Origin of the sequence: Cysteiniphilum litorale, from assembly GCF_003428165.1 — a bacterium.
GTDB lineage: Bacteria > Pseudomonadota > Gammaproteobacteria > Francisellales > Francisellaceae > Caedibacter > Caedibacter litoralis.
The window spans coordinates 1-57,671 of sequence record NZ_QLIQ01000014.1 but is presented as its reverse complement, the minus strand read 5'-3'; the positions used below and the strand labels follow the sequence as shown (position 1 = coordinate 57,671).

52 protein-coding genes, 2 tRNA genes, 1 rRNA gene and 2 pseudogenes (1 of these 57 running past the window's edge) are annotated in these 57,671 nt (G+C 39.5%); 11 read left to right on the top strand and 46 right to left on the bottom strand.

Annotated features, from left to right (window positions below):
- The 3 genes from DNJ75_RS07365 to DNJ75_RS07350 all read left to right on the top strand — a co-directional run.
- Positions 1–1,636: the end of a hypothetical protein gene (locus DNJ75_RS07365; RefSeq protein WP_117002802.1), read on the top strand. It extends 2,768 nt beyond the left edge of the window; the window shows 1,636 of its 4,404 coding nt (coding positions 2,769–4,404); its start codon lies off the left edge, out of view; it ends in the stop codon at positions 1,634–1,636.
- Between the two features lie 202 nt (positions 1,637–1,838).
- Positions 1,839–5,831 carry a glycosyl hydrolase family 18 protein gene (locus DNJ75_RS07360; protein ID WP_117002801.1) on the top strand — a complete coding sequence of 1,331 codons (3,993 nt, stop codon included), beginning with the start codon at positions 1,839–1,841 and terminating at the stop codon, positions 5,829–5,831.
- Between the two features lie 430 nt (positions 5,832–6,261).
- Positions 6,262–7,236 carry a LysR family transcriptional regulator gene (locus DNJ75_RS07350; RefSeq protein ID WP_170137202.1) on the top strand — a complete coding sequence of 325 codons (975 nt, stop codon included), beginning with the start codon at positions 6,262–6,264 and terminating at the stop codon, positions 7,234–7,236.
- Between the two features lie 22 nt (positions 7,237–7,258).
- Here the strand turns inward: DNJ75_RS07350 and DNJ75_RS07345 are convergent, their stop codons facing one another.
- From DNJ75_RS07345 to DNJ75_RS07320, 6 genes are all read right to left on the bottom strand, one after another.
- Complete coding sequence (locus DNJ75_RS07345) at positions 7,259–7,549, bottom strand: helix-turn-helix domain-containing protein (RefSeq protein ID WP_117002798.1); 291 nt, start codon at positions 7,547–7,549, stop codon at positions 7,259–7,261.
- On the bottom strand, positions 7,549–7,869 hold the full coding sequence (locus tag DNJ75_RS07340) for an addiction module toxin RelE (protein ID WP_229667683.1): 321 nt from the start codon (positions 7,867–7,869) through the stop codon (positions 7,549–7,551). The genes DNJ75_RS07345 and DNJ75_RS07340 overlap by 1 nt, the downstream gene beginning before the upstream one ends.
- 133 nt (positions 7,870–8,002) lie before the next feature.
- On the bottom strand, positions 8,003–8,269 hold the full coding sequence (locus tag DNJ75_RS07335; protein ID WP_117002797.1) for a hypothetical protein: 267 nt from the start codon (positions 8,267–8,269) through the stop codon (positions 8,003–8,005).
- Between the two features lie 120 nt (positions 8,270–8,389).
- Positions 8,390–9,175, bottom strand: a complete 786-nt coding sequence (locus DNJ75_RS07330; RefSeq protein ID WP_117002796.1) for a questin oxidase family protein — start codon at positions 9,173–9,175, stop codon at positions 8,390–8,392.
- 9 nt (positions 9,176–9,184) lie between these two features.
- Positions 9,185–9,859, bottom strand: coding sequence for a pyrimidine 5'-nucleotidase (locus tag DNJ75_RS07325; protein ID WP_117002795.1), 675 nt, complete (start codon positions 9,857–9,859; stop codon positions 9,185–9,187).
- Positions 9,860–10,003: 144 nt separating this feature from the next.
- Positions 10,004–10,942, bottom strand: a complete 939-nt coding sequence (locus tag DNJ75_RS07320; protein WP_157968256.1) for a ketopantoate reductase family protein — start codon at positions 10,940–10,942, stop codon at positions 10,004–10,006.
- 236 nt (positions 10,943–11,178) lie between these two features.
- Here DNJ75_RS07320 and DNJ75_RS07315 point away from each other — a divergent pair, with 236 nt between their 5' ends.
- From DNJ75_RS07315 to DNJ75_RS07300, 4 genes are all read left to right on the top strand, one after another.
- Positions 11,179–11,718 (top strand): gamma carbonic anhydrase family protein, encoded by a 540-nt coding sequence (locus tag DNJ75_RS07315; protein WP_117002807.1) that lies wholly within the window; start codon positions 11,179–11,181, stop codon positions 11,716–11,718.
- A gap of 5 nt (positions 11,719–11,723) precedes the next feature.
- Positions 11,724–12,428, top strand: coding sequence for a lipoprotein insertase outer membrane protein LolB (gene lolB, locus DNJ75_RS07310; protein WP_117002793.1), 705 nt, complete (start codon positions 11,724–11,726; stop codon positions 12,426–12,428).
- Positions 12,407–13,261, top strand: coding sequence for a 4-(cytidine 5'-diphospho)-2-C-methyl-D-erythritol kinase (gene ispE / locus DNJ75_RS07305; protein ID WP_170137203.1), 855 nt, complete (start codon positions 12,407–12,409; stop codon positions 13,259–13,261). Before lolB ends, ispE begins: the two co-directional genes overlap by 22 nt.
- Before the next feature lie 20 nt (positions 13,262–13,281).
- Positions 13,282–13,356 (top strand) — tRNA-Gln (locus tag DNJ75_RS07300).
- A 221-nt stretch (positions 13,357–13,577) separates the two neighbouring features.
- Here the strand turns inward: DNJ75_RS07300 and murB are convergent.
- From murB to DNJ75_RS07260, 8 genes are all read right to left on the bottom strand, one after another.
- The gene (gene murB, locus DNJ75_RS07295) at positions 13,578–14,414 is read right to left on the bottom strand and encodes a UDP-N-acetylmuramate dehydrogenase (RefSeq protein WP_117002791.1); all 837 of its coding nucleotides are present in this window, start codon (positions 14,412–14,414) and stop codon (positions 13,578–13,580) included.
- 2 nt (positions 14,415–14,416) lie between these two features.
- A complete protein-coding gene (locus DNJ75_RS07290; RefSeq protein ID WP_117002790.1) occupies positions 14,417–15,700 on the bottom strand; it encodes a UDP-N-acetylglucosamine 1-carboxyvinyltransferase in 1,284 nt (427 codons plus the stop codon).
- A gap of 7 nt (positions 15,701–15,707) precedes the next feature.
- Positions 15,708–17,147, bottom strand: coding sequence for a ribosome biogenesis GTPase Der (der, locus tag DNJ75_RS07285; protein ID WP_117002789.1), 1,440 nt, complete (start codon positions 17,145–17,147; stop codon positions 15,708–15,710).
- 82 nt (positions 17,148–17,229) lie between these two features.
- Entirely contained in the window at positions 17,230–17,667 is a 438-nt protein-coding gene (gene rbfA / locus DNJ75_RS07280) for a 30S ribosome-binding factor RbfA (RefSeq protein ID WP_117002788.1), read from the bottom strand.
- A 2-nt stretch (positions 17,668–17,669) separates the two neighbouring features.
- A complete protein-coding gene (gene infB, locus DNJ75_RS07275) occupies positions 17,670–20,435 on the bottom strand; it encodes a translation initiation factor IF-2 (protein ID WP_117002787.1) in 2,766 nt (921 codons plus the stop codon).
- Between the two features lie 10 nt (positions 20,436–20,445).
- Entirely contained in the window at positions 20,446–21,927 is a 1,482-nt protein-coding gene (gene nusA, locus DNJ75_RS07270) for a transcription termination factor NusA (RefSeq protein ID WP_117002786.1), read from the bottom strand.
- A gap of 30 nt (positions 21,928–21,957) precedes the next feature.
- Positions 21,958–22,422: a ribosome maturation factor RimP gene (rimP, locus tag DNJ75_RS07265; RefSeq protein WP_117002785.1), complete on the bottom strand. Its 465-nt coding sequence runs from the start codon at positions 22,420–22,422 to the stop codon at positions 21,958–21,960.
- Positions 22,423–22,528: 106 nt separating this feature from the next.
- Positions 22,529–22,605: transfer RNA gene (locus DNJ75_RS07260), tRNA-Met, on the bottom strand.
- 175 nt (positions 22,606–22,780) lie between these two features.
- On the opposite strand from DNJ75_RS07260, the gene DNJ75_RS07255 reads away from it, so the two are divergent.
- Positions 22,781–24,181 (top strand): peptide MFS transporter, encoded by a 1,401-nt coding sequence (locus DNJ75_RS07255; protein ID WP_157968255.1) that lies wholly within the window; start codon positions 22,781–22,783, stop codon positions 24,179–24,181.
- A 240-nt stretch (positions 24,182–24,421) separates the two neighbouring features.
- Here the strand turns inward: DNJ75_RS07255 and rrf are convergent.
- The 19 genes and pseudogenes from rrf to cmk form a co-directional block, all read right to left on the bottom strand.
- Positions 24,422–24,536 (bottom strand): 5S ribosomal RNA (gene rrf, locus DNJ75_RS07250).
- A gap of 49 nt (positions 24,537–24,585) precedes the next feature.
- Entirely contained in the window at positions 24,586–26,271 is a 1,686-nt protein-coding gene (yidC, locus tag DNJ75_RS07245; RefSeq protein WP_117002780.1) for a membrane protein insertase YidC, read from the bottom strand.
- 14 nt (positions 26,272–26,285) lie between these two features.
- Positions 26,286–26,561 (bottom strand): membrane protein insertion efficiency factor YidD, encoded by a 276-nt coding sequence (yidD, locus tag DNJ75_RS07240; RefSeq protein ID WP_117002778.1) that lies wholly within the window; start codon positions 26,559–26,561, stop codon positions 26,286–26,288.
- Positions 26,522–26,863 carry a ribonuclease P protein component gene (gene rnpA, locus DNJ75_RS07235; protein ID WP_157968254.1) on the bottom strand — a complete coding sequence of 114 codons (342 nt, stop codon included), beginning with the start codon at positions 26,861–26,863 and terminating at the stop codon, positions 26,522–26,524. Before rnpA ends, yidD begins: the two co-directional genes overlap by 40 nt.
- Positions 26,853–26,987, bottom strand: a complete 135-nt coding sequence (rpmH, locus tag DNJ75_RS07230) for a 50S ribosomal protein L34 (protein WP_100550565.1) — start codon at positions 26,985–26,987, stop codon at positions 26,853–26,855. The genes rnpA and rpmH overlap by 11 nt, the downstream gene beginning before the upstream one ends.
- 174 nt (positions 26,988–27,161) lie before the next feature.
- On the bottom strand, positions 27,162–27,728 hold the full coding sequence (gene dcd / locus DNJ75_RS07225; protein WP_117002762.1) for a dCTP deaminase: 567 nt from the start codon (positions 27,726–27,728) through the stop codon (positions 27,162–27,164).
- Between the two features lie 23 nt (positions 27,729–27,751).
- Positions 27,752–28,834, bottom strand: a complete 1,083-nt coding sequence (gene apbC / locus DNJ75_RS07220; protein ID WP_117002759.1) for an iron-sulfur cluster carrier protein ApbC — start codon at positions 28,832–28,834, stop codon at positions 27,752–27,754.
- A gap of 58 nt (positions 28,835–28,892) precedes the next feature.
- Positions 28,893–30,665 (bottom strand): arginine--tRNA ligase, encoded by a 1,773-nt coding sequence (gene argS, locus DNJ75_RS07215; protein WP_117002756.1) that lies wholly within the window; start codon positions 30,663–30,665, stop codon positions 28,893–28,895.
- Between the two features lie 59 nt (positions 30,666–30,724).
- A complete protein-coding gene (locus DNJ75_RS07210) occupies positions 30,725–31,231 on the bottom strand; it encodes a GNAT family N-acetyltransferase (RefSeq protein ID WP_117002754.1) in 507 nt (168 codons plus the stop codon).
- Positions 31,228–31,473 (bottom strand): type II toxin-antitoxin system TacA family antitoxin, encoded by a 246-nt coding sequence (locus DNJ75_RS07205; RefSeq protein WP_117002752.1) that lies wholly within the window; start codon positions 31,471–31,473, stop codon positions 31,228–31,230. Before DNJ75_RS07205 ends, DNJ75_RS07210 begins: the two co-directional genes overlap by 4 nt.
- A 93-nt stretch (positions 31,474–31,566) precedes the next feature.
- The gene (locus DNJ75_RS07200) at positions 31,567–32,679 is read right to left on the bottom strand and encodes a M14 family metallopeptidase (RefSeq protein ID WP_117002750.1); all 1,113 of its coding nucleotides are present in this window, start codon (positions 32,677–32,679) and stop codon (positions 31,567–31,569) included.
- A complete protein-coding gene (gene dapF, locus DNJ75_RS07195) occupies positions 32,679–33,464 on the bottom strand; it encodes a diaminopimelate epimerase (RefSeq protein WP_117002748.1) in 786 nt (261 codons plus the stop codon). Before dapF ends, DNJ75_RS07200 begins: the two co-directional genes overlap by 1 nt.
- Positions 33,457–34,695 (bottom strand): beta-ketoacyl-ACP synthase, encoded by a 1,239-nt coding sequence (locus tag DNJ75_RS07190; RefSeq protein ID WP_117002747.1) that lies wholly within the window; start codon positions 34,693–34,695, stop codon positions 33,457–33,459. Before DNJ75_RS07190 ends, dapF begins: the two co-directional genes overlap by 8 nt.
- A complete protein-coding gene (gene fabG, locus DNJ75_RS07185) occupies positions 34,692–35,420 on the bottom strand; it encodes a 3-oxoacyl-ACP reductase FabG (protein ID WP_117002744.1) in 729 nt (242 codons plus the stop codon). The genes DNJ75_RS07190 and fabG overlap by 4 nt, the downstream gene beginning before the upstream one ends.
- Entirely contained in the window at positions 35,417–35,872 is a 456-nt protein-coding gene (locus DNJ75_RS07180; RefSeq protein WP_117002741.1) for an ApeP family dehydratase, read from the bottom strand. Before DNJ75_RS07180 ends, fabG begins: the two co-directional genes overlap by 4 nt.
- Before the next feature lie 7 nt (positions 35,873–35,879).
- On the bottom strand, positions 35,880–37,073 hold the full coding sequence (locus DNJ75_RS07175) for a beta-ketoacyl-[acyl-carrier-protein] synthase family protein (protein WP_117002739.1): 1,194 nt from the start codon (positions 37,071–37,073) through the stop codon (positions 35,880–35,882).
- Position 37,074: 1 nt separating this feature from the next.
- Positions 37,075–37,647, bottom strand: coding sequence for a YqiA/YcfP family alpha/beta fold hydrolase (locus tag DNJ75_RS07170; RefSeq protein WP_117002737.1), 573 nt, complete (start codon positions 37,645–37,647; stop codon positions 37,075–37,077).
- Between the two features lie 15 nt (positions 37,648–37,662).
- Positions 37,663–38,598, bottom strand: a pseudogene (locus DNJ75_RS15775) (AGE family epimerase/isomerase); the annotation flags it as partial.
- Positions 38,599–38,688: 90 nt separating this feature from the next.
- Positions 38,689–39,357: pseudogene (gene cmk / locus DNJ75_RS15770) on the bottom strand ((d)CMP kinase); the annotation flags it as partial.
- 151 nt (positions 39,358–39,508) lie between these two features.
- On the opposite strand from cmk, the gene DNJ75_RS07160 reads away from it, so the two are divergent.
- Together DNJ75_RS07160 and DNJ75_RS07155 are read left to right on the top strand one after the other, a co-directional pair.
- Positions 39,509–39,925: a nucleotidyltransferase substrate binding protein gene (locus DNJ75_RS07160; protein WP_224742278.1), complete on the top strand. Its 417-nt coding sequence runs from the start codon at positions 39,509–39,511 to the stop codon at positions 39,923–39,925.
- Between the two features lie 4 nt (positions 39,926–39,929).
- The gene (locus tag DNJ75_RS07155; protein ID WP_117002733.1) at positions 39,930–40,232 is read left to right on the top strand and encodes a nucleotidyltransferase family protein; all 303 of its coding nucleotides are present in this window, start codon (positions 39,930–39,932) and stop codon (positions 40,230–40,232) included.
- On the opposite strand, the gene serC is transcribed toward DNJ75_RS07155, so the two are convergent.
- On the bottom strand, positions 40,222–41,271 hold the full coding sequence (serC, locus tag DNJ75_RS07150) for a 3-phosphoserine/phosphohydroxythreonine transaminase (protein WP_117002731.1): 1,050 nt from the start codon (positions 41,269–41,271) through the stop codon (positions 40,222–40,224). The two genes, DNJ75_RS07155 and serC, sit on opposite strands and share 11 nt — an antisense overlap.
- Positions 41,272–41,418: 147 nt before the next feature.
- Here serC and DNJ75_RS07145 point away from each other — a divergent pair, with 147 nt between their 5' ends.
- Complete coding sequence (locus tag DNJ75_RS07145) at positions 41,419–42,057, top strand: outer membrane beta-barrel protein (RefSeq protein WP_117002729.1); 639 nt, start codon at positions 41,419–41,421, stop codon at positions 42,055–42,057.
- Between the two features lie 83 nt (positions 42,058–42,140).
- Here DNJ75_RS07145 and rpsJ read toward each other — a convergent pair whose 3' ends face one another.
- From rpsJ to DNJ75_RS07085, 12 genes are all read right to left on the bottom strand, one after another.
- Positions 42,141–42,464, bottom strand: a complete 324-nt coding sequence (rpsJ, locus tag DNJ75_RS07140; protein ID WP_225630079.1) for a 30S ribosomal protein S10 — start codon at positions 42,462–42,464, stop codon at positions 42,141–42,143.
- An 18-nt stretch (positions 42,465–42,482) separates the two neighbouring features.
- Positions 42,483–44,579 carry an elongation factor G gene (gene fusA / locus DNJ75_RS07135; RefSeq protein ID WP_117002727.1) on the bottom strand — a complete coding sequence of 699 codons (2,097 nt, stop codon included), beginning with the start codon at positions 44,577–44,579 and terminating at the stop codon, positions 42,483–42,485.
- A 15-nt stretch (positions 44,580–44,594) separates the two neighbouring features.
- On the bottom strand, positions 44,595–45,068 hold the full coding sequence (gene rpsG / locus DNJ75_RS07130; RefSeq protein ID WP_117002725.1) for a 30S ribosomal protein S7: 474 nt from the start codon (positions 45,066–45,068) through the stop codon (positions 44,595–44,597).
- A 29-nt stretch (positions 45,069–45,097) separates the two neighbouring features.
- Complete coding sequence (gene rpsL, locus DNJ75_RS07125) at positions 45,098–45,472, bottom strand: 30S ribosomal protein S12 (protein ID WP_117002722.1); 375 nt, start codon at positions 45,470–45,472, stop codon at positions 45,098–45,100.
- 268 nt (positions 45,473–45,740) lie between these two features.
- On the bottom strand, positions 45,741–47,033 hold the full coding sequence (locus tag DNJ75_RS07120) for an adenylosuccinate synthase (protein WP_117002720.1): 1,293 nt from the start codon (positions 47,031–47,033) through the stop codon (positions 45,741–45,743).
- Positions 47,034–47,166: 133 nt separating this feature from the next.
- Positions 47,167–48,366 carry a hypothetical protein gene (locus DNJ75_RS07115; RefSeq protein ID WP_117002718.1) on the bottom strand — a complete coding sequence of 400 codons (1,200 nt, stop codon included), beginning with the start codon at positions 48,364–48,366 and terminating at the stop codon, positions 47,167–47,169.
- Between the two features lie 49 nt (positions 48,367–48,415).
- Positions 48,416–50,899 carry a hypothetical protein gene (locus DNJ75_RS07110; RefSeq protein ID WP_117002716.1) on the bottom strand — a complete coding sequence of 828 codons (2,484 nt, stop codon included), beginning with the start codon at positions 50,897–50,899 and terminating at the stop codon, positions 48,416–48,418.
- A gap of 22 nt (positions 50,900–50,921) precedes the next feature.
- A complete protein-coding gene (locus tag DNJ75_RS07105) occupies positions 50,922–53,225 on the bottom strand; it encodes a hypothetical protein (protein WP_117002714.1) in 2,304 nt (767 codons plus the stop codon).
- A gap of 90 nt (positions 53,226–53,315) precedes the next feature.
- On the bottom strand, positions 53,316–54,191 hold the full coding sequence (locus DNJ75_RS07100) for a LuxR C-terminal-related transcriptional regulator (protein WP_117002712.1): 876 nt from the start codon (positions 54,189–54,191) through the stop codon (positions 53,316–53,318).
- Between the two features lie 56 nt (positions 54,192–54,247).
- Positions 54,248–55,279, bottom strand: coding sequence for a type VI secretion system protein IglI family protein (locus DNJ75_RS07095; protein WP_117002710.1), 1,032 nt, complete (start codon positions 55,277–55,279; stop codon positions 54,248–54,250).
- Between the two features lie 16 nt (positions 55,280–55,295).
- Positions 55,296–55,736 (bottom strand): hypothetical protein, encoded by a 441-nt coding sequence (locus DNJ75_RS07090; RefSeq protein WP_117002708.1) that lies wholly within the window; start codon positions 55,734–55,736, stop codon positions 55,296–55,298.
- Positions 55,737–55,749: 13 nt separating this feature from the next.
- On the bottom strand, positions 55,750–57,540 hold the full coding sequence (locus DNJ75_RS07085) for a PAAR-like protein (protein WP_117002706.1): 1,791 nt from the start codon (positions 57,538–57,540) through the stop codon (positions 55,750–55,752).
- Between the last annotated feature and the right edge of the window lie 131 nt (positions 57,541–57,671).

The following is a 57,671-nucleotide window of genomic DNA, read 5'->3' as shown; positions in this document are numbered from 1 at the left end:
CACGATTATTCCTGCTCACGGTGATAAAACATTTACCATCAATAAATCTCAAGCAGTACAATCTGGTGAGTATAAAATTAATATCACACCGGATATCACATCTAATATTGATAATGTGACCTCAAAAAGCTTTTATGTGGTCCCTCCATCAAGTATTACGATAAGTGAAGATACGCAATATAACGAAAATCATCCAAACACCATTAAGCTTAATGTGCATAATGATGATTCAAACAACGTTAGCTTAACGAACTCATTTACTGGTAATAATTATATCAAGGCGCGTGCGATGGCAGATAGCTGCGCAGATACCCTTTTATCAGGTCAATCCTGCTCATATTATTACTACACGCCTAAAAGCTTTGATGCCTCTCAACCCAAAACAACAAGTATTACAATTACGGCAACTGCCGATCAGAAACTGCCTATCACAGCTAATTATACGCTCATGGCAAAAACCTTTTTATATACCCCGCATTATTGGGATATCTTCCAGTATGGCTTTTTTGATAACACACAAGCATCCATTAAAAACATCTCTGATAAATCAGCCAATGAACCTTTAAGTGTTTTATTTTCAACACCAGAGTTTAGGCAAGAAGGAAGAATCTTAAATATGCGCAGCTTTGGTGATGGTCAAATTGCATTACTTAGATATGACAATAGCAGCCCTAGCCAACTGCTTTATACTTTTTACCCTCAAGATAACTATACAGGCGTTGATAGTAATGGCTTTAAATATTTATACAAAGTTCAGAATATGAACAATTTAACCTCAAATGAAGTAAGTAGTATTTCTGGAGCTCTCGGTAGCGGACTTGTTTTAAATTCACGCGCAGTACAGCAAAGCATCGACTTGGGTAAAAGTTGGTTTAAGTTAAAAGACAGTCTTAATACCAATTGGTTTAATAGTATTACCAAATCAGCAACAATTCCTAATAGCAATGATTATTTCATCTATCCACGTTGGAACGATAATGTCTATGGGGTCAACGCCAATAATGCGCAAGGCGTTATATTAGTGTGCAATACGAACCAAACCTGCAAAAAGCTAAACTTTAATTACCCATCTGGCTTTTGGATTAAAGATAACCCTTCGTACCTAACCTTAGTATCCGAGATGTTTAAAGTCACGCCAAATGGACAGTATTTAGTACTTCATGCAGACTCGTGGGAGTATGGTGTTACAAGCACATACCGTCGCGCATTTTTAACCTTTGATGTTAATACATTGTTAAGCGCTAATAATAACCAGACAGTATCCCCAAGCTACACAAGAACACTTTCTGGAAAAGTCTACTCGATTGATTTAACAGATAACTATATTTACGCACGAGTTGATAACACAATGTGGCGCTATAACCTATTGAACTCGAGTGCGACTACTATAAGTTTGCCCCCTTCTACACAAACCATTTCACATGATGATGAGAATAACTTATATGCGCTGGGTGCTGATCCTATTATTGGCGGTTCTTGCTTATACATACAAAAAAATGGCACTAATAGCTGGCAAAAATTAAGCAACTCTGGTTATACCGCAGAGTATAATCATGGCGGATTTGCTAATGCTTACACCTATGGAGATACACTGTTACTTGCAAGTCCATTGCTTTCAATTACACCATCTTCTTGAGCTTAAAGTTGCATTTAACATAAATCATTTAGAGCAAATTCAGTTTAATCAGCATGGCGACCCTGCCCTTCTTTATGAAGTGGAGGATATTTATGACTAGCGATATTTACATATATTTTACATTCACTTCACAGCTTATTTAACGATCACAAAACATACTACACAAGTGTTCAACCACATCATTAATCATATCGGAGAAACAATGAAAAATACAAATACAGACAAATCCATGGGCAAGTTTAAAAAAGGACTATTACCCTCTTTACTCTTAGGTTCGTTATTAACCCTTAGCGCTTGTGGCGGCGGGGGTGGAGGTGGTGACACACCGCCATCACCGATACCTGTAACGAAACTTGGTGTGCAAATTAGCATTCCTAATGCAACAGGTGGCAGCATTGAAGAAGGTAAAATTTCAGGCACAGGCATTGATGTTGTAATCAACAAACAGGCTCTAAAACGCGTTGCAGGCATTGGTGCTGCTAATGGTGGATTTGCCTTAGTGCTCAAAGAAGACTTAAACCCGCGTGATGGCGAAACAGCCTCACAAATGGGTACTAGCAATATTTTAGCAGGTGCGATTGATCAAGGTAATAACACGTATTTGATCAATGTTATGACAGACACTAATGGTTATGTACATATTCCTTTTGATGCGAGTAAGATTAAATCTAGTGGCAATATTTCAGGTATCCACCATTTTGAGGTGATTAGCATCGATGGCAAACAGGATTTTGAAGTCACTGAAGATAATATTCCACATGGTCTTAATATCAAAGTGCCCGTGAAGTTCTTTTTACGCGACATGAATAACAATACAATTGATACAAATCAAGAGATTGCCAGTGGATCACAACTGCAACTTTGTGCTGAAATCACCAGAGACTACAATGAGGGCGTCACTGTTTTTTATGCACAAAATGATATGAATCAGAACTTGCGTCAGGGTTTAAAACTTAATGATGATCCATTTAGTGTAACTATTGCCGCAGGTGATGACGATCAAACGGCTTGTAAAACTTATACCGTTGACAACAAAGTAGATAAAGGACAAGAGTCATTAGCCCAAGCTAAGAGCTACCAATATTTAGCAGACGATACTAAGAACACCTCAATCCAAGCGCAATATGATACTGCTCAACCAATTATTACCGTAGATACGGATGACTATATCAATTGGCTAAACGCAAACAGTTGGCCAAGTGATGCACAATTTGACGACAAAGGGCAATTTCAACTTGCCGATATCAACGTCCATTTCGGTCATATGAAATCAGGAAATGAATTTGTCAATGCACAAGATGATGATGTCAAAGCAAGCTGTGAGGCGTTTGTTGATGGACAGTTGGATCCTAATGTGAGTTGTAGCTTAAATAATGGCGTATTAGCATTTACAGCAACGGGTGATAGTATATTTAAAACACACACCATTAACCTGACGTTCACCCAACAAGGGACAAATGTTACCCGTAGTTATAATAATTTAACCATTATCGGGGCAAATGAACCCGGGCAGAATGTCATCCAATGGTCAGAGCAATCAGCTGGATTTGGCAATGCCAAAGGTAAAGATCAAGAAAAAGATAACTACCCTGTTGCAGGTGTATTCTCGCCAACAGCCGTAGTTGTTCATGAAGATGGCAGCACATCGGATCAAGTCGATTACAGTTGTGAGGTGTATGACGATCAAACTAATACTGTTGTCACAGGAAGTGATTGTCGTCTTGAGGTAAACACGAGAGACATATTTGCTTCGGTGACTGAGTACAAATACACCAATAAAGATGGCAAGATCAGTATGCCAAGCTTCAGTGTCAAGATTACCGCGCATGATGCCTCAACAACTGATCCTAAACTTCAGGCACATGATCTCACCACTAAAAATCAGCATCTTCCTTTCCCTGTGATTGATGAGCATGATGTCTCTCTTGATTTTATCGTAACAGATAACGATAACGATGCACATATAGCTAAATCGATTAAGCAGGTAAAATTCCCCCAAGTTTTTAATCGAGCTTCGGGTTTAAAAGCTGAAAGCTTTGCTGAAAACAATGGCAAACAAATCCAGTTAACCCAATTAAAAGATTCATCTACATGGCAAATACAAGATGATAATGCCCCCCTTAATGATCAAGTTTACACAGTGACTAAACTAGGTGAAGCATTCCCTGAATTTAACTGGTACGAACATCTGACAGTTTATCCAACTAATTACGCTTATATTGATGTCAGTGATTATGAAGGATTTAGAAATGAAGTGTTTTTTGAGTTTTGGGATGAAACTAAATTAAATGGCCAGACATGGGGTTTAAATGGACCATTAGATCTTAGCAAAGTCCCTGCCGTGAATGTGCCGCAAGAAGATCAAGCAATATTAAAAACTGGTATTACATGTGCAGTTGTTGATAAGAGTGGCAACAAACTAGATGGGGAGTGCGGCTGGTTCGATGGCATGAGTCAGTATGAGCTCTATGTGAAAAATCTTAACTCCGATCAAACAGGACGTCAGATTCAAGTTTATCTTCAAGATAACGATACATTAGTGGCACCTACAGCAGTATTTCCTAATGGTAAAGGAATTGAGATTCCTGATGCCACACCGCCAAAATCAAAGCCCAAGTTAATTGGTTATGTCACAAACTATGGTGTTTATGGTAATAACTCCTGTGTTGGCGGAGTGGGGGGACCAGGGCATGCCATTCCTTACACCTCATACCCTATTCCACGTAAAGATGCTTTCCCTGCCACTGGAGCACCTATCTATCAGGCAACAAGTGACACAACTTGTGACATGATTGATAAGGGTGATAAGCAAACTATCGCACTTCAAAATACCGACATGGCAGAAAAGGTAAAACAGTTAACAGGGGTTGCTTATGCATTCTTATTTGTCTATGACAACGAAGATCTTAAACCTAAAGGTGCGTCATTAGGAGCCATTCACTTTAGTGACTCTTGGAGTGACTTAAAAAGTGACAAACTGGGTGATGGCGGTAATAACGATTGGTGTAATGCTTCAGATATGAACTTTAGAATTTGTACAACAGACACACGTGTTAATACAGGTGATGATTTAGAGTGGTATATGAACTTTGGTAACTTCGATGCCTTTGCTAATCTTGATCAATACAATAAAGACCTTGATAAAATTGTTTCTATTGGTGGTTGGGATGCTATTAATTGGGGAGTTTATCGACATCCTGCAAACATTCAGAATTTAGTAGACTCTGTTCAAGCATTAGCTGATCACTTTAATATCACTGAGGTTGATTTAGATGTCGAAAACGATGGTAAAACAGATTACTTCTTTGACTTTATGAAGGGAGAATTAGCAAATGTCATTAATGCATTGCATGAGAACGTTAAAACCAAATCAGGCGCTCCATTAAAGGTGTCATTAACCATCCAAGGAGATCCTGATATTATTAATGCGCTTAAAGATTCAGTATTAAGTAAGACAAATATTGATAACCTAGAATCTCTTAACCTAATGACTTATGACTTAACTGTTGCTCAAGCATCTGGTGGTAAAACAGGTTTCAATCAATCATTGTTCCAACCTGAAGGAGGTTCGAAGGACGACTTTACGATTGCCAAAGCCGTCGATGCAGCTATAACAGCTATGCCAGACAATAAGCAAAAGATCAATATGGGGCTTGCTGCTTACTCGCGTGCAATCAATGGTCCAAGCACCTTAGCAAATAATCATGGCTTTGCTAATCATTACACTCCTGAGAATTCATATGTTTTAGCAGGTGACTTGGATCGCGCGGATTGTAGCACAAGTCTTACTGCTTCAAACCGTTGCGCCTCAAGCTTTAATAATCGCTACCTACTACAGTTTGCAAAACCAGAAGACACTTATGACTTCACGGTTGAGAAAGATGGTAAGACCTATCATGTTGGTTCAACAGCGGTTATCAATGGCTTGAAAGTACCGCAACCAACAGGGCTTTTTGGCATCACTCCAGCAACGATCTCGAGCTACTGGCAAGATATTTACGCAAACAAACTTGCCAAAAACACCAGTGTATTCTTCTATACATCCGGTGCTGATGCTAAAGATTACGGTCGCTATGCACAAGAACAAGGTATTGGTGGTGCGATCATGTGGACGATTGATGGTGATGTTCCTGTAGCTGATACCAAAAACTCATTGATTACTAACTTCATCAATGGTTTTACCGGCAACAACTAAATCTATTGGGCGTACGCCGTACGCCTCTCCTTTAAAAACTAAAATTTGCTATGGCAATCTTTCCAAACATGACTTTGATTGGCTGTCTTAATGCCCATTAAAGTTTTGCGCCGAATACCATGGATTATATTTTTGCATGTTTGAGTGTAACGAGTTTGCAAAAATCCCATGGAATTGGCGTTAACAAAACTTGTAGGGCGAGCTTTTTGGTGACTTTTTTGCGGGAAAAAAGTCACTGCCATAAGCCACGTCAGTGGTGGGCATATACACCCCTCACCCGCACAGCTTAGATGCAACTTACTCGACTTAAGCAAATTATTGCTCTTAAGGCTTTTTCTTTTACATTTTTATTACACTATTGCGCCTTTTTAGTTACATGCATTTTTTTACAATTCCCAGCAACTCAAGGTTTAAGCAAAAGGTAAAAACGATGACACGTTGTTTTAACGATTTATACACTTTCAATATCGTAGTACAGAAAACATCATTCTTAGAGGCTGCCAAGGCACTCTCAACAACACACACAACGATTTTGCGTCAAGTGACCAAGCTTGAAGACAGCTTAAAAACCAAGCTTTTTCATCGCAGCAATAAAGGGCTTGAGTTAACTTATGCCGGACAAGAGCTTTATCAACGCACCAAGAAGCTCTATAGCGATCTTTCGCATGTTGTTGATGATATTGCGCTATCTAACACGTTAAATGACAGCAAGAATCATACCGTAAAGGCATTGCTATCTGTTGGGATGAGTATGTTTTTTATTAATTATGTTTATCCTGAGCTATGTCAGAAGTTTCCAAACTATACGCTTGAAATTGATAGCTATACCTTACCAACACTGGATAGTAACGCACACACCATTAAGATGATGTCTCATCAATATGATATTATCCTCATGGAATCTTCGTATTATCATTTGATCCAAGAAGATGCATGGCAACTGGTGCAATCCTGTCATGACCATTTGGCATTATTTGCATCAGAAGAGTATATTGCCAAGCATGGCATGCCTCAGACATTAGAAGAGTTGGCTAATCACAACTGTCTATATCCCAACATGTGGGATAAGAATATTTGGACATTTTATGATAAATACAAAAATGAATATAAAGTATCGGTAAAGGGCAAGCTTACTGTCGATATCTTGTCATTAATCCCACAAATGATTATTGCTGGTCACGGTATTGGCTTGTGTCCTAAACGCTCCTTTAATATGCCACACTTACAAAATGCTAATATTGTACAAGTCCTACCACAATATCATTCTGTGCAATATGAATATAATATTCTGCAAAATATCCAAAGCAGTCATAGTGCAATCGCTCGCGTCATTGCTTCAAAAATCAAAGAAGTTGCAACACGTTTAACAATTGATTCAACGCATCAAGTTTATAGTCAGCATTAAGTGGTTTTATCTAGATCTTCTGTTATTGGGATAAAGCAAGCAAAACATGTTTTGGATCTTTTGATATCGCTTTTAGCAAGGCTTTAGCAGGGCCTGTAGGTTCTCTGCGCCCTTGCTCCCAATTTCTTAGCGTTGGTAACTTTACATTAATTAATCTGGAGAATTTTGCCTGAGATAGTCCCGTTTTATTGCGAATCTCTTTTACTTGCATTGCATTGATTGTGAATTCACGCGATGGGGCACGCTCTCCATCTATGATTTCATTCATTTGCTGCATACTTTCAATTAATCGATTAAATAGTTTATTTTCCATCACTGCCACCTTTCATTTAATTGCCTTAATATTTTCTTTTGCTCTGGTGTCAAATCATCTTGCTTACCTTTTTGGTAAATTAATAAAAGTCGGATCTGTGAGTCAGGCAATACATAATAGTATATAACTCTAACACCACCTCTTTTACCTTTACCCCTTACTGACCATCTAACTTTTCTTAATCCCCCAGTTTGCTGTATCAGATTACCAATTAAAGGATTCTCTGCCAAATAGACCTGAAACTCAGCATATTCATCATCGCTAAGTAATGACTTTACATCTTCAGTAAAAATATCTGTTTCAATAAAGATCAATTTCACACACCCAGTATGGCTCACTTACCGCTCAGTTTAGAGTACACTCAAAAGTAAGTCAATGGCGTATAATAATCTAGCCCATAAGAGCGTCTAGGATGATCCTACTTTCCTCGATAGGAATGATAAAAATAAACTGCTAAACCTGAAGTCTACAACGCCTTGCTGCAACGTATCGATATTTATGCTCATTTTCCGGATAGCATTTTGACTCCAAATAAGCGCTAAAACTCAACTTAATCGCATGCTCCCAACCCTTATCATGCTCCAAAGCTAAAACCTGTTTGAAAATTTCTTGCCAATCAGGTACGTCATTAAACTCTATGACTTCCTGTGCTAAGAAAGAAATCGTCACTGGCAAGGTTACTGCTGCTGCAATAATACCGCGCGTAAAATTATGGAGCACCAGCAATTCCCACTAACCTCTCAAGACTAGATAAATCAAGGTCTCCAGAAAATGATTTTCGTAATCTCTTTTCTAATAAACCTTTCAACCATAGGCTTTCAGAGAGTTTTTCAGCGGGAACTACTGATGGAGCACAATCTGTTGTTTCTCTTTATAAATATAAGGTAAAACAACTCTCAAGGCTTGCGTTCCTGTCAGCGCATGCAATGCCGTGAAATTATTAGTCCGCAAGTATAAATTCAAGGATAAGTCAGCTATTGCTGTAAGCGTCCAATGATCATTTGCCAGTGTATTGAACACACTATTAAACTCAGATAATCCATCAATATAGCGCATACGATCTGCAATTAAACCATTGATTTTATGCACTTTGATCACTTGTCCATTCTGTCTCAACGCCTCTAAGATTGCAAAAGCATCAAACGCTTTTTTCTCAGACGAAGTAGTATTAGTTACCAATTGTGGCGTAATCACTAAACAAGCATCTGCAAGATATGCCAAAGCAGCAACAATTTCACTTTGACTCTCAGCCTGAATAGCAAAAGCGAGTCTGATCAATGGGTGAAATGCTGCTGATGTTAGATTTTGACTGAGTCTTGGCAAATATTTATTTAATACTTTATCAACACCCTCTTTTTCAATTTCACTCGCAAAAAAGACTTCTAAATCAACAAAATGCTTTTCTTTAAAACAGTACGCTTGCCAATTATCTTGAGAGATCATCATGTTTCTAGCAGGCTTTATTTCCAACTTTGGCTTGTAATACTCGAAAAATTTCTGCATTTGACAATCATTCGCGCCCATTTCATTCAGCGCAATGAATGCCATTGGTAAATGTGTTGCTAACTTGCCGCGATAGTAGTTGTCATAAGGCTTTACTTTATCTAAATAATCCTTTATTGGCACATCAACCTCCTAAACACGTTTTTCTAAAAAGTCCCCTTTTAGGAAAGACGGTACATCTTGCACAAAATAATCAATCTCAGGGTGCGCAATAAAACGCGCATGCGCCATGTCATCAGCGTTAACAAGCACCGTTGCCATCCCCATCTGCTTAGCTGGGATTAAGTTATGCGATGAGTCTTCAAAAAATACTGCTTTTTTAGGATCTATATTCAAACGCTCAAAGCAAAATTGATACGCTTTAGGATCTGGCTTAGGCACAAGTCCCGTGCACTCTAATGTCACAACATCTTCAATCACTTGATTAAGGGACAGTTTCGACATCACCCGATCCGCATGATAAAGCGAACCATTCGTGAAAATAGATAAGTGTTTACCTTTTGCTTTCAAATCATTCAACATGCCTAAAAGCTCATCATCCAAGCGCAAACGCTCCAATGGCACATTATCAATCACTGCCAAGAACTCATATGGATCAATCGCATGATGATGCATTAAACCGTGCATTGTGGTGCCAAAGCTGTGATAGTATTCTTCACGCAAAAAATCGGCTTCTTTGCGGGTTACTTTTAATTTTTCAATAATAAAGTCCGACATATTGCGTAATTGCAAATCAAAAAATGCCGAACTTGCTGAATAAAGCGTGTTGTCTAAGTCAAAAACAAAATGTTTAAAATCTAAATGCATAAGATGTTGTAGCTATTTCCTATGGTGTCAGCTTATACCAGTTGCCAAGCATTTTACAGTGTTTCTTTTTAAGAACTTACAACTACTGATGACCAAGTCAAACGAGAGGAATGATTTACATTCAACACATTTTGACACGAAAAACTATCCAAACATTCCTTTAATCGTATCCTTGTGATCAACACTTAGCTTTTTCATTTCTAAACACATTAACTGCCCATATAAGCGCTCAAGCATTGGCATTTCTAGATCCTTTAAGCGCGCCATTTCCAGCACATTCTCATAAATACTACCAAGCTCCATCGGTTTATTTTCATTGTAGTCATACCACATACTAAAATAAGCGCCACTGTACTCAGGCTTGGCTAAAGCAACAAGTAGATTATCAATTGCTTCAACATTAAGCGCAACCTTATAAGCATGAGCTACCGCAATAACCTCAAGCGCAATCTGACGAATCATCTGCGCAATCTGTGGATTATTTGCCAAGGTATTCATATCTGCTTGAAACACAACCGATGCACCATTGCATGGCGCACTCACAAGTAACTTATGAAAGCGTAAGTCCAATACACTCTCTTTCTTATTCGCTTCAATAAAAGCCTTACTCAACAGACGATCAACGCTTATATTGTTTCTTGGCTGCATATAGGCATAATCGATATTACATAACTGATTATGCCACGTGATTTCACTACCTTTTTTACTCACTTTAATATGGCTTATTGCGCCAATGATTGTATTACTCTCATCCAAATATTGTCTGAGCTTATCCTCTTCATTAATTCCATTTTGCAGCAATACAATCCATTTGTTACGCACATTTTTCAACGATTCAAATAACACACTATTTGCAGTTGACTTGGTGCAAATAAAAATAAGATCACCATCAATATCTTCAACGCAATCAACGATATCCTTAAAACTTGCAGCAAGCGCCATACCACCAGTGATGGCAAGGTCAACTGCTTGTTGATTTTTTGGCTTTTGCTTTAAAACCAACTGCACTGCAATACCTGCATTTTGTAAGCGCACGCCGATAAATCCACCAATGGCACCAACACCAATAATACTTACCTTCATAATCATCCTTTTTATCCTAGCTTGGCTTGTGAATACCCAACACAAGCCATTTTATGGTGCTTGGTTGCAAAGCAATTTGTGAAGATTTTATCAGATTGGACTGCAGGCGATAGTTAATACTATAACCAAAGTTCAATCTGATAAAATCACGCAAAAGGAGAAGCAAGAAACTCTGGAAAATGGTTTGTGTTGGGTATATATTGCCTTTTATTCAATTAAAACAAAAGACTATTACCATGCCCGTTCGTTCATTTAATGGCAAAACACCAAGTATTGCTAAAGAGGCATTTATTGACCCAATGGCAACTGTCACCGGCGATGTCTCTATTGGCAAGATGTGCTCTGTGTGGCCTAATGTTAGCATTCGCGGTGATCTCTTAAATATCACCGTCGGTTATAAAACCAATATCCAAGATAACTCGATTTTGCATACCACACAATTTCTTGACAACCCCGGCACGGGTTACGATACACGCATAGGTGACGAGGTCACCATTGGGCACAGCACGGTTATCCATGGCTGCCATATCGGCAATCGTGTCTTAATCGGCATGGGTGCGATTATTTTGGATGGCGCGATTATCGAAGATGATGTCATTGTTGGCGCGGGCTCTCTGGTGCCACCAGGTAAAACTCTTGAATCAGGTTTTTTATATATTGGTTCACCCGCGACTCAATCTCGCCCATTAAAAGACAGTGAAAAGGCTTATATTAAAGCCAATGCCCAAAACTACGCTGAAGTCATGCAGATACATAAAAAAGAGCTTGGGGTCTAAGGCTAATGTTTAAAAGACATATTACCCCTACCATCGCTTTATATTCTTTGATTACCTTCTTTCTTTTATTAATAACAGGTTGTACTACAATAAGCACACCTAAAACACCACTTACTCTCATCGTCACAAATCAAGAAAATATAGCATACAAACAAAGTTTTCAACCGAATCAAAATACTGAGCTCAAGCTAGCCCAAGCTTGGCAGAGCTATCAGAAAAACCTACAGAAACTAACCCAATGGCAAGCATCTGGTGTGATTGGCATTATCATCAATCACAAAGGTGAATCTGCTAATTTCATCTGGAAGCAAAACAAGCAAGATTTCTGGATTCAGATTTATGGACCATTAGGCATAGGTGCTATGACTTTCTCAGGTGACAATCATCAAGTAGAGCTTAAGCGTAGTAATGGTGAAGTAATTAAATCACAAAGTCTTGAAGCGCTTATGCAATCACAACTTGGCTGGAGTTTACCGATTGAAGGCTTATATTATTGGGCGCGTGGTTTATATATACCACAAGTGCCTTATCGCAAAACGCTTAACAACTTTGGTCTAGTACAAAATCTTAAACAGCAAGGTTGGCAAATCCAATATAAAGACTATATGCTGTATGACACGCAATATCCGCTTGCTGAGAAAATCATATTTCGTTATGGTGATGATTTAAAAATTACCCTAGTGATTAAATCATGGCTTTTAAACCCGTAACTTATCCCTCTTATGCCAAAATAAATCTTTTTCTGCATATCACCAGCAAGCGTGATGATGGCTATCATAATCTGCAAACTTGGTTTCAGTTTATTGATCTTAAAGATTTTCTATATTTTTCATTTACAGAAGATCATCAAATCAATCTATCTAGCAACGTTAACATTAGCCAAAAGGAAGATAACCTAATCTACAAAGCAGCACTCGCTTTAAAGCCGTTTGCTAAAGCGCATACTGGCATCGATATTCATATTGATAAGAATATTCCAATGGGAGCTGGTCTAGGTGGTGGCAGTAGCAATGCAGCAACCACGTTAATTGCCCTTAACACATTATGGCAGTGTCATCTTGCTAATGAGCAGTTACATAAGATTGGTCGAAATCTTGGTGCCGATGTACCGATATTTTTACTGCAACAAGCAGCTTGGGCAGAGGGAATTGGTGAGATACTAACGCCTAAAGCTTATATCGAACAATATGCACTGATTATTAAGCCAGATTTTCATGCCAGCACTCAGGAGTTATTTAACCATCCCTTATTAAATAAGAATAAAGCGCTATTAAATCATCGAGAAATCACTAACCCACTAGCGCATGACAATGTCTTTCTTGAAGTCATTCAAAAGCTTTACCCAAAGGTATGGCAAAATTTACAAACACTACCCAATGCACAAGCGCTAAGATTAACTGGATCAGGTGCGTGCTTTTACCTCCTTAGCACGGATTACAATCAGCTTTTACAAAATCAGAAAAAGTTAGAAAAAGATGTTGACAGTTGGATAGTGAAAACATTAAACTTTGCACCTGTCGAGCGATGTCAACCCCTTAACTAAGCGGTTTTCACGATCAATATTGGGCTGTCGCCAAGCGGTAAGGCAACGGGTTTTGATCCCGTCATACCCAGGTTCGAATCCTGGCAGCCCAGCCATAAAACATCATCGTTTTTTTTAAGAATCCAAAAAAAACTTCAAGAATTATCCATTTTGATTTATTGAAGCATTATTATCATCATTCTTTTGATCTATTAAGCTCAAATCCGTTAATGCTACGCGTGTCTTGATCAAAGGAAATACCGATTTCATAGATAGGCAAATTGAGGCTTAAAAATTTCTGCTTATAGCCTCTATCAATGATTTGTTGCACAGCACGTTAAACCAAGATCTGCTCTAACTCCAGCTGCACTTGATAATGCATTAACACTTCCTGTTTAATATGCTCGACTAATTGCAGTATCTGTTGTCCTGTGGCATTACCGGTATTGATAATCACACCACCGTGCTTTGGTGATATCTGCGCGCCACCAATTTGAAAGCCTTTTAAGCCAATCTTTTCAACCATCTCACCAACAGTAATATGATAATTAGGGCGCTTAAACACGCTTCCTGCACTTGGCTCAGGGGGTAATTTTGCTTGGCGCTGTGACAGGATATTATCCATTTTATCTTTAATTTCTATCTGCGGTTTTGCCGATAAATCAAAACATGCCCCAAGAATAATCACCGGTCTTGTTTTAAACATCGAATAGCGATAGCCATAATCGATATTCGCTTTATCAATCCGCTGTTGTGTAAAGCTCTCACGATCCAAAACATCAACATAGCGCACATGATCATAGATTTCATCACCATAAGCGCCAGTATTCATAATCATCGCCCCACCAATACTTGCCGGCACATCAAAAAATGTCTCAACACCACTTAAACTATGATCATAAGCATACAAGGATAACTCTTTTAACAATACACCAGCTTCAGCATAAACACCGTCGCTCACGTGAGTGATCTTTTTAAACTGATCCTTAATCACGATAAATGCAACATCGTCATACATGCTCTGAGTCAAAATGATATTACTACCATTACCCAAGATGATCACCTTTGTGTGGCGCTTATATATTTCAATGATTTCATCTAGCGATTGCGGAAAATACACATGCTTGGCAAAGCTCTCAATATGGTATGTATTATAAGATTTCAAGGAAAACATAATCATTCTTCTTTATCAATGCTGATATGCATAAAGTGGGTAAGGTTCTCAAGTAGATTTTCATAGCCACGAAAAATCTGCTCAGCTGAAGTAATCGTACACACCTGATCGGATAACGATGCGCCCATCACGACTGCCATTCCAGCTCTTAGATCATAGCTTTTCATACTCGTGGCATGCAAAGGCTCAACAATACTGCCGAGCACTTTGATCTTATTATCTTGGTAATCTATCGGAAAGTTCAGCTTTTTAAGCTCATCAACATACTTGGTGCGCTCAGGATAAACGGTATCAGTAATTTCAGATACACCATCGGCTTTAGCACACATCACCGCAAAAATTGGCTGTAAATCCGTTGGGAATTCCGGATAAGGCATTGCTGTAATGTTCACTGGTATTAATACGCTTTTTTTACCATAAAAACAAATCCGGCTATGCTCAGCATCAAATTGCCATTTCGCCCCCATTTTTTTTAAAACATCCAGCGGTTTTGCAATATACTCTTTGGTATCAACCCCTTCAACGCAGACATTTAAACCATGCAAATAAGCTAAAGCCGCATAAGTCATCGTTTGGATACGATCGTACATTACACGGAAAGTCACACCAGAGAGCTTCTCGACACCATCGATCTGCATAATGCGTGCACTGTGATCAATTTTGATCTTAGCACCAGCATAATTGAGAAAACTTGCAACTTCAATCACCTCCGGCTCTAAAGCAATGTTATTAAGCTTCACTTGAGCAGTTCCTGTTGCTGCGTATAGCATCAAGTTGATGCTTGCGCCCACCGATGGATAACGCAATGTATGCTCAACCGATTGATCCGCCTGATGTTCAATCACAATATGATATTCATCATGTGTGACCTTTGCCCCTAGCGCTTCAAAACCTAATAAGTGAATATCAAAGGGTCTTTGCTCGCTAAAAGAGCATCCGCCAGGGTAGCCTATTTTTAACACACTGACCTTTTTAGCTAAAGCACCAAGCAGCATCAGTGACGTCCGTGTGCGTCGCGTGTAATTACTGGAAAGCTCTATTTTGTTGACTTTCTGCGGTGCAGCAATAGTCGCCATACCATCTTGGCTATCAACTTTACCTCCAATTGCCTGCAAGATATCACACACAGCATGGTAATCACGCAAACTGGATGGCACATTATTAAACGTCGTTGCTTCTTCAGTCAATAAACTAGCAAACAGCAAGTGCAACAAAGCATTCTTAGCGCCTGATAATTTAATATTAACATCCTGAAGATGGTGACGTTTACTGACTTTTAACTGCATAAAATAACTAATCTTTAGATTGCTTTAACGCACGTTTTTTCTGCATTTTCTCCTTCTGCGTCTGCTTATCCCTATAACGTTGCAATGGTGTTAATTTTCTCTGCTTCGTCGGTTCATAAGGGTTTTCAGATTGTTTAAATTCAAAACTAATCGGCGTGCCCACGAGATTAAAAGCTTCACGGAAAAACTTCTCTAGATAACGCTTATACGATCCAGGCAGGTTATTTACTTGATTACCATGAATCACGATCACTGGGGGATTGTGCCCTCCCATATGAGCATACTTTAGTTTGATCCTTGATTTACCTGACATCGGCGGTACATGATCTTGTGTCGCCATTTTTAAGACTTGTGTCAGCTCCGGTGTTGGTATTCTTTTGGTGGCACTTCTATAGGCATTTTTTAATGATGCAAACAAATGCCCAACATTAGTACCATGTAACGCTGAGATAAAATGAATATCAACATAGTCTTTTAAAAACACTAAGCGACGATTAATCTCTTCTTTGAGATTTTCTCTATCTGACGCACTCATGCCATCCCATTTATTGACTGCAATAACCATCGCTCGCCCCGCGTTTAAAGCAAACCCCATCAAATGCATATCTTGATCGGTCAGCCCCTCTTTGGCATCGATTAACACAATCACCACATTAGCATCTTTGATCGCTTGAAGCGTTTTAACCACCGAGAATTTCTCGAGCGTCTCTCTGACCTTGCCCTTACGGCGAATCCCTGCAGTATCAATAATGGTGTAATCTTCATCATTGCGTGAAAAAGGAATATAAACACTATCAATCGTGGTGCCTGGCATATCATAAACAACCACTCGATCTTCACCTAACATACGATTCGTTAGTGTAGATTTACCAACATTTGGACGACCTATCAAAGCAAAGCGAATTCCACGCTTGTTGGCTTCTCCTTCAGCATGCTCAGAGTCATTCAGCTCTCTATCACATAAAGGCAACAACGTATTTGATAATAGATTACCCACACCACGGCGGTGACTTGCGGCAATGGGAAATAATGCGTCAAAACCCAGTGAGTAAAAATCAGCTGCGGCAACCTCTTCCTGCATACCATCGGTTTTATTAATAACCAATACCGAAGGCTTACCACGTGTGCGCAGAAGCTCAGCAATATACAGATCTCCCGCTGTCAAGCCAGCTTGCGCATCAACAACGAAATAAACAAGATCCGCCTCCTCAATGGCAAGGATTGATTGATCAGCCATTGAACCATCAACACCGGCATCATTATCAGACAAGCCACCGGTATCAATGACGATAAAAGGTTGCTCTTCAAATTCCGCTTGACCATACTGGCGATCACGCGTCACCCCCGGCATATCGTAAACCAACGCATCACGCGTGCGTGTTAAGGCATTAAAAAGTGTCGATTTACCGACATTCGGACGACCGACTATAGCAATGACAGGAACCATAATTCTAGAACTTAAGTACTCTTGATATTTCTGCTTGGCACTATAGCTTATTTAGGTCTAAAGAACAAATGCTGATACGCGATCAACGCAACCTTTCGCGCAGTTCATCATGATCACCATCCTTGTGATCATTACTTTCATTTTGATTTTCTTCCTGTTGAATAAATTTCTCGTCTTCCTGACGAGCTTTCTCAATTAACGAATTCATTTTATTACCATAGGCTAATGATTCATCATAGAAAAAGCGCAAAGCCGGTGCGACACGCAAACGCAGCTCTTTGGCAAGTGCTGTACGGAAAAAGCCCTTGGCTGATTCTAGTGCTTTCAGCACCTGTGATGGATGCGTTTCCGTGCTTAATGATGAGAAAAACACCTTGGCATAAGATAAATCTTTGGAGACCTCAACACCAGTAATGGAAACCCATTGCAAGCGCGGGTCACGCACCTTAGTTGCTAGCAATGCGACGATGATCTTTTGAATCTCATCACCAACACGCTCAACGCGTGAATTACTTGCCATAATTATATCTCTCTCTTGATTTCAACCGTTTCAAAGACTTCGATCTGGTCACCGACTTTAACGTCATTATAGTTCTTAACGCCAATACCGCACTCTATGCCTTTCTTGACTTCAGCCGCATCATCTTTGAAGCGTTTTAACGACTCTAAAGAACCTTCATAAATCACCACTTGATCACGCAATACACGAATCGGGTTGTGACGTTTAATTACGCCATCAATAACCATACAACCAGCAATCGAACCAAACTTCGATGATCTAAAGACATCACGCACCTCAGCAACACCGATGATTTGCTCTCTTAACTCAGGTGATAACATCCCCGACATCGCTTGTTTCACATCATCGATTAAATCATAAATGATGCTGTAATAACGCAGTTCAATACCATCAGTTTCCGCTTGTTTTCTCGCCGTTGCATCCGCACGCACGTTAAAACCAAAAAGCACCGCTTGAGAAGCGACGGCAAGAGACACATCAGAGATGGTAATTCCACCAATACCTGAAGCAATCACATCAACCTTGATCTCATCATTACTTAGCTTAACTAATGATTCACGAATCGCTTCAACTGAGCCTTGAACATCTGCTTTAACAATGACATTCAAAGTTTGACGCTCACCCGTCGACTCACCCATGCGATCAAATAGGCTTGATAATTTACTGGCTTGCTGTTGCTTTAAACGCTCATCTTTTTTCTTTTGCGATCTATATTCAGCAACTTCACGCGCTGTTTTTTCATCTTTAACCGCAACCATCTCATCACCGGCATTTGGCACACCCGAAAGACCTAAGATTTCAACCGGTGTTGACGGACCTGCTGTGTCAATTTTTTGCCCAAGATCATTCATCATCATGCGTATACGTCCGTATTCCGTACTGCATAATACGATATCACCCTGATTTAACTCGCCACTTTGCACCAACACAGAAGCAACGGCACCACGTCCTTTATCTAAACGTGATTCAATAACGACACCTTTTGCTAAACCTTTATCAACCGCTTTAAGCTCTAATACTTCAGCTTGCAATAACACGGCATCTAGCAGCGTATCAATTCCAAGTCCTGATTTCGCTGAAACGTGAGCAAACATCACATCTCCGCCCCATTCCTCAGAAATAACATCAAGCTGTGAAAGTTCCGTTTTAACGCGATCTGGATCAGCATCTGGCTTATCCATCTTATTCACTGCAACGACAATCGGTACACCGGCAGCGCGCGCGTGTTGAATCGCTTCTTTTGTCTGCGGCATTACACCATCATCGGCCGCTACCACAAGAATAACAATATCAGTACTTCCCGCTCCACGAGCACGCATGGCAGTAAATGCTTCATGCCCTGGAGTATCCAAGAATGTAATTTGACCTTTTTGTGTTGTTACCGAATAAGCACCAATATGCTGTGTAATCCCACCGGCTTCACCCACAGCAACACGTGTTTTACGAATATAATCCAAAAGGGAGGTTTTACCATGGTCAACATGCCCCATAATTGTCACCACAGGTGCGCGTGATATTGCTTCTTGATTTGATGAGTCTACGACAACCGTTTCCTCTAATGTGTCATCACGATGCAATGTATATTCATGCCCCAACTCTTCAACGATCAAAATCGCAGTTTCCTGATCCAATGGTTGGTTAATCGTTGCCATCACACCCATTTTAAATAGCACTTTGATAAGCTCAGCTGCTTTTACTGCCATCTTTTGTGCCAGTTCATTAACTGTAATACCTTCAAAAAGTACTACTTGTTTCATCACTTTTTCAACTGGCTTAGTAAACTGCTGCGTTTTGACTTTGTTTAGTTGCAACTTCTTTGGCTTAGATGACTTGCGTGAGAATCCTGAACCATAATCATCCTCATCATCATACATGCCACGTGAACCTTTCTTCGCTGCTGCTGATTTTGATTTTTTTGCACCTTTGCGTGAATCATTATCTTCATCTTCATCCGCTCTACGCTTTGTTTTATCAAGCACTTTTTTATGCGTAGCTTTTGCCTCATTAATTGAGTTGTTATCAGCGACTTCTTTATCTTCAACAACTGCAGGTCTTGAAGTAATGTTAAAACCATTATTTTTTGGCTTTTCAGTCGGTTTTTCAGTAATCATAAACCCACTATTTGTTGCTTCATCTACAACTTCATCAACCACCGCTGACTTCTCAATTTTTGTTGGTTTTTCTAGCTTTTTAGGTTTAGGAATAGATTTACCCGCCTGCGCTTTCGCTTCTTTCGCTTCTTTCACTTCTTTTGTTTCTGAAGACACATCATCAACAGTCACTGCTTCTGCTTCTTGATCTGCTTGAGGCTGCTCAGACACCACTACTTCTTCTGTCACATCATCATTTTCTGTAATAGCCTCTTGTGTCGCCTCTAATTCAATCGCTGATTCATGATGCGTATCATCACTCACATGCTCACTATCAACTGACTCATGTTGTTTACCAATAAGCACTTCATCTTCGAGTTGCTCATCAGCAACATCAAGTACTTGCGTAACAAGCGTTTTCTTTTTACGCACTTCAATATTTACCTTGCGATTTCCAGCGACTTTCAACTGCTTAGTTGTCTTTCTTTGCAAAGTTACTGATGATTTTTTCTCTGTCGAACCACCTTGGATAAAACTAAGAAGCTGGTTTTTTTCGGCATCAGTTACCAAATCATTGATACTTTTTTTATGTACACCTGATTGTTCAAATTTCTCAAGTAGTACACTTTCATTAATTTTAATTAGTTTGGCTAGTTGCGCCACTGTCATCTCTGCCATCACATTTCTCCTACTTCTCGTTATCCTCTTCAAACCAAGGCGCGCGCGCAGTCATAATCAAAGCTGCTGCCTCATCTTCAGAGATCGAAATAATTTCGCGTAAATCATCAACCGCCAATTCAGCCAAATCTTCCATTGTAATCACATCTTTTTGCGCTAGCGCATCTGCCCACTCAGCGGTCATGCCTTCCATATTTAAAAGGTCATCAGCAGGTTTATTGGCAGCTAATGCCTGTGAAATAAGCGCTGTTTTGGCACGCTCTTGTAGCTCTTCACAGATTTCATTATCAAAACCTTCAATCTCAAGCATTTCTTCACGTGCCACATATGCCACTTCTTCAAGACTGGTAAAACCTTCCTCAATCAAAACTTCCGCAATATCTTGATCGATATCCAATGCTTCCATAAACAGTTGCATGGTTTTTTCTTCTTCTTCCTGCTGCGCTTTTTCAGCAACAGTGCTTGAGATAACATTGATATGCCAACCCGTTAAAGCAGTTGCCAAGCGCACATTCTGCCCGCTTTTACCAATCGCTTGTGATAACTGATCTTCTTTAACAGCCACCTGCATCGCTTGCTTATCTTCATCTTGCACGATAGAAGTTACCTCAGCGGGTGCTAACGAATTCATTACAAATTGCGCTGGATTATCATCCCATAATACAATATCGACACGCTCACCTTGTAATTCATTTGTGATCGCTTGAATACGTGAGCCACGCATCCCAACACATGCGCCCACAGGATCAATACGCTTGTCATTTGACTTCACAGCCACCTTAGCACGCGAACCTGGGTCACGCGCAATACTAACAATATCCATCAACTCTTCAGCAACTTCAGGCACTTCAAGAATCAATAAAGCATGCAACATTTTCTTGTTAGCACGTGACAAAATAATTTGTGGTCCTTTACCATCATCATCGATGCGTAAGATACAAGCGCGTAATTTATCATTTAAACGATAATTCTCTTTAGGTAATAGCTCTTTTCTAGGCAACACACCCTCAGCGTCTTCACCTAAATCAATAATTAAAAAATCACGCGTAGTGCGCTTAACTTCACCGTAAACAATCTTGCCAACTTTATCGCGAAACTTTGCCACCATTAAACGACGCTCTTCATCACGCACTTTTTGCATGATGATTTGCTTAGCAGTCATCGCGGCAATGCGTCCAAACTCAACTGATTCAACGGGTTCCATCAATACATCACCAACGACTACCTTATGCCCTTTCTCTTGAGCGACATCAACATATAGCTCGGCTGCATAATTCTCAATCTCATGATCTTCATCAACGATTTGCCATTGACGATATGTTTCATAATCACCCGTTTTACGATCAATTTTAACAACAATTTCGGCATCTTCTTCAAAACGCTTTTTAGTTGCCATCGCCAAGGCTTCTTCCATGGCTGAAAAAAGTAAATCTCTTGAGACTTCCTTCTCATTGGCAACGGTTTCAATAACCAGTAGTAACTCTTTACTCATAACTTTCACCTATATCCACATTATTAAAGATTAAAACTTTGGCACAACGCGCATTTTGTCAACATTGTGAAAATCAAAGCGAATTTCTTCGTCTTCTTCTGTTTTAACAAGCACATCATCATTGTCTACTGAAATAATCACACCTTTGAAACGGCGGCGATTATTCTCTGTTGCTTGATGCAATTGCACTTTAACCTCAAAACCCTCCAAGGCTTTTGCCTGTAACGCATTAAACACGCGACGATTCACCCCCGGAGAAGACACTTCCAACGAATAAGCACCACTAATTGGGTCTTCAACATCTAAAATTGCACCAACTGCACGACTGACTTCTTGACAGTCATCAATTGAAATGCCTTCTTCATGATCGATAAAAATACGCAAGGTCATGCTGCCAGTATCTGCAGAATACGCATCCATTTCAATCCCCCATAAAATAAATCCAAGGCTCTCTACTTCTGGCGCAATAAGCGCTTTTAACTGATCAACCAACATTCCAACACACTCCTTGGGATATAAAAAAAGGACTACTATGAGTCCTTTTTATCTACAAAACAAAAAGGCCCATAAGGGCCCGCAATTTCTTAAATTCTTTTTAGGTTGGTAGCGGGGGCTGGATTCGAACCAACGACCTTCGGGTTATGAGCCCGACGAGCTACCAGGCTGCTCCACCCCGCGTCAACTGTGGGACATATTAGCAAATCTTTTTTAAATTGCAAGACTTAAGTTTAAAATTTTCTTAATCACTTGGAAAACATTTTGATTAGACTCAAATGCATACAAAATAAAAAACATGCTTTTACAGTAAAATTTACTTACACTCTGAAATGAATTCAAAAGAGGAGAGATACAGTTGAAAGCACTAACAGCAAATCAACCACAAGGTTTATGGTACTTATTTGGCGTTGAGGTATGGGAGCGCTTTAGCTATTACGGGATGCGCGCATTACTGATTTTATATCTAACAAGCGAATACTGGGGCATGAGTGATACCGACGCTTATTTAACTTATGGTGCATATGTCGCCTTTGTTTATATGGCACCTGTGATTGGCGGCTATATCTCAGATGCTTACCTTGGACATACAACTAGTGTTAAATATGGCTGTGTACTGATCGTGATCGGTCACTTATTATTAACGGTTGAGGCAAGTTTCTTCGTTGGTCTTGCCTTTGTTGTAGCTGGAACGGGCTTTTTCAAATCATCAATGGCAGCAAGCATCGGCAGATTATATGATAAAGGTGATAAGCGTCGCGACGCGGGTTACACTTTGTTTTATATGGCAGTAAACTTCGGCTCATTCTTTGCCGTGCTTTTAGTGCCAATGCTCGCAAAATACTTTGGTTGGCATGTTGGCTTTGGTGCCGCCGCTGTTGGAATGGCACTAGGATTAGGTGTTTTTCTATTAGGTCAAAAGAAAGGTGTGCTACCCAAAGATCAATTTAGCGCTTCTAAATTAACGCGCATTTTAGCAATCGTTGGCGCATTGTTGTCCGTGATCGTCTTTACTTACTTTATTGCTCACCCAACAGATACTTCAAAGCTACTATATATCGTAGCAGGCTTCGTTGGCTTATATTTACTCTACAAAGCGATCAAAGGTGGTAAGGAATATATTCTGGCGATTTTAGCAGTTGTCAAAATGTCGTTTATCATTATGATTTTCTTTGCCCTTTTTGAGCAAAAGGCCACGAGTGTTCTACTCTTTACCGAACGTCTAGTTGATCTTAACCTATTTGGTTTTGAAATTTCATCGGCAAGCACGATGTCTTTAAATCCATTTTTCATTATTGTGCTTGCTCCTTTCTTTGCTGCACTTTGGTCAAAGTGGAACCCAACCGTGTTTGCCAAAATGGGTAGCGGGATCTTATTAACAAGTGCAGCAATGGGCGTCTTAACACTTGGCGCTTATGAAGCAATGCAAGGCTCACCTATTTCATTGCTATGGATTGTTGGTAGCTATCTGCTAATTACTATGGGCGAGTTGGCTTGCAGTCCAACAGGACTGGCTGCAATCAGCAAAGTCTCACCGGTTGATGTCGTCGCGGTATTATTTGGTGTATGGGGTATTAAATCATCTTTTAGTAACTACTTTGCCAGCTATATTGCAACATTTACCGATGTTGGCGGCAATGGCACCGAACAAGCTGCTGCTTATTTCAACGTATTCTACCATTTAGCACTTGTTGCTTTAGCTGTTGGCATTATCGTATTGATCTTGTCACCATTATTAAAACGTATTTATAAGATATAGTATCTTCATTTTTTTAACGCTTCTCTAAGCAAGGTTCTGCAGTTATGAGAAAACAATCAATAGCTGCAAACATTAATCAATACAATTCGCACCGCTTACAATATACCCACCATGAATCATTTTGCGATGCTTGGTCGCAAAGTAATGTGTGATGGGTATAAGCGTCAATCAGATGGCTCAATCTGTACGAAAATACTAATGGAATAATGCTCTGTATAAAAAATTGGGAATTTTTGAGATGCCTGACGATGTCTTACTTTCACATGGCGAATGCCACACTATCATCAGCGCTAAGCTGTTTCACTTCTGAGTTCGGAATGGAATCAGGTGGTGCCAACTTGCTATTATCGTCAGACGAAGGGCATTTTATATATTTTGAGATAAATGTCTAGAAGTTTTTTTGATTAAGCACGTTTTGCTTTGTAAATCGCTGTATATTTCTTAGTGATATACCACTGTTGCGCAATACTGATCACGTTGTTTGTCAACCAGTACAATACCAAGCCTGATGGGAATGACGCAAAGAACACCGTGAAAATCACCGGCATCAACATCATGATTTTTGCTTGTGTTGGATCGGCTGACGTCGGACTTATTTTTTGCTGCACAAACATCGAGATACCCATCAAAATCGGTAGGATAAAATACGGATCTTTAGATGCTAAGTCATGAATCCAGAAGATAAATGGCGCTTGACGCAGCTGCACACTTTCCAACAACACCCAGTAAAGCGCGATAAACACAGGAATCTGAATCAAGATCGGTAAACAGCCACTTGCAGGGTTCACCTTTTCTTCTTTGTACATCTCCATCATCTTGCGCCCAAGCTTCTGGCGATCACCTTTATAAAGCTCTTGCAACTTCTTCATTCGCGGTTGCAACATACGCATTTTTGCCATTGATTTATAGCTTTTGGCAGACAACGGGTAAAATAAAAGTTTAATTAGCACAGTAACTAGAATAATTGATAATCCCCAGTTAGCGACAACGCCATGAATAATCGTCATCAACCAAAAGATAATCACTGAGATAAATGACAACATGCCATAGTCTACGAGCTTATCTAAACCATCTGGCTTATTGGCACCGAAGTCTTTAACAATCGCTTCAAGATTCTTGGTAATTGTAGGGCCTGTATAGAGAATATTGGTATTCTCAACGCTTTGATCAGCATTTAATACAACAGGTTGTGTCTTAACCCCTGATTGATAGGTATTATCGGCAAGCTTATTGGCATAAACGCTAAAGCTTGTGCCTGGATTATTTGGCACCCAAAGGCTCACAAAATAATGCTGAATCATCGCCGCCCAACCTTTATTGGTCGAGACATCAACTTTTTCATTGGATTTAGCCAAATCTGCAAATGATTCTTTTTGGAAAGTGCGTTGCGATGAGGACAAACCAACACCTTGGAAAGAATAAGAATGCGCATCTAAAATACTAAAGCTATGACTCTCAGGCTTCACTTGACGCGTAATTTCATTGTCAAAACTAACGCTTAATGGCGCTTTAGTGGTGTTTTTAACACTTTGCTTAAGTGTGATTTCATAGGTGGTATCGTTAATAATATACTGACGTGTAACATCTAAGCCTTGAACAGTTGCCTTCAAAGTCACGATCGTTTGATCATCTTCCTTATCTGTATGCGCTTGACCAAAAACAATACTTTGTGGCTGACCATTAATGTAAATAACACTTTGCGCAATGTATTTGCTACCTGCTGTATTATTTAACATCGGCATCGGATTTTTATCCGTTAAACTCACGTTATAATCTTTCAATGCAGCATTAATAATCGCACCATTTAATGGGCTAATTTGCAGATCACTAAACACCGCTGTATTTAATGTAATAGGTTTTAGGTCTGTCTTATTAAAGTTTTGCTTAGTGACATCCGTCGTTGCACTTTGCTCAGCTGCATTATTTGCATCAACATCTTTGTTATCTTTTTGCACTGCTGTTGTTTGTGCTGGCGTATCAACTTTCGCTGGCTGCTTAGGCGCATACATCTCCTCCCAACGCGCCATCAACGACATAAAAATCACGACAATAAGCGCGATCAAGAATATTCTCACGTAGTTTGACTTCATTATACTTAACCTTTTTACCCTTTTTTAACCTTTTCTTTCGTTGGCACTGGATCGTAGCCGCCTTTGCAAGCTGGGTGGCATTTTAGCAGTCTTTTTGTCATTAGCCAAAGCCCAAACACTAAACCATGCAATTTAATTGCTTCTAGTGCATATTGTGAACAAGTCGGATAGAAACGACAGCGAGGTACAAGGTATGGACTAATCGCTACTTGATAGAAACGAATGAGAACAATAAAAGGCAACGCAATAATTAAGCGTATTTTGCGAGAAATTCGTTGATAGAGTGCCACAATTCCTCCTTTGTCGCGCGTGCGGCATTGTGATTTGTAACAACGATCAACATCGTCTTCTCAAACAACGCCTTATGCTGGCGAAACATCTCTTTATTTAAGCGGCGACACAGATTGCGTTGCACGGCTCTTTTAACTTTTTTTTTGCCGGTGATAACACCAACACCTGAGTGCAGATCTTCACCTTTAGCAATCAAATAAGAAAAATGTTTGGTATGAACTTTTTGACAGATACGCGAAAAGCCAAGTGAAAAACCCTTGGCATCTAAGATAAATTCTTTGGCTAAGCTATTAAGCTGCAAGCTTATGTCTGCCCTTAGCACGTCTGTTGCGAATCACTTTCTGACCGCTTAGCGTCTTCATGCGTGCGCGGAAACCGTGCGTTCTTTTTCTTTTTAAGTTACTTGGTTGAAACGTTCTTTTCATCGTATTATCCTCAGTTTGTATTTGTATTTATAAAATTTACTGCAAATCTGCCAAATTCATGCAAGGCGCCGATTCTACGCCAAAAATAAATTTCGGTCAATTAAAATGCCCCAGCAATTTCAACCGCGCATTCTAGCGCAAAATATAGGCGCTGTCGACAACTATCTAAATGACTTATGTGCGCGGTAGCGTCACACCCGTTTGACCTTGGTATTTACCACCACGATCTTTATAAGATGTTTCACATACTTCATCAGACTGATAAAACAGCATTTGTGCTACCCCTTCATTGGCATAAATCTTAGCAGGCAATGGCGTGGTGTTTGAAAACTCAAGCGTCACATGCCCTTCCCATTCTGGCTCTAAAGGGGTGACATTGACAATAATGCCGCAACGCGCGTACGTTGATTTACCTAAACACACAACCAATGTATCACGCGGAATTTTAAAGTATTCAACCGTGCGTGCTAACGCAAAGGAATTTGGCGGGATAATGCAAACATCACCGACAAAATCGATAAAATTGTTATGGTCAAAGTCTTTTGGGTCAACAATCGTTGAGTTGATATTGGTAAAGATCTTAAATTCATTAGCGCATCTAACATCATAGCCATAGCTTGATGTGCCAAATGATACGATTTTACCCTGCTCATTGTGACGTACTTGTCCAGCTTCAAATGGGGCAATCATCTCTTGCTCCATCGCCATTTTTTTAATCCACTTATCTGATTTGATGGACACTTCTTACTCCTTACTTATTTTCACTATGTTTTACTATTATCACTAAACTCAACTTTAACACCCGGCATATTGATCATCATTGCTTTTGGCAATGTCGCCATATTAGCCGCAAGCTTTAACACAATCCGCTCATAAACTTTGGCAATTTTATTGTCTTTATTTGCTGTTGGCTGCCCCTTATCGGCATCTTCTCTAATAGATATATCCAATGGCAAGGCACCTAAAAATGGCAAATCGAACTGTGACGCTAATGACTCAGCGCCATGCGCACCAAAGATTGCTGACTCGGTACCACAATTTTGGCAAATATGCACACTCATATTCTCAACAATACCTGCGACATGAATATCAAGCTTATTAAACATTGCAATCGCACGCTTGGCGTCAATTAAAGATAGATCTTGCGGTGTTGTTACTGTGACTGCCGCTGTTAATGGAATCTTCTTTGTCATCGTTAATTGAATATCACCTGTGCCTGGTGGCAAATCAATCAACAAATAATCAAGCTCGCCCCAGTTAGTATCATTTAACAGCTGCATTAAAGCACCTGATACCATAGGTCCTCGCCAAATAATTGCTGAATCCTGGTCGATTAAATTACCGACTGAGATCATCTTAACGCCATGGCGCAATAGTGGCTCAATTTTCTTTTTATCATTGGTTTTGGGATTATCAAAACTACCCATAATGAGCGGTTGACTTGGTCCATAAATATCCGCATCTAAAATACCAACCTTGGCACCCATTTTTTGCAATGAGATCGCAAGATTTGCCGTTGTTGTTGATTTGCCCACGCCACCTTTGCCTGAAGCAATTGCAATAATATTTTTGATACCCTTAATCGGCTTTAAACCAGGCTGTACTTTATGCGTAGTCACATCACATAACACCCTAAACTCAAAAGCTTGCGTAATATTCTGAGCATATAAATAATCACTTAACTGCGCAATCACACGATCTATTTGGCTAGCATTGAGAAAAAACCCAAGATGCAGCGAAATAGTAGCAACGCCATCTTGTTCAATGATGTGCAAGTTGCGTAGAAAATTCTCAGCGGGCAGGTCTAAAATGGTTTGACTATAAGCTTGTAGGCTTTGTTTTAACATAAAAAGTAATTGATGATTTCAAAGATCTAGACAGTCTAACGTTAAGACGATTTATAGTCTACATTCTTTCAGGCACTTCTATCCCAAGTAGCCCTAGAACAAAAACTAATTGCTTTAAAGTTAACTGACATAAAGCGATTCTTGCCTCTTTTAATGAATGATTATCTTCATTGGCGATCGGTGATTCAGCATAGAATTTATTAAACTGTACAGCAACTTGATAAGCGTATTCACACAAATGATGCGGCTCACATTTATCATATGTTTTTTGTAATACTTGCGGCAATTCAGTTAACTTCAATTGTAAATTACGCTCAGCATCATTGCTTGCCTTGCCAATATCAGTACTGACATTTTCCAAATTGCGACCAAGCTTGCGCAAAATCGATTTAATGCGCACGGCTGAATACAACAAGTAAGGACCTGTTTTGCCCTCATATTGCGAAAACTTGTCTAGATCAAAGATATAATCTGATGTATAAACATTCGCCAAGTCAGCAAACTTAACCGTAGCCAATGCTACTTTCTCAATGATATCTGCCTTTTCAGCTTCAGTTAAACCCTCTTGCTCACGCAAACTGGCACGTGATTTCGCTTCATCAATCAAAGTACTTAAACGCATCACTCCACCTGAGCGTGTTTTAAATGGTTTGCCATCCTTACCATTGAGCGTACCAAAACCAATATGTACAAGCTCAGTCTCTGGCGCAATGCTTAATTTTTTAGCTGCTGCAAATACTTGTTTAAAGTGCAGACTTTGACGCTTATCAACCACATAAATAATTTTTTGCGCCTGATAGTCTTCAACACGCTCTAAAATCGTTGCCAAATCCGTTGTGCCATACATTACCGCCCCATCGGACTTCACCAAAATCAATGGTGGGGTTTTGTCATCTTCATTTTCAGCCACAGGAATAATAATCGCACCTTGACTATTTTCAGCAACTTTTTGCTTTAAACAATCCGCAACCATTTGATCAATGATTGGTTGAACATCACTCTCACCTTTCCATAGATCAAAATAGATTCCAAGATCGCCATAATCTTTTTTAAGCTCAGCAATCGATACATCAACGAAGTGTTGCCACAGCGCGCGATAGCCGCGACGCCCTTTTTGCAGTTCAGCCGTTGCCAAACGTGCTTTTTCCATCTCATTGGCATCTTCTTTGCAACGCCCTGAAGCTCGTGGATAAATCTCAGATAATGCATCCACCGTCACCGGTGATTCTTTGGGGTATTCTCCAGTGTAATGCTCATTAAAATACGGCAAATTAGGATGCATTTTGCGAATTTCTTCGATCAACATCCCCATTTGCGTGCCCCAATCCCCTAAATGGACATCACTTAACACCTCGTCACCATAAAAGCGGTAAACGCGCTGTAAACAATCGCCAATTAGCGGTGAGCGAATATGTCCAACATGCAGTGGTTTAGCGACATTAGGACCACCAAAATCCATAATCACTTTTAGTGGATTGGTCGTTTTAGGGCAACCTAAACGTAAATCTTTAAGCATACGATTTGACCAGCCCGCCAAAAAATCATCACTTAAGGTGATATTAATAAATCCTGGCATCACTGCATTTACATCACTAAAAACCTTATCACTCTGGACTTGTGTCACAATATCATTAGCAATTTGAATCGGCGCTTTCTTAAGAGTTTTAGCCAAAGGCATCGCACCATTACATTGAAACTGCCCAAGCTCAGGACGTGCTGATAATTGCACTTTGGCAAAACGACTATCAAAACCTAAAACATCAAAGGCTTTTACAAATAAATCGGTTAAGTAATTCTCTAAAATAGCAGTGTGATTCGCCGTAGCTGTCATTATCTAAAACTCATTATGATAATTTTGAAAGCCTGATTATATACTCACAGCCAGTTATTTTACAGATTTTCTTGTACTGCTTTTTCAACTGTTGCCACAGGCAATATCAACTGCAACGACTGTCCTGTTAACTCAATAAAGCCATAATTTTTATAAAACGCCTTTGCTTCATCACTCTTAGCGTCGACGATAACAGAAAATACGCCCATAATTTGTGCTGCTGCCACAATTTTAAGCAGAGCGTCTTTTAGCAAATAAGCACCAATACCCGCGCCCTTATGCTGATTATTCACCGCTAAGCGGCATATTCTTGCGGCACTAACAGGATACCTTGGGTGATTGATATGCTTGGGCAGTGCTTTTTGAATAATCTCTGCCGCAGTGATTGTATAGTAACCCATGATCTCATCACTAGCCACAGCATGTGCAACATATGTTTTGCTGTACATCTTCTTTTGATTTTGCAGTGCGAATTTCTGTATAAATATATCAAGCTCAGAAACGCCACAATTAAAAAGGCTACGATTAAATGCTTTGCTCAGCGGACTAACCTTAAGCCCCATCATGATTTGAGCAAATCTTTTAATTTCTGATTTGGTTTAGGTGGGTTATCCAATAATGACAAGAACGCTTGTGCTGTTTTGCTATCCAAGCTAATTCTCTTTTCATTTTCAACGATTTTTCGCGCTCTAGGCAAACAATTACTAATAATAAATGCCGATACTGCCATACCAGAAAGTGCGGCAGCCTTCTCTATCGTTTGTTTGATATCATCCTTAGTATTTAATTCAATTCTTGCATGCGCCATAGCTTATACCTCAAATTCACCTGCTGATAAAATCTAAATACGACCCGTTATTTTAACGGCAAGTATAGTTGATTTCGCATAAGTTTCAAACACTTAAATATTAAAACAATTCGTCATTACTTTTAATACCTCATCGCCTTCATGCACGGTTGCCGAAGAAGTGCGTGTTAGCAGTAAAGCCTCATGCGGTACACTTAAAACCTGCGGCTTACTAATCCCTATAATACTATTTTTATCATAAATCGTTGCCAATGGTGTATTCGGCTTTTGTAGTGAACCCAATAAATTATCCTGATAATTAACCATGCCACCAATAGGGGCTCTAACACGTGAGAAATCCTGCTCATAACAAGCATATTTATTACTGGTATTTTTCACATTTGCTGGATTATTAATATACTCAAGAACACCTTCCAATAAGTGCTTAGCATTCTTAAGATCAAAACTTTCCTTATTGCCCATTTCATAGGTAAACGCATGTTTTGGTGGTGTTTTACTATCTCCTGTAATGCGATTCCAACAATCAGTTAATTGCCACCACGGATAAAATATAGCTTGGTTAAAGCAACCACTAGGCTCATTCGGTGTCAGAATAAATGCATTACTATTAAAGTGTTTTAGACGCCCTGAATGCAAATAACTTGGTGCATAAATATACGGTGCTGAGACTGAATCGCAATGTAAATCAAAACTAAAATCAGCAGCTAATGCCAAATCATGCAGGATATTGGCAAGCTTCTCATGAGGCGCTGTGTCATTTTGCAAACTCACCGCCAAGCGCGCTCTCAAAAGCTCTGAAAACCGCTGACATAGCGTATCAAAGCCTTGGTCTTGATACTTTTCAACAAACGCGTCAAGATCGATCTTCTCTAAACCGGCATGTGCCGTAAGCAAGTTTTTAAATCCACGATTCCAGTTCTCACCAGTTTTAGCATCAAAACGTCCATAGGTATACTCACCAATTTTAATATCCATGGCAAAAGGATTGGCAAACGGCACCAATGTCACATTGTATGGAAAATCATGCGTTTCTAGGTACTCACGCAATAAATAAATCAATGCAATGCCATTGCTCTCAGCGGCATGCAATGCCGCCTGCATATAGATATTCGCTTTAGCTTGTGGGTGTTTATATTCAATCACACTAATGCTATGTGTTAAGCCTGAGATCGTTGTTCTAAAAGGGATTTCTCTTATATTTATCATTATGCTACTTCTATTTGACCATTAAAAATCAATCTCACCACACCACTTAATCGTACTTCTTCCGGCGTGCATTCAACAGTTAAGTTACTGATGGCATTTTCCACTACAACTTTAGGCTTCAAAAGCCCCAATGAAACACCAGCATACACACTGGCAATACTGCCACTACCACAAGAAGGCGTTATTCCCGTGCCGCGCTCCCAATGATCTAAGTAAATACGATCTTTGGATAACTGCTTTAATGCATGTACATTAATACCGCCAGCGTATTGTGTTTGCAACACTCTACCCAGATCATCGAAATCTTTTAATTCAGTATGTTGCGAGCGAAACAATACCAAATGTGGATTACCCACATCAACCTCTAACGCATGATCAAAGCCCGAATCACCCATCAGTTTTTTTTGACTCTCATTGACTACAGGCAACGGAAAAGCCACCTCAATCCAATCATGCGCGACCAAGCGACAACGATGAACATAACCTCCAACCTCAATATTGACTTCTAAACTTCCTTTTTCCGTGAGCAGTAAACTTGCAACTGCACGCAAGCCATTACCACATTGCTTGGCTTTAGAACCATCTTGATTATAGATATGCATACTGGCATCAGCTTTGCCAGATTTCCTAATCAACAATAGCTGATCAGCACCGATACCAAAACGCCGATGGCAAATTTGCTGCACTTGACGCGCTTGCCAATTACGTGGTTTTTTGCGCTCATCAATAACGACAAAGTCATTGCCTAACGCACACATTTTGTTAAACAGCAATGGTTTACTCACTGTGATAATCCTTAAAAATCAACGAGGTATTAATACCACCAAAAGCAAAATTATTACTCATAACGATGTTTGTTTTAAGCTTTTTTGGATTCTCAATGATGTAATTAAGCTTGGCACAAGACGCATCGACTTTTTGCAAATTTGCCGTTGGCATAAATTCACCTTCTTTCATCATCATAATCGACAGCCATGACTCAAGTGCGCCACAGGCGCCTAATGTATGACCAAAATTGCCCTTTAATGAACTGACAGGCGTTTTATTGCCAAACAAGGTAAAAGTCGCCTCACTTTCAGCAATATCACCGCGATCAGTTGCCGTACCATGCGCGCAGATATAACCGATATCATCGGCATTGACATTGGCATCTGCCATCGCAAGCTTCAAGGCTTCAACCATTTTTTGTGCCGTGGGTTGTGTGATATGCCTGGCATCACAATTGGTACCAAAACCAATCACTTCGGCATAAATCTTAGCACCTCGCGCCTTGGCGTGCTCATACTCCTCTAAGATTAACGTACATGCGCCTTCACCAATCACTAAGCCATCACGTGCTTGATCAAAAGGTCTGGGTGTCATCTGCGGTTTATCATTTTGTTGACTTGTCGCAAATAAAGTATCAAAAATCGTCACTTGACTTGGGCATAACTCCTCCGCTCCCCCTGCCAACATGACTTTTTGATAACCATGCTTAATCGCTTCATAGGCATAGCCTACTGCTTGCGAGCTTGACGTGCATGCACTTGATGTTGGGATCACGCGTCCCGTTAAGCCAAAAATAAGCGCAATATTAACCGCACAAGTATGGCTCATTGATTTTACATAAGTCGTCGCACTGACATTTTGCACAGTTTTTTCAGTCTCAATTTTAATCAGATCACACAAAGCTTGTGTGCTACCCGAGCACGAGCCAAAAGCAATGCCAACATCGCCACTTTCAAGTAGTGCTTTATGCTCAAAAATTGCCGCATCTTTTAAGGCATTCTCACTGGCAACAGTTGCTAGTTGAGCAACACGCCCCATTGAGCGGGTTTGTTTGCGGGTATAGTGTGCCGGCATTTCAAAATCAATAATCGGCGCGCCTAAGTTGGTATGTAAACCTTTGATTTCTTGCCATGCGTTAATTTTCTTTGTCGCTGTTTTACCTTCAAGCAATGCCGATTTAATCGTATGCCAATCATTGCCTAATGCAGTAATACCAGCCATTCCAGTAATGACAACGCGCTTATTCATATCAAACCACCATTGACTGAGATTACTTGACGCGTGATATAACTAGCTGCATTGGAGCATAAGAAATTAATCACTGACGCAACTTCTTCAACCTTACCTGCCCGACGCATTGGAATATGCTTTTCAATCTCGTCTTTATACTCTAAATCTTTAATCATATCTGTTTCAATTAAGCCAGGGGCTACGCAATTAACGGTAATTTTACGTTTAGCAAGCTCAAGCGCCAAGGCTTTTGTCGCGCCAATAATACCTGATTTTGCCGCACTGTAATTGACTTGCCCTTTATTACCTGCAACCCCTGAAACAGAGGCTAATGTGACAATTCGCCCACCTTTTCTTAGCTGAATCATCGGCATCACACAAGGCTTAAGCACATTATAAAAGCCATCTAAATTGGTTTGGATCACGCGATCCCACATTTCATCTTCCATTGCTGGAAACGGCGCATCCTGGCAAATTCCTGCATTATTAACAACTGCATAAAATGCGCCATTTTGCGCAATTTCAGTGTTTAACTTTACATGACACGCCGCTCTATCTTGTAGATCAAATTGAATCAGTGATGCCTTGCCACCATTCTCTTCAATCACATGCTTTGTTTGATGAGCACCCTCAACATCGCTGTGATAATGCACAACCACCTCAAAGCCAGATTGTGCCAGCATAATTGCAGCCCCTTGCCCAATCCCTTTGCTTGCTCCTGTCACTAATGCTCTTTTACTCAAAATACTTTCCCCTGAATAATTTCTGTAAACTCTCTATCACTTGGCTGATAGGCACTAAACTTTGCTTGTGCAATGCATTGATCCTGATGATGAATCTCACACATAAACACCCCCAATGGATCACTTATAAACTCTTTATGCGCCACAACTGTTAACACATCACCTTTATCAAAGCTTGCACGTGTCGTTTTGAAATTGCGCACACTGATCATAAAGCCACGCCTTGGTGCGTGATCATTTTCATCTCCTTGAAAATAAGCTAACACAGCTGAAGCTTGTGCCATCATCTCAATGCCCACCCAAGCATATACACCATCAATCTCATCATCATAAAAAATATGCTTAGGCGTAATTCTGGCAAGACAAACCGCCTTTTCTTGATTAACCTCCTGCAAGGAATCAATCAACTGCATCGGTGGTGATTGTGGAATAATTTCATTTAAGTCATACATCACAAACTTAGCTTCCTTTGTTCGCTCTAGCAATAATCAAGCTGACATTATTACCACCAAATGCGAATGAGTTACTTAAAAAACAAGACTTTTGCCAAACACTCTCTTCATTGGTTAATTGAATTTTAGGTAATTCACAATCCAACTTAGCCGTGCTGATTTGCGCAGGCAACCTATGATTTGGGTTGTGCTCTTTAGATAACAATAATGCACAAAGTGCCAATTCCGTAGCACTTGCAGCACCTAATGTATGCCCAGTTAGCGGTTTTGTCGAACTACATAAGACCCTTTCACCAAACACCTCAAAAATAGCTTTACTCTCCATCTGATCATTCTTTGGTGTTGCCGTACCATGCGCATTGACATAGGCAATATCATCTGGATTAAGATTAGCATCTTTTAATGCATTTAACATTGCCTGTTTGGCGCCTTCCCCTTCAGGGTCTGGCGAGGTAATATGATAAGCATCTGAGGTTTCTCCACCGCCTAAAAGTGCTAAATCTGCTGGGGTTTTGCTTAACACAAATAACGCAGCCCCCTCACCGATATTAATCCCATCACGATCTTGCCCAAAGGGCTGGCAAATGCTTTTTGTCACTGAATCTAACGCATCAAAGCCATTAAGCGGCAATTCAGATAAACTATCTGCCCCGCCAACAATACAGATATCACAAATGCCTGAATTGATTAAACGCTTTGCAGAGAGAAAGGCTTTGCCACTTGACGAGCATGCTGTTGATATCACATAACAAGGACCTTTGGCCTCAGCAAGCTTTGCAATAAACTCTGCCATTGTGCCAAATTCTTGCTGGTGATAATGAAAATTAGCAAGCATTTCTCCTGTTTGCATATAATGCGTAAATGACTTCTCACCCTCTAAAATGCCCGAAGTACTTGTGCCTAAAATAACGCCTATTCTATGTCGATCCGTTTTCTTTGCTAACGCATCATACACAGGCTTAATTTCTTGAAATGCCTTAAACAACATCCGGTTATTATGGCAATCAATTGCCTGATACTGACTAGGCAATGCGTTTAATTGACAATTTATCTTGCCAACATAAGTTTGCCGCCCACTAAAAAGCTTATCATATGGCGTCAATGGCGAAACATTCGCCAACAGTGCTTTAGCAACTTCTTGTTTATTATTACCAAGCGCATTTAACACGGCAAAATCATTGATATAAATAGGATCCCGCATTTTATGAATCACACACCGTTGAATGAACTGTAAGAAACTGACGGATTACATCAAAGCTTACCTCTATATCACTATAGGCGTGCCCTTGACCAGATTTAAGATCGATCTGTGCACCGTTAAAGACTGCTAGCGCCAAATTTATCGGTGTCGTTTGATCATCTTCTTGTAACAATAACAGATAGTCTGATAATGAGGTCAACGTTTTTGGCATTGCATTAAATAATGCCATCGCTTCATCATGCATATGGTTATATGCAGGCATTTGTGCGATTAAATCTAAGCGTGCCGCTGGATTAATCAAAATCACCTTAGCAACATCATCACGCGTTTGCTTCAATAAGTGCGCCATATACCCGCCCAACGAACTACCAATAATCACTTTATTATCAGTCTTTGCGTCATCTAGAAGCTTATGAGTGAGATCAAGTGCGGCTTTTGTTTGCATTGGTAACTCAGGCGCATCGATCGATGCTTCTGGAAATTGATCACTTAGCCATGCTTTAAGCTTTTGTGCTTTGGGCGAGTTAGGTGAGCCTTGAAAGCCATGTAAGTAGAGAAAATAATTATTTGTCATCCATCCACCCTCTTTTTATCGCAACATATACTGCCAACAGTTAATCAAATGATAGCCTGTTGTTGATTTAACATCATCAAAGCCTACCGCACCTTCGCTATCAACATATTCAATCGGTAAATCATGCTTAAGAAATACCGTTGAGAAAATACTCAAGGCATTGTCTAAGTGCTCATAGCTTGCCGTCATTGCCAAATAACGCATATACTCCAACATTGGCCAAATGCGATATTGCATATCTTTTACATCATGGCTTAGATTCGGCTTAATAAATCCACAATCATTTATGCCAACTTTAGTCGCCGCTTGATATAAGCCAATATGATCACTCATTATATCAACATCAACGCCCAACGCTTGTGCCTCAACAATCAAACTACTCCATTCAAAACTATGTCCTGGTTCAAATAGTGCGCTTTTATCTTCTCTAGAATATTCGCGCATCAAGCTTCTTTCATGGTCAAAAAATAGTGCAATAATCTTCTGATATAACGCTTCAGCTTGGGTTTTAAAAATTGGATTTTGAGTGTGGCGGTAGGCGCCTAAATACGCTTCAAAGAGATGCATTAATGCATTTTGTCCAATGACACCATGTTGATCTTTAAGTGCTTTAAAATCATCTGCAATAAACTTTTGCGTGATTAGCTCATTAACATGCTCGATGTCCTCGCTAATCACGTGCTCTTTAAACGTGCCATATAGCACTGACAAGGTAAACAAGACAAAAGCATACTCATACAGATCATTGCCATCTTTTGAGCTTTGCGTTTTAATCCAAGCTTTGCTCTGCTCATCGAAATATTGCGATTTCATCACTTGATATAATTTATAGGCATATGCGTTGGCTGCTTGCGTATTTGTTAATCCAGCATAGGTCAATAGAAAGAATAAACTACGTGTTTGACATAATAAGCGTGTATTAGCTTGATCTATTTTTTGTGGGGCATTTAAAAACTCAGGCGCATACCCCAACTGATCAATCGCTTTTATTAATAGCTGATAATAGGCATCAATAGCAACTGTCATCTGTTTATTATTTCTTAGTTTAACTGCCGCATAAACCTTAGCAAAAACTCCATCAATATCCAACGAGCTCGTATCAATAATCAATGCATCTTCAGCAGGTCTCAATGGCGCCACTTCACGATTGCGATCCTGATGATCACGTGCTTCAAGTTGCGTTAATATCTCTGTAAAGTCGGCTTTTTGACCTTTAGCGATAAGCTCATCATAGCGCCTTTGGGCGCGAATTTGACTGCCCGCTTCTAAGAAGAATTTGTGTCTTGCGTTGGGAAAAACCACCGTCCCCATATCGCGACCATCGGCAACGAGACCTTTAACACCTTGAGCAAAAGCCTGCTGACAAGCCAGTAATGCATCGCGCACTATTGAGATCTTGGCAATTTTAGACGCCATCATCCCCGTTTGCTCTTGACGGATGCGCGTGGTGACATCCATGCCATCTAAAAACGCTTTTGTTTGATTGCCCTCAATGGCAAAGTGAATATTCAATTGGCTCAGTTCATCATACAGCAATTGCTCATGACTTATATCAATTACATGATCAAGCACATAAAGCGCTGCCAAGCGGTAAATCGCACCACTATCTAACAGCGCATAATCAAGCTTTTGCGCTAATAGGCGTGATAACGTCCCTTTGCCAACGCCACTTGGGCCATCAATGGTAATAATTTCAACTTTATTTGACATCTAAAATAAATCCTAAACACTATATACCGCCCGCAAAATGATTTACGAACGGTATACACACAAGTCTTTGCCCAATTCTACTATCTATTGTTTCAGAAACCAATCTATAATACCCCTTATGCGCACTTTCAACTTAACTAGGAATATAATAATGACAGATATTCGCTGGCTGCAACGCTTTGGCAACTATCAAAAAGCACTCTCGCAATTACAAAGTGCCGTCACGCTAGCACATCAAAGACCTTTGTCATTACTTGAAAAGCAAGGTCTTATTCAAGCCTTTGAATACACCCATGAACTTGCGTGGAAAACATTAAAAGACTTTCTTAAACATCGCGGCAGTACCGAAGATATTTTCGGATCAAAAGATGCGACAAGACAAGCATTTACCAATGGTTTAATTGACAATGGTGATGTTTGGATGCAAATGATTAAAAGTCGCAATTTAACCTCTCACACTTATGATGAAAGCACGGTCGAAGGAATTACCACATTGATCTTAAACGAATATATCAGCTGCTTTACTGAGCTTGCTGAAACATTAAAAAACGTGGCAGCAAAAGAGTAGCAATATGCCCTACGGATTGACGGATAAAACGCTTGCTGCGATTACCCTCGCGATAAGTCAGCAGCCAAAAATCACAAAAGCTATTTTGTATGGCTCACGTGCCAAGGGAAACTATCATACTGGTTCTGATATTGATTTGACACTTATCGGCGATGATCTAACAGTGAAGGATTTATTCCAACTTGAAGAAGCTATTGATGCGCTTTACTTGCCTTATTTGTTTGATCTATCAATTTACACACAATTAACCAACCCTGAACTTCAGTCACATATTGATCGCCATGGTATTACGCTATTTACGCGTTAAGCGTTTCAAACTCACGCATCACTGAAACAAGCTGCTCTACCGCTTTAAATTCAATTGCATTATATAAGCTGACACGCACACCACCGACACTGCGATGCCCTGCAATACCATAAACACCTTGGCTATCGGCAAAGTTTAGAAATTTAGCCGTTAATTCATCGCTTGGTAGTTGAAATACAATATTCATCGGTGAGCGATTATGCAGCGACACCTTGTTGCTAAATAGTTTTGATTGATCAATTGCTTCATAAAGTAGGGCAGCTTTACGAGCATTCTTCTCAGCAACAACATCTAACCCGCCTTGTTTGATCAAATCAGCAAGTACCAGCTCCATTGCTGCCCACGCAAACATATCCGGCGTATTATACAAAGAATCCGCCTGCTGCATTGCCTGATAGCTTAACACAGCCGGAATCGCCTTTTGCTTGATATTTTCAATCAATGCTTTTTTAATCAAAACAACCGTCACCCCTGGCAAGCCAATGTTTTTCTGGGCTCCAGCATAAATTAGATCAAACTTGGTCACATCGATGGGCTTTGATAAAAAACTTGAAGACATATCACAAACCAACGGCAGATTAGTCTCAGGAATCTTTTGCCATATCACGCCATCAATGGTCTCATTTTCTGTGTAATAAATATAATCATAGTCATCTACAATATGATCAATGACATTATCTACACCCTCAATCGTATCGACTTCAATAAACTTTTTTGCCTCTTTAATTGCTGCAGCTGCCCAGTAACCACTATTGATATATAGCGCCCTGCCATTTTGCTTAAGGTTTATTGGAACAGCGGCAAACTGTGCACTAGCTCCTGCTGGCATGAGCAGTATTTCATAACTCTCAGGCAACGCTAAAAGAGTACGCAAATGCTGCTTAATCTTGTTATTTATCTCAGCAAACAATTGATCGCGATGTGAAAAGGACAACAGTGACAAACCGGTATTATGGTAATTTAAAACCATTTGGCTCAACGCTTGATAAATAGACTCTGGTAAACTCGCGGGGCCCGCGCAAAAATTAAGTTGATACATTTTATGTGAATTGGTGCATTAAAATTGCTGAAAATTATATACTAGCCACAACCCATTTTGCAGTGTTTATTGAAGCATCTTTCTATTCCACTTACCAACCATTAAAGGTTATACTCACCTTTAGTAATTCACCAAAGGAGAGTATCTATGAAAAAAATATTAAGCTTCACGGCATTATGCCTATTATCAACATCCGTTTTTGCTCAGAGCGCCCAAACAGGTCTTGTTATTGGTGCATCAGCAGGCGCTGCTTCGACTGCAAGCTATGATTCAAGTGGCATTACCAGCAATACCACCAAAACAGAAGGCGGACCAATAAGCAGTGTCATGATCGGTTATGACCTTGCTTTGAACCAACATATTAGCGTAGGCTTGGAATCTGGCTTTGGTTATGGCTATGATCTAGCGTCACTCAAAGCCGACGGTTCAGACAAATCAATGCTCAATCAATGGTATATCCCGCTTCTTGTCGCTGGGAAATATACATTTACTAATGGCGTTAATGTTTTTGTTAAGGGTGGTGCGACGTACGTCCACCAAGATATCACCAATATGGGCGCCTATTTCGCACCTAATGTTGACAGGAGTAACTCTGACTTTCTACCAACCATTGTTGCAGGTGCTGGTTATAAATTCCAAAATGGAATTAATATTGGTGGACAGTTTAGTTATTTATTTGGATCCACCGCAAAAATTCGTGCCGGTGACTCGCTCCATAATAGCGATGTTAAAGTGATGGCAAGCGCGAGCTTAAGCGCCTATATCAGCTATACATTACCAATGTAATTGCTCAGCCCCAGATATAAAAAAAGCGACACTAGGTCGCTTTTAAGAATTGCCACTCTTTTCAAGCGGCTTAGATAATAGTCTTAGCTTAAGCTAATTTGCACATCAACACCAGCAGCAAGATCAAGCTTCATTAAAGCATCAACTGTTTTTTCAGTTGGCTCAACGATATCGATCAAACGCTTATGCGTTCTGATCTCATATTGATCACGCGCATCTTTGTTAACGTGTGGAGAAATCAATACAGTGAAGCGCTCTTTGCGTACCGGTAAAGGAATAGGACCTTTTACTTGTGCGCCAGTTCTTTTCGCTGTCTCAACGATCTCTTTTGTTGAAAGATCTATTAATTTATGGTCAAACGCTTTCAAGCGGATGCGAATGCGTTGGTTACTAATATTTGTTGCCATTTTATTCAAACCTTCTAATTATGAGTTACGCTTTTTAATGATGTCTTCTGCAATGTTGTTTGGTACTTCTGCATACTTCTCAAACTCCATAGAGAATGAAGCACGTCCTTGAGAAATTGAACGTACGTTAGTTGCATAACCAAACATTTCTGCCAATGGCACCAATGCATTCACTACTTTACCACTTGGGTTTTCATCCATACCAGAGATCATGCCACGACGACGGTTTAAGTCACCAATAACATCACCCATGTACTCTTCAGGCGTAACTACTTCAACCTTCATCAAAGGCTCAAGGATCACAGGAGATGCTTTTTGCGCACCTGACTTAACCGCCATAGAACCTGCGATTTTAAACGCCATCTCAGATGAATCGACATCATGGTAAGAACCATCATAAAGTGTCGCTTTAACGTCGATCATTGGGTAGCCAGCGATTACACCATTTTGCAATTGCTCTTCAATACCCTTACCAACTGCGTTGATATATTCTCTAGGAACAACACCACCGACAACTTCATCAACGAACTCAAAGCCTTTGCCCATTTCTTGCGGCTCAAGCTTAACCCACACATGACCATATTGACCACGACCACCTGATTGACGTACGAATTTACCTTCCGCATCAACCGTTTGTTTGATCGTCTCACGATAAGCTACTTGTGGATTACCAACGTTAGCTTCTACTTTAAACTCACGCTTCATACGATCAACAATAATCTCTAAGTGAAGCTCACCCATACCAGAGATGATCGTTTGACCTGATTCTTCATCCGTTTGTACGCGGAATGACGGATCTTCTGCCGCTAAACGACCCAATGCCAATGACATCTTTTCTTGGTCTGCTTTAGATTTTGGCTCAACCGCAACTGAGATAACTGGCTCTGGGAAGTCCATACGCTCAAGTGTGATAATTTGCTTTTCATCACATAAAGTGTCACCGGTTGTGACTTGCTTTAAGCCGATACATGCAGCGATATCGCCTGCACGAACTTCTTTTAGCTCTTCACGCTTGTTAGCATGCATCTGCACGATACGACCGATACGCTCTTTTTTCTCTTTAACTGGGTTATAAACTGCATCACCTGATTTTAATACACCAGAGTAAACACGGATAAACGTCAAGTTACCAATAAATGGATCTGCTGCCAATTTAAATGCTAATGCTGAGAAAGGCTCATCATCAGACGATTTACGTGAAGCTTCTGTGCCATCTTCTAATTCACCACGAATCGCTGGGACTTCATCAGGCGCTGGCAAATAACGCACAACACCATCAAGAACCGCTTGCACCCCTTTGTTCTTGAACGCAGAACCACAGAATGCCAATACGATTTCGTTGTTGATCACACGCTGACGTAAGGCTGCATGAATCTCATCATCGGTTAACTCTTCACCTTCAAGGTACTTATTCATCAACTCTTCATTCGCTTCAGCCGCTGCTTCAACCATTTCTTGACGAAGCTCTTCAGCGTGGTCGCGAAGCTCAGCTGGAATTTCTTCTAAGCTGTAAGTCAAACCTTTATCTTCTTCATTCCACATGATTGCTTTCATGCGTACAAGATCGATAACGCCTTTGAATTCTTCTTCAGCGCCGATATTAAGCTGCATAGGAACAACGGTCGCTTTTAAACGTGTTTTAATCTGCCCTAATACACGCTCAAAATTAGCACCCGCTCTATCCATTTTGTTAACAAAAACGATACGAGGTACGTGATATTTATTTGCTTGACGCCATACAGTTTCTGATTGTGGTTCAACACCTGACGAGCCACAGAATACAACCACAGCACCATCAAGTACACGCAAAGAACGCTCTACTTCAATGGTGAAGTCAACGTGTCCTGGAGTATCGATGATGTTAATGCGATGCTTGTCAAACTGTTGATCCATGCCTTGCCAAAAAACGGTGGTCGCAGCAGACGTGATCGTGATGCCACGCTCTTGCTCTTGCTCCATCCAGTCCATTGTTGCGGCACCATCATGCACCTCACCAATTTTGTGAGAAACACCTGTATAGAACAACACACGCTCAGTTGTTGTTGTCTTGCCCGCATCTACGTGGGCACAAATTCCAATATTTCTATATTTTCTAAGTTCAGTCGCACGTGACATGAGTTCTCTCCAATCTTACCAACGGAAATGAGCAAAGGCTTTGTTCGCTTCTGCCATTTTGTGTGTATCTTCACGCTTCTTAACAGCAGAACCACGTCCTTCTACAGCTTCCATTAACTCAGCTGCAACACGATATGCCATGCTTTTTTCTTTACGCTTACGTGAAGCATCAATGATCCAACGCATTGCCATGGTCATTTGACGCTCTGGACGAACTTCAACAGGAACTTGGTAAGTTGCACCACCGACACGGCGTGACTTAACTTCAACCATAGGAGCAACAGCTTCTAAAGCTTTTTCAAAAACTTCAGTCGCTTTTTCGCCTGATTTTTTAGTTTCGATTTGGTCAAAAGCACCATAGACGATTCTCTCGGCTACAGACTTTTTACCTGATAACATGATGTGATTGATAAATTTTGCAACGATCTCGCTTTTAAACTTCGGATCTGGCAACACTTCGCGCTTTGGTGCTCGATTTCTTCTAGACATTTTATATTTCCTTTAAATACAAATTAAACTTATGCTTTAGGACGCTTAGTACCGTACTTAGAGCGTGCCTGCTTACGGTCTTTAACACCTGAAGTATCAAGCGCACCGCGAACTGTGTGATAACGCACACCTGGTAAGTCTTTTACACGACCACCGCGAATCAAAATAACGCTATGCTCTTGTAGGTTGTGACCTTCACCACCAATATAAGTCGTTACTTCAAAACCGCTTGTTAATCTCACACGCGCTACTTTTCTTAACGCTGAGTTTGGTTTCTTAGGGGTTGTTGTATAAACACGCGTACATACACCACGTCTTTGCGGACATGCTTTCAACGCTGGCACGTTTGTTTTTACAACCTTTTTTTTGCGCGGATTGCGCACCAACTGGTTAATAGTTGCCATTATTTACTCCGTAGTTTTTTAAACATCTAATCTTTGCATAAATATAAAAAGACGCGGCATTATATACAAAAGCCATGCTGTTTTGCAAGAAATGGATTTAGGTTTTTAATTCAATACGTCAATACGTCCACACTTACCCTTCGACTTACGCTCAGGGGACGGCTAACGTTGGCTGAGCGTAAGTCGAAGCCTTCATAAGTTTATTATCTGTATATTCACCCTGTGACTTACACTCAGGGCACAACAGCAAATAGCAATCGCAAAGGATCTAGAAAATATTCTTTACAATCACATTCTGATTGCGCTCAGGACCCGTTGAAATAATATCAATCGGCACATTTAAAGTTTGCTCAACAAAGCGCACATAATCGCGCGCCGCTTGAGGCAATTTGTTATAGTCTGTTTGCTTAAACGTCTCTTCAGACCAGCCTTTTAATGTTTTATAAATCGGCTTGCAACGCAGATAGTCGGCATTATCATACGGCGGATAGGAAACCTCTTTACCATCTAATTCATATGCCACACAAACCTTTATCTCTGTTAAGCCATCTAATACATCAAGCTTTGTCAAACAAATAGATGTAATACTATTGATTTCAATCGCACGACGCAGTGCCACTAAGTCCAACCAACCCGTGCGGCGCTTGCGCCCTGTTACTGTACCAAACTCACAGCCTTTGACACCCAAGTGCTCACCAATTTCATCAAACAACTCGGTGGGATAAGCGCCACTGCCTACACGCGTAGAATAGGCTTTTGTGATACCAATAACCGCATCGATGTAACATGGACCAAAGCCCGCTCCTGAGGCTACCGTACCCGAGATCGTATTTGATGAGGTTACAAAGGGGTAAGTACCATGATCGATATCAAGCAAGGTGCCTTGAGCGCCTTCAAAGATAATTTTGCCTTTATTGACACGAATAGCATTTAATTCCGCAGATACATCGGTAATCATTGGCAAAATCGTTTTTGCATAATGTAATAATGATGCATAGGTTTCTTCTAAATCAAAATGGACATCTACTTTGTAATAGTTTTGCAAAGTAAAATTATGTAGATCTAATAGATTCGTAAGTTTTGCTTTTAACTTCTCAGGATGCGCCAAATCGCCAATACGAATGGCACGACGCGCAATCTTATCTTCATACGCTGGACCTATGCCACGTTTTGTTGTGCCGATCTTGTGCTCGCCTAATGCCGCTTCACGCGCTTCATCCAAGGCAACATGCACAGGCAACACCAAAGGACATGCTTCACTGATACGTAAACGCTCAAACACCGGCACATTGCGCGCCAACAGTTCATCCATCTCAGCATGTAAAGCCTCTAATGACACCACGACACCATTACCAATAAAGCTCTTAACACCTTCGTGTAAAATACCTGATGGAATAAGACGAAGCTTAGTTACCTCGCCATTGATCACCAAGGTGTGACCAGCATTATGCCCACCTTGAAAACGTACCACGGCATCGGCTTTATCTGTCAAAAAGTCCACGACTTTACCCTTACCTTCATCACCCCACTGGCTACCTAAGATAACAATGTTATGGTTCACTGAAATTCCTCACTTTGCTAATTACAGTAGCATGTTAAAGATTTTTGTTCAGCTTGACAAACAAAATGCTTGAGTTTTATATATCTTGTTTAAAATTGCTAGGGTAATTATTGACCTAGATGCTTTTTGCTTTTCATACTTCAATTGAGATCATGTCTGATAATGCCTTGCCAGTCCAGTAAGACTCTACTCTAACCCATCTTGAGTAGTTTGTGTCATAGTGCCACACAGCCACAATTTGTCGTGGCGCTATACGACGTGCGACATTTATTTCTTTAAGTTCAGGGCAATTACTCAAGTAAAAAGCCATATTTCTATACTCAAGAATAATTTCTAATACAACACCATCTTTCCCTGCATAATTCTTAGCTATTGTTATATCGGTCGTTGTAGACATTCCCATTGAATAAGATGCTCCAAACCGTCCAAAAAACAAGCTCAAATACCCCATTCTATCATGATGAAAAAGATTATAAGGGTTAAAGCTTTCCCCTTTTCTATACTTTTCATCATTGTGCCACAGCCCCCCTTGCTCTGTGATCTTTTCCAATATACTCTTTGAATCCATACCTCGATAAACTCGAGTTGGCTTGATAACACGATCTTCTTCCGCACTCTCTAGCCATTTTCTATGATTAGCAGCCAAGGCCTCTATCGTTTCATACTGTCCATGATACTTACTATCTGGGTTATTAATAACTTTTAACTCACCATAATCTTTAAAATCGACCTCTGATATAACTGAATCTGAGCGTACATGTTGTTTATTACTATGATCAAAAACAAGCTCAACCTTAGAACTCATTGAAGCCAAAGGTACATGCTTATTTTTTACAAATTTAGGGTAATTCGATGTAAAGAAATCAACAACACTTTGCCTATGCTCCAATCCAGAAATACCTCTATTATTTCTCTGCATCATCAGCCTTTGTATGTATCTTGACATTTTACTTACATTCATGCCTTTAATATCAACAATCAAAAATAAAGCCTCTTGAACGGTTATCGAATGCATGCGATACAGACTGGTTATACTATTAATAAACAATCTAATAAACGACTTTTCCTTTTCTGTAATCTGTTTAAATACCGTGCCAAACTTACAATAAACAATCTGTTCATACATACTCACAAAACATTCACAGCCAAACTTTCTCTTCTCTTGCCGTTTTTGTTTTCTACTGGGTCCAAAGCCCAAGGAAAACGAGTTATGAATATATAGCACCTGCTTTTTTTCATCAGATCTAAGATGTCTATCATAATATTTTGAGTAATTAACTTTCAATGACATTTCTAAGGTTCGATAATCGCTAGAAACAATAACTCCTTGCATAGCACTCCAAAATTTATTCAGTTACCGCGTGAAAAATATACGTCAGAGATCAACACAGTGTATTCAAGCTTGCCAGATAATCAGTCGTTGTATCACGATTATGCTTGTCTAGTGTTTTCCTTATCTTAGAAATAACCTCTCTATCATTAGACGCTTCATCCAGATCCACATAATCAGCATGGTAATCACTATCAGCATATCGTGATAATTTTTCCATAAATTGACCAATATATTGATAATCTTCATTAATTGAAACTTGTACCTCATCGCTATTATTATGGAAAAACTCACGCACTTTGGCTATGGTAATATCTTCCCCTTGATTAGCAAATTGCTTACGCACTTTAGTCTGAAAAGCAATTTCTTGCGATATCCGCCCATAACGATTTAGTCCTCTTTCAAATGACTTAGCGATCTCATACCCCTGGTTAGTTGATGATAATAGCTTATCGCCATCATTACGGATAAGCCCAACATCCTCACCCAAAACAAGCATTCTCTTTGAAGCATCCTCCATCAGCTTTTTTATCCGTGTATCCAACTCAGAAAAGCAACTCTCTATTTTCTTGAGATTTAGATTTTGATCAGAGCCAATATTTATTGCTTTAGCAAAAATCCTATCACCATACTCTTGAATAATTAACAGCATAAAGTTTAACAATGGAACCTGCAACAGCAATTCAATTTGTTTCGTTATCACAATCAAGTAATTAGCTAAAAGCTCTAGATGTAACCGTCCATCACTGGTAATAATGTTAGAACCGAAGCGAAATGAAACTTCTGAGTCTGAATATATTTTTTTCTTCTGCTTAGCATCTAAAAATTTATTTAAAACATTCGCCATCAACACATCAAAGTTTGCACCTTTTTTAAAATGGGTTGTATTATTTGGCGTGTAGTTATAAATATATGCTTTTAGATCTGTTTCTATTTGATTGACCGCATCTTTTACTATGACATCTGTTTCATTATAAAGCTTCAATAGCTTTTTGAGCCTGTCCTCTAAACTTTCACCTCCTTCGTTATCTGCAACGGGTTTTAACAAAGTTGACAAGGATGAGAACTTCGTTCTAATCTTCTCTTCATGTGTCTCTTTAAGCCAGTAGAACCTAGAGAAATACCTTGACAAATTCTCTTTGACCAGATTTAGCTCTTTTAGATCGTTTGAAATAGTCTTGTTGAGTTCATTCTTCGATTCAGTAATTTGCTTTTCTACAGCCTGAGATCCAACATCATTATTATTAGTACGGTCAATTTTTGAAATCGCATATTTAATAGTAATTGTTTTTTCTTTTACGTAGGATTCAGTATCATGCAAGATATCCCAATTTATATTCTCTCTATTTGGGTAAACCTGATTGTATACACGCTCAATTGCATAAGCCACATATTCATTTTTCTCTGTGAAAATTTTTTGAAGCTTCTTCTTTGACACATTAGCATTACCCCTTGATATCTGGGTATGTTTACTGGGAGCATAATTATCCACTATATTCAGAGCTTCTAGTTGTTGGCTTGCTTGACCATCTGAAAAAAAGGTTGAAGCCTCCTTTAAAAAGGCTGTATTGTCAACTTTAGTCGCCCCTCCTTTAGACATTCCATCATATAAATATAATAATTTTCGGTAAGGTGATATACCATCATCAAAGTTATCTACTTGATCCTCTGTGTTGTTTACAGCATATAAATATAACAAGTCTTCATTTCTTACAATTGATTTAAGATCAGTAAGTTTGGCCTTTACCCTATCGACTTTATCAGCAGAAGTTTTATAGGTTGAAACATGGCACATTTGATCAAATTGATTAATAAATTTGTCCGCTAAAAATGTACTTGAGAGTGTAAAGCTCTCTGCCAGTCTTGCCACTGACGTAACCACATTTTTGGCTGCTTCAAACTTTGAATAATAGCTACGCGTTAGAAGGTGAGTGTTTAACTTAGCAAATACTCTAACCCCTTTATCATATAGCTCAACAAACGCCTTATAACAGTCACCTTTACCTCCCCCAAGAGGTGACGTTCCGGTAACATTACTCCTAACTGTTAGACGCTTCCATAGTTTCAGTCGGTTGAGAAAGCTTAAAAGCGTATTATAGTCAAAATTCTTACTTGCAAGATCCATCATCCATCCATAATTCTCCATAGCCACCCACATCCGCTGTGGTGCAGCGCCTTTAACGTAGTTATTAGCGCGCTTAGCAACGATACGTAGATAGCGCTCCAATGGCTCCGCTAGATATACACAGTATTTACAATAAACACTTGATGATACCGGTGTTTGCGCTGCCAAATAACGCCCAGACACGGAGTACATATTTTTTTTATTAAAAACATCATTAACCAGATCAATTTTTAGTTTTCTCCACCATAAATAGCCTGTTTGTTTAGGGTCACTAATCTCAAAGCCAGCCGTAATCGGCACGGTTGACTCTGAGTCACGCCCACGATAACAATCCAAGATAGGTAAGAAGTCTTTCTCATTAATAGTTAAACCTTGTGACCTATTCAGCCCCGAACTAATTGACGACAACATGTTTTTTCTCCAAAAAGTTAAATTATTTTCTAGCAAGCTGTTGTTGTTTCAGTAAATCTAATTTTTCTTTAAATTGATTTATTGAGTCACGCTCGCTCTTAAAGAATGACTGCTGAAAATTCTGTGAATTAATGTCATCCTGATAACCCATGCCATTAATTGCCACTTCCTCCTCGTGTGCTAATACCGTTCGTATACTTCCTATTGCTGCTTTTGCATCTGCTGCCATCTCCGAACTGCTTAAAATTTTAAGCAGCCCTCCTTTTGTTAACTTCCCAGATACCAACTCATAATAATTGACAATACCTTGCTTAATATGATCAAGCACCATCGTATTATCGAGGTTTAGGTTGCTCATTGCTGAAAGTGCTTTGTTTTGCTCATTAGTAATACCGAGGGTAGTTTGCAAGCCGTGAACCTCTCCTCCTGCAGCGGAATTAGATAAAATAGCTGCACGAATTGAGCTCATAGTAACACCTGTTTGTTCATAAAGTCCAAGCTGTATCATAACTTCCTTATTACGTGTTTTGAGCTCTACAATCAACTTCTTAGACATATCGGTAATCGACTGAAGCTCACTTTTAAAGGCACCTCGTTGAATGCCTCTTAGATCTTTTGACTCATAACCATCAGAAATTCGTGTCATCAATTGTGTCGCCGTTTGCAATTCTGCTGTTGCTCTTTTAATAATGTCAATACATTGCTTACCAATTAGTGAAATAGTACTATCACCAAACTCTTGGGCATAATCTCGATAAAAGCGAATTAACGCAGTATAAAGACCAAAACGAACATAGCTAAAAATAAGCTCATACGCCTTATCATGCAATTTATTCCTCTCTGCATGCTCCTGAAATGATTTACGCACACTTCCCGTACGAGATCCCCCATTAATCCTTTTACCATGATCTAATTTTAACCGATCTGCATTATTCACATCAGGAACCAGCTTCTTCCAATCTGTCTGTAACTCGCTCGATTCTCCAATCACGCATTTCTTAATAATTGCATAATAGACATCTCGATGAGCCATATTTGTAATTGCTACTGTTTGTAATGATTGAATAATGCTATGTGCACGTGCTATTGCATATTTATAACCAACCTGACTTTCATCACTATAGTTTGCACCGCTTTGCATTGCCACATGCGGCAATACCCAAGTTAGCTGTTCAATAAGCTGCTTAACAGCAAGCGAATCAGATCTTTCCGATAGGATATTCTCATCAATTTTAATCCCCCTCACATTTTGATTAGCTGTAATTGCTTCAGTCCTTTTGGATTTACACCTTGAACCTCTAATATTAGTAGGTATATAGCGTAAATTAGCTTCAATTACTGGTAGACTTTGTTTGATTTCATCTCGAATAATATCAGGTGAAGATAGAAACTTATAGATTCCCTCCAATGCAGCTTCATTCATAAATAAGCTTTCATCAAGCTTAGACACCAAAGATCGAGTGCAATAATATGTACATAGGCTTTGCACCTGATAATAAGCAACTGCGAATAGATTCTGAAATAACTGCTTTACAACACCTTGTAGCAAATGTTTCGCCTCACCATCTACGAAAGTATCTTCATAAACGAGCTTATGCCAAAGTATTACCCTTTTGCAAAAAACACTGAATGCATAGTGATCTAAATTCCACTCAGAAAGCTTCGTTATAAAATCAATATTCTCATTTAACAACCATAAATAATCTTTCTGTGAAAAGAGATTGGTCTTATCTGCTTGCTTTGGATATTTTCCAATTTGATCACTCTCATGACCTGAGTAATACTTGGAAAAGATCTGCATTAACTCAATAGCACAAGCTGAAAAATTACTTTCATGACCAACATTTTGATACATAAACACACTCTGCCTTTGCAGGATTTGCTCTAAGTTTCGCCGTGTCATATAGCTATTTAAACGAATTTTTAACGTTCCAATTAAAGGAGCCGTTTTATATGTATCGCTTGGATCAAAATACATTTGAGGGTTAGGTAAGACGTCTGCTTTTTGATAGAGTTCAAAGATAAGTTCCATACCTTGTTTTTGACTCACTTCTCTTTTCTTCAAGCCACCATTTTTTAAGCCTGCCCAGTAATATTTTTTATCTGACACTCCTGTTCTTGAAACATCTTGCACTAAATCTTGGTGCAGCTTATTAACTGAATTATTTTGACTTGGCGACACATCAGGAGATAAGGACTCTAGCACAACTTTAGTTGCCGCATTAGTTACCGCACGCTGAGCACCTTGTTGAACACTAGTCTGAATGCTATCACTAAGGTTTGAAAGCGTTGAACTTCCTGAAATTAAAGAACTAAATAACCCCATAACTTGTTATCCTTTTATTGCTTTCCTTCTTCTAAAGTAGCAAATTTTCAGCCTCAGTTTATGGGGGAGGTCTACCTATTTTGTTGTTTTTTAATACATTTTCTTTAGCAAAATATGCTCTTTAACTTTAGACTTGTAAAACATTTGCAAGAAAACATCTAGCTGTTGACGGTTATCAAATCTAAATTTATACCTAATTGCATCAACGGATTTTTCAACGGTTTTAAGTGAACGATTTAATGTATTCGCAATCTGGCTTGCACTCATGCCAAGCGCAATTAGTTTGATATAATCGATGTTTTTGTTTGTTAGGCAATACTCTTCTTTAAGTTCATCATAAGGAGAAAATGTACTACTTAAATCATAGTATCTATGCTCTTTGGACATTTTTTCTGTTGAAAAATAATGTACTCTTTGATGTTTAAAATTACCTTCCCTAAACTGACGATAGAAATATAAAACAGTATCAAATAGTTGATTAAATAGTTCCTGATAACGATACTTGCCATCGTTAACTCCAAGCAAAAAGCAATGACAATCTTTACAAACACCAAGATCATACTCAATGACAATTGGTAAGAAACCATTCTCACGATGAATAATCCGCTCATAAGCTATTTTATTTTCTTGACAAAAACTCTCTAAACGATTGTAAATGGGTTCAACACTATTGATCGAATAAACTTTATCTTCTTTCCATAATTGCTTTAGCACGTACGAACGAACAATCTTTAAATCTGACGATAGCATAAATATCGAAAAGTCTGACCATACACGCAAAAAAGTATAGTTTCTGACATTTAACTCTGGTGCAGTCATATTTATAATTCGCTTGATAGGCTCAGTATTAGCGATTGAAACACTACGCAACTTTGCATATTCTTTGGTATTGATAATCAATTTAATGATATCGTTATTTAAAATCAACGTGTTACACTCTTGTTGCTCCTCAATATCAATTATCATAGCATATAATCACTTATTCACTCATTGGTCGTCTTGAACAAATCAATATTTAGAGTTTAAAAATCATTTAAATCATCAAAGTCATGATCAACATCTTCAGCTGAAGCCAGATTATAACTCTCGGATGTTTGCTGATTTTTCTGAGTATCTTGCATTTTATTATTGTTAGTAAGTATGGTTTTAGAATTTACTTTCCCTGCCGTGAGTAACAGCTCTGGCGCCATTTGATATTGCTGAGATAAAAGCATCCATTCAACGGTGTTTTGCTGCTCCTGAGTGAAGTTCAATATTTGTGCAAGCGTTTCCACATTAAGTATTTGATAAAGTGCTAAGAAGGCCTCAGGGAAATACTCTCTAGGATCAAAATGCTGTAGTATATGACTAACATCTGCATAAACCACTGCTGCAGCAAAGTGATTTTTCTTTTCAATCAGCTCTGTGAGTAACTTAATTTTTTGTTTGAGTATTTGCCACTTTTGACTGCCGTGACCCATCGCATCACTACTTAAATGATTTAAGGATGAACTTTGATTAATATCTCGTTGCTCAATATCATTATGTTGTACATCAACTGCCAAGTTCTCCTCTTTCAGCTTAATCTTATTAATTTTACGCAATAAGATTGAGCAGTCCTCTTCAAAGTTTAATTGTGTTTCAGCAAAGCATGTTTTCAACATTTCCATGAAATGACTAAACGCATTGGATAATGCTTCTTGATCCATCTTTGTAATTGCGATAGAGCTTGCTTTTTGCAGCATTTCATCGATCGTCTGAAAACTCCATTTATAGACACCTTTAAATAACTTCATATAGTTTTCTTGAGGAGAAACCATCGCTAATTGATCAACAAAAAACACTGTAAAGTCATCAAGTACAATAGATACCTCAGCAATATCAATAGTTCTTAATTTACTCACTAGCCAGTAAAAAATAACACGTATATCTAAAATTTGCTCTTCTTTCAGCACCTCAAATGCTGAGGTTAAAAGACGCTGATAATCTAGTGACTCAATATGTGCTTGTAAGTCAGAAAGTTCTGCCAAACCAAGTCGTCCTTGGATAAAATCTATCTCTTGTATATTGTTCATGTTTATTTTTTCTCCTTTAATCTTGAGTTACTTGATTTGCCATCTGACGAATTCTTGAAGCTTTCATGGTGATGTTACTCGAAACCTGTGCCTCAATGTTAGATCCATCAATCGTAAATGAACTACCACCAATATTAATTTCTAGTTCGCCATCCTTGAAAGTGAGCTTACTGCTACCTATCTGAATAGTTAATGAATCAAGCTCCATTGTCATATCACTACCACTTAAAAAAATCTTCCCCTCTTGGTCCATGCTCATCGTCGCAACAGCGCTTCCTGAAGGTTTTACTTCACTAATAATTTGCTCTGTTGCCGTATGTTTGATATTTGCCGCTGAGCTTGTAATCATCTCCTCTGACAAATCAAGCACTTGCGACACTGAAGCCGCGGAAGAGCTTAATGACAAACTAATATTATCGATCTTTTGAGCGATGGATGAATTGTTATCTCCTGACATAACGACCTCTTAGCTATAAATGGATTTTAACGGTTTCTTGATTCGGATTTTCCACCGTTACATCGACATTACATAATACACACTTCAATGTACTACTACTGGTAACAACATCCTGACCATCAGCATCTATATTGCTAGAAGCATTTTCAAATGGCATAAAGCTCATCATACAAAACGTTGGCAGAATACCTTGAGTTGCCGAAATATAAGGGTTTGAACTATTATTGCAACACTGACTAGGAATAAAATTAACAAATGCAGCATTATCCATTTGTGTGACCATTGTTTTACCCGGCCCATAATTAATACCTGTTGGCGGTTTGTTAATAATAAAAGGCTGCAATGAGGATGGGCATTTTAAGGTTGCTCCTGCTGCAACACCAAGTTCCGCTTGAGCTGGTAGCTCTTGATAGACGCCTAGCGCATATTCAACACATGCTAATGCGATAGCTAATGGCGCAATACTTGGCCAGGGAATGCTTGGAAGTGCGATAAGATTTGGAATTAAACTTTCTAACATTCCCAATAAATCGGGTAACTGAGGTAAAGATGGAATGGTTGGTAAGTTAATGTTTGGCAATGACAAATCAGGTAAGTTCAATGAAAATGGAAAAGGAAAATTCACAGCCGACATACCAAATCCGGACCAGGTCGGCAATAGTGATGATAATTGATTTACCAAGGAGTTAATTTCATTTAGAAGTGCACCCTGGCAATCTTTAACCGAATTTAAGATTTGTAATAAGCTAGCAATAATCTGATTAAGTAGATCAGACAATCCACTAAAGTCAGGCAAACTTGGAAAGCTCACATTAGGAAGCGATGGTAAATCAAGATTAATTGCGGGCATTACAATATTGGGAATTTGTGGCAATGATAATGAGATATCAGGAAAAGGAATATTAAATGCCATTATTGGTAGATCACAAAGTGATTGATCAATACCACCGATTATAAAAGCCAGACTCATGAGTGAAGATAAGTCAGCACCACTTGGGATGTCTGGCATTTTATCCGTTATTTGTGCGCTAAGTTCACTTGTACCAAAACCTGAACTTAAGGTAGCAAGTTTCTGATTCATATCATCTAATTGCCCTGAAACATTAGGCGCTGTTGGCATCTCAGCCAAGGCCTCACCTAGTAATGCATCGGTATCTGGTATTTGTGGTCCATTACTGATATTTGCCAACGGCAAAAGCTGGGCATTGAAGCCAGAAAATGCATTCTCAAGATCTGAACCTGAGGAAGAAATAACATTATGGTAATCAGGCAATACCAAGCCGTTGCTAAAGTTAGCAAGATTGGCTTGATTAAACTGCAATGGCTGAAATCCACCCTCAAGTTGAGAAACTGCATTTTGATAGGTTTGATCTACCAAGCCATCGTAGGGATTGGCTAAATTTACTTGCGTATAATTCTCAGGATTAAGCGTACTTAATTGTTGATTTAAATTTGCTTGTTGCATAGCAAGCGTCTGCTTTGTTTGCGCTTCTAATGCATCATAACTATATTGTGATTGTAATGCGCTTAAAGTGGTGTTTAAGCCCATCAATTGCGTATAGGTAGATGAATATTCTCCCTCTATATCGGCCAAGCTCATTCCGTTGACCATTAAGCTATTGATATTAACCGGCATGACAGAATCTATCTGTGGTAGACCTTCATTCAAGCTGGCTAAATCAGGTAATGATATAGCAGGTGGTGCTAAAACTCCATCTAGACTTATTTGAGATAAGTCTGCTGCCATTTGATCAAATGGTGAGCTTGTTGGCATAGCAGGAAATGGCATAGATATCGCAGGCATCTCATTATTCTACCCCAAAGTGTCAATACAGTTTTTTAAAAATTCTTATTCCTATACATGTCATGCAACCTGCAATGTTTTTTGCGCCTGACTTTTAAAGTCAATAGCACCTTCTTTGTACACGTTCATTG

Bases quoted from the DNA above. Each gene is read 5' to 3' on its own strand.
- DNJ75_RS07110 (WP_117002716.1), bottom strand. From the start codon at position 50,899: ATGTTGTCGTCAATTAGTTCGGGGCTGAATAGGTCACAAGGTTTAACT.
- DNJ75_RS07100 (WP_117002712.1), bottom strand. From the start codon at position 54,191: ATGATAATTGATATTGAGGAGCAACAAGAGTGTAACACGTTGATTTTA.
- rpsJ (WP_225630079.1), bottom strand. From the start codon at position 42,464: ATGGCAACAAATATTAGTAACCAACGCATTCGCATCCGCTTGAAAGCG.
- apbC (WP_117002759.1), bottom strand. From the start codon at position 28,834: ATGTTAAAACAAAGCCTACAAGCTTATAGTCAAACCATTTTAGACCTG.
- DNJ75_RS07290 (WP_117002790.1), bottom strand. From the start codon at position 15,700: ATGCAGTTAAAAGTCAGTAAACGTCACCATCTTCAGGATGTTAATATT.
- DNJ75_RS07145 (WP_117002729.1), top strand. From the start codon at position 41,419: ATGAAAAAAATATTAAGCTTCACGGCATTATGCCTATTATCAACATCC.
- DNJ75_RS07210 (WP_117002754.1), bottom strand. From the start codon at position 31,231: ATGATGGGGCTTAAGGTTAGTCCGCTGAGCAAAGCATTTAATCGTAGC.
- DNJ75_RS07180 (WP_117002741.1), bottom strand. From the start codon at position 35,872: ATGTATGACTTAAATGAAATTATTCCACAATCACCACCGATGCAGTTG.
- nusA (WP_117002786.1), bottom strand. From the start codon at position 21,927: ATGAGTAAAGAGTTACTACTGGTTATTGAAACCGTTGCCAATGAGAAG.
- DNJ75_RS07200 (WP_117002750.1), bottom strand. From the start codon at position 32,679: ATGATAAATATAAGAGAAATCCCTTTTAGAACAACGATCTCAGGCTTA.
- DNJ75_RS07320 (WP_157968256.1), bottom strand. From the start codon at position 10,942: ATGAAGGTAAGTATTATTGGTGTTGGTGCCATTGGTGGATTTATCGGC.
- rbfA (WP_117002788.1), bottom strand. From the start codon at position 17,667: ATGGCAAGTAATTCACGCGTTGAGCGTGTTGGTGATGAGATTCAAAAG.
- rpsL (WP_117002722.1), bottom strand. From the start codon at position 45,472: ATGGCAACTATTAACCAGTTGGTGCGCAATCCGCGCAAAAAAAAGGTT.
- infB (WP_117002787.1), bottom strand. From the start codon at position 20,435: ATGGCAGAGATGACAGTGGCGCAACTAGCCAAACTAATTAAAATTAAT.
- argS (WP_117002756.1), bottom strand. From the start codon at position 30,665: ATGACAGCTACGGCGAATCACACTGCTATTTTAGAGAATTACTTAACC.
- DNJ75_RS07095 (WP_117002710.1), bottom strand. From the start codon at position 55,279: ATGAACAATATACAAGAGATAGATTTTATCCAAGGACGACTTGGTTTG.
- der (WP_117002789.1), bottom strand. From the start codon at position 17,147: ATGGTTCCTGTCATTGCTATAGTCGGTCGTCCGAATGTCGGTAAATCG.
- DNJ75_RS07115 (WP_117002718.1), bottom strand. From the start codon at position 48,366: ATGCAAGGAGTTATTGTTTCTAGCGATTATCGAACCTTAGAAATGTCA.
- murB (WP_117002791.1), bottom strand. From the start codon at position 14,414: ATGTTTTCCTTGAAATCTTATAATACATACCATATTGAGAGCTTTGCC.
- DNJ75_RS07190 (WP_117002747.1), bottom strand. From the start codon at position 34,695: ATGAATAAGCGCGTTGTCATTACTGGAATGGCTGGTATTACTGCATTA.
- DNJ75_RS07205 (WP_117002752.1), bottom strand. From the start codon at position 31,473: ATGGCGCATGCAAGAATTGAATTAAATACTAAGGATGATATCAAACAA.
- DNJ75_RS07155 (WP_117002733.1), top strand. From the start codon at position 39,930: ATGCCCTACGGATTGACGGATAAAACGCTTGCTGCGATTACCCTCGCG.
- yidC (WP_117002780.1), bottom strand. From the start codon at position 26,271: ATGAAGTCAAACTACGTGAGAATATTCTTGATCGCGCTTATTGTCGTG.
- DNJ75_RS07160 (WP_224742278.1), top strand. From the start codon at position 39,509: ATGACAGATATTCGCTGGCTGCAACGCTTTGGCAACTATCAAAAAGCA.
- DNJ75_RS07350 (WP_170137202.1), top strand. From the start codon at position 6,262: ATGACACGTTGTTTTAACGATTTATACACTTTCAATATCGTAGTACAG.
- rimP (WP_117002785.1), bottom strand. From the start codon at position 22,422: ATGTTGGTTGATCAGTTAAAAGCGCTTATTGCGCCAGAAGTAGAGAGC.
- rpsG (WP_117002725.1), bottom strand. From the start codon at position 45,068: ATGTCTAGAAGAAATCGAGCACCAAAGCGCGAAGTGTTGCCAGATCCG.
- fusA (WP_117002727.1), bottom strand. From the start codon at position 44,579: ATGTCACGTGCGACTGAACTTAGAAAATATAGAAATATTGGAATTTGT.
- rpmH (WP_100550565.1), bottom strand. From the start codon at position 26,987: ATGAAAAGAACGTTTCAACCAAGTAACTTAAAAAGAAAAAGAACGCAC.
- DNJ75_RS07170 (WP_117002737.1), bottom strand. From the start codon at position 37,647: ATGACAAATAATTATTTTCTCTACTTACATGGCTTTCAAGGCTCACCT.
- DNJ75_RS07085 (WP_117002706.1), bottom strand. From the start codon at position 57,540: ATGCCTGCGATATCTATGCCATTTCCTGCTATGCCAACAAGCTCACCA.
- DNJ75_RS07360 (WP_117002801.1), top strand. From the start codon at position 1,839: ATGAAAAATACAAATACAGACAAATCCATGGGCAAGTTTAAAAAAGGA.
- lolB (WP_117002793.1), top strand. From the start codon at position 11,724: ATGTTTAAAAGACATATTACCCCTACCATCGCTTTATATTCTTTGATT.
- DNJ75_RS07345 (WP_117002798.1), bottom strand. From the start codon at position 7,549: ATGGAAAATAAACTATTTAATCGATTAATTGAAAGTATGCAGCAAATG.
- DNJ75_RS07325 (WP_117002795.1), bottom strand. From the start codon at position 9,859: ATGCATTTAGATTTTAAACATTTTGTTTTTGACTTAGACAACACGCTT.
- DNJ75_RS07105 (WP_117002714.1), bottom strand. From the start codon at position 53,225: ATGGGGTTATTTAGTTCTTTAATTTCAGGAAGTTCAACGCTTTCAAAC.
- DNJ75_RS07315 (WP_117002807.1), top strand. From the start codon at position 11,179: ATGCCCGTTCGTTCATTTAATGGCAAAACACCAAGTATTGCTAAAGAG.
- DNJ75_RS07175 (WP_117002739.1), bottom strand. From the start codon at position 37,073: ATGCGGGATCCTATTTATATCAATGATTTTGCCGTGTTAAATGCGCTT.
- DNJ75_RS07090 (WP_117002708.1), bottom strand. From the start codon at position 55,736: ATGTCAGGAGATAACAATTCATCCATCGCTCAAAAGATCGATAATATT.
- serC (WP_117002731.1), bottom strand. From the start codon at position 41,271: ATGTATCAACTTAATTTTTGCGCGGGCCCCGCGAGTTTACCAGAGTCT.